The sequence below is a fragment of the Pseudomonas plecoglossicida NBRC 103162 = DSM 15088 genome, assembly GCF_000730665.1.
GTDB classification, from domain to species: Bacteria; Pseudomonadota; Gammaproteobacteria; order Pseudomonadales; family Pseudomonadaceae; genus Aquipseudomonas; species Aquipseudomonas plecoglossicida.
Genome location: NZ_BBIV01000012.1, coordinates 1 through 56570 on the forward strand (window position 1 = coordinate 1; position 56570 = coordinate 56570).

Consider the following 56570-nt stretch of genomic DNA (forward strand, 5'->3'; position numbering starts at 1 on the left):
GCTCGCGATGCGCCGCGCGGGCGGCGCTCGATCTCACCGGCAATGAAAATCGTCTGTCGAGCGCAGGAATGAACAGCGGTTTCATCTTTGAAACAACGCTGTTCACGTCTGCACAAAAACACGCTTCACATGCTCGAGAATTAATTCCAATGCACTGATTTTTAGAGCATTTATAGGATAAGGCACAACCTGGCAACCATCTTGCTATGCCCTTGGCACGTGTGAACAGTGAGTTGGACCGACCATGCCAAGCAGTCAAAACGCGCAGCACGCCAGTGCTCGCATCGATGTCGCAGACGCCCATGAGGTGCTGTCTGCCTATCTACAGGAGCGCCTGCACGGCCAGCCGGTGCGCATCACCCACAGCGAGCGCTTGTCCGGTGGCGCCATCCAGGAGAACTGGCTGCTCAAGGCCGAGGTAGCCGGTGTGCCGCAGCGTTGGGTACTGCGCACCGACGCTGCCTCCGCCGTGGCCGCCAGCATGAGCCGCGAGCAGGAGTTCGCCGTGCTCAGCGCCGTGCACCAGGTGGGCGTGAAGGTGCCCGAGCCGCTTTGGCTGTGCCAGGCGCCCGAGGTGATCGGGCGCGATTTCTTCATCATGCAGGCGCTGGACGGCAATGCCGGTGGCCACCGCTTGACCAGTGCTCAAGATGCCCCCGAGGGCAACCCTTCGCTGTGCCGGACGCTGGGGGCCAACCTTGCGCGCTTGCACCAGCTGCACCCACCGCACCCGGCGCTCGGGTTCCTGCCCGCGCCGGTGGCCGATGCGGTACAGGCCAGCGTCGATCAGTACCGCGCATTCCTGGATGCCTTGCCCGACAGCCACCCGGTCATCGAATGGGGCTTGCGCTGGTGCGAGCTGAACAAGCCGGCGCCGATGGCCGCCTGCCTGATCCACCGCGACTACCGCACCGGCAACTACATGGTCGAGGGCGGTGAACTGAGCGGCGTGCTGGACTGGGAGTTCGCCGGCTGGGGCGACCCGCGCGAGGACCTTGGCTGGTTCACCGCACGTTGCTGGCGCTTCGCCCGGCCGGACCTTGAGGCGGGTGGCATCGGCCGGCTGGATGATTTGCTTGCCGGCTATCGCAGCGTCTCGGAACTGGACCTGGATAGCGAATCGCTGCGCTTCTGGCAGGTCATGGCCCACCTGCGCTGGGCGGTGATCGCCCTGCAGCAGGCCGAGCGCCACGTCTCCGGCCAACAGCGCTCGCTGGAGCTGGCGTTGACCGGGCGCATGGCCAGCGAACTGGAACAGGAACTGTTGCTGCTCACCCAAGGAGGCCGTGCATGAACCAGCCGGATGCCCAAGACCTGCTTGCCACCGCGCGCGACACGCTGCTCAAGCATTTATTGCCCGCATTGCCCGCCCCCTTGCATTACGAAGCGCGGATGGTGGCCAGCGCCATGTTGATCGCCAGCCGTGAGCTGGCCCAGGCGCAGGCCTGCGCCGACATCGAACGCCAGGCCATGGCTGACTTGCTGGCGCTGCAGGACTCCAATGCGCTTACCCCCGAACAGTCTCGCGCCCTGCTGGCCCGGCAGATCCGCCAGGGGGCTTATGACCAGGCAGGTGAAGCCCGTGCACGGTTGCTCTCGGCCCTGCGTGCGATCAACCGGGCGCAGCTCAGCATCAGCAATCCCAAGGTACTGGCCCATGACTGAGCTGCCTGTACGCCGCCGCCGCTGCTACCTGGTCCGGCATGGCCATGTCGACTACTTCGATGCCAGCGGCCGCCCCCTCGACCCACGCAGCGTGCCGTTGTCGGCCAAGGGCGTGGCCCAGGCCCAGGCGCTGGGCCAGGTGCTGGCGCAGACACGGTTCGACCGCGCGCTGTGCTCGGATTATCCGCGCACTCGGCAGACCCTCGACCAATTGCTGGGCGAGCGCACCCTGGCCGTGGAGGAGCGCGCCGAACTGCGCGAGATACGCGCCGGACGCCTGCGGGAAATCCCCCGCGAATGCCTGCACCGCGAAGTGGCCCAGGCCTATCAACTGGCCGACCGCCCCGACGCTGCCTTCTTGCGCGGCGAACCGTGGGTGGCGTTCCAGCAGCGGGTGCTGGGCAGCTTCCAGCAGGTGCTGGAGGAACCGGACTGGTCGTCGCTGCTGCTGGTCAGTCATGACGCGGTCAACCGCATCCTCCTGGCCTGGGCCTGTGGTGCCGGGCTCGGTGCCCTGGCTGCCTTCGAGCAGGAGCCGGCCTGCCTGAACATCGTCGACATCGACATGGCCGGCACCCAGGTGCTGCGCGCCTATATCCGCACTCTCAACTATTCAGCCTACGACCCGGGCAAGGCGGGCATCGACCAGACCGTCATGGAGCAGGTGCATGCCTCCATCGACCCTCGTCGCCTGCACGCCTGCCCCCCATTACCCGATCAAGGAACACCAGCATGAATTTCGCCCTGTCCGCCGAGATGCTCGCCCTGCAAGCCAAAGTCCGGCAGTTCATCGCCGACGTCGTCATCCCTCTGGAGCGCGACCCGCGCCAGACGCCCCACGGCCCTTCGGCCGAATTGCGCCAAGTGCTGCTGGAGCGTGCCCGTGAACACGGCCTGCTGACCCCCCATGCCTCCCGCGAAATGGGCGGGCTGGGCTTGAGCCACATCGAGAAGGCGATCGTCTTCGAAGAGGCCGGTTACTCGACGTTGGGCCCGGTGGCCCTGAACATTCACGCCCCGGACGAAGGCAACATCCACCTGCTGGAACAAGTGGCCACGCCTGCGCAGAAGGACCGCTGGCTCAAGCCGCTGGTGCAGGGCCGCATCCGTTCGTGCTTCGCCATGACCGAGCCGAGCCCGGGCGCCGGCTCCGACCCTTCGATGCTGACCACCCAGGCCGTGCGCGAGGGTGACGACTACATCATCAATGGCCAGAAATGGTTCATCACCGGTGCCGAGGGCGCGCAGATGGCGATCATCATGGCGCGCATGGAGGACGGCAGCGCCACCATGTTCCTCACCGACACCGACCGCCCCGGCTTCATCCTCGAGCGCATGATGGACTCGCTGGACAGCTGCTTCAGCGGCGGTCACGCGGTGCTGCGCTTCGACAACCTGCGCATTCCCGCCAGCGATGTGCTGGGCGAGGTGGGCAAGGGCTTCCGGTATGCCCAGGTACGTCTGGCCCCGGCGCGCCTGACCCACTGCATGCGCTGGCTGGGCCAGGCGCGCCGCGCCCATGACGAGGCCTGTGGCTATGCCAACCGCCGGGTGTCGTTCGGCAAGCCGTTGGGTGAGCATCAGGGCGTGGGCTTCATGCTGGCCGACAACGAGATGGACCTGCACACCACGCGCCTGACGATCTGGCACTGCGCCTGGGTGCTGGACCAGGGCGAGCGCGGCAACTTCGAGTCGAGCATGGCCAAGGTGCTCAGCTCCGAGGGCATCTGGCGGGTGATCGACCGCTGCGTGCAAGTATTGGGCGGGCAGGGCGTCACCGGTGAGTCGATCGTCGAGCGGATCTTCCGCGATGCGCGCAGCTTCCGCATCTACGACGGCCCGAACGAAGTGCACCGCATGAGCCTGGCGAAGAAGATCCTCGCCCGCAAGGGGGTGGCCGGATGATGCCGGGCAGCTATCGCGGCCAGGTGGTGATGATCACCGGCGCCGCCAGCGGTTTTGGTGCATTGCTGGCCGAGCGCCTGGCCGGGCTGGGCGCCCGGCTGGTGCTGGGCGACCGCGACGTGGTCGGCCTCGAGCGGGTGGCCGGGGCCTTGCGCGAGGCTGGCGCCGAGGTGCTGGCGGTACCCTGCGACGTGACCCGCGAGGTGCAGGTCAAGGCCTTGGTGGAGGCGGCCATGGCCACCTTCGGTCGCCTCGATGTGGGGGTCAACAACGCCGGTATCCTCACGCCGATGAAGCGCTTCGTCGACACCACCGAGGAGGAGCTGGACCGCAGCCATGCGGTCAACACCAAGGGCGTGTTCTTCTGCATGCAGCAGCAGATTCGCCAGATGCTGCCGCAAGGCGGCGGGGTGATCCTCAACATCGCCTCCATGGCCGGGCTCGGTGGCGCGCCAAAGCTCGCCGCCTACGCGGCGGCGAAGCATGCGGTGGTCGGGCTGACCCGCACGGCGGCGGTCGAGTACGCCCGCCGTGGCATTCGCGTCAACGCCCTGTGCCCGTTCTACAGCGCAACGCCCATGGTCACCGATAGCGAAGTGGGCGAGCAGCAGCAGTTCCTCGCCCAGGGCTCGCCCATGAAGCGCTTCGGCACGCCCGAGGAGATCGTCGCGGCGATGCTGATGCTGTGCGCCAAGGAGAACAGCTACATGACCGGCCAGGCGATTGCCGTGGATGGCGGTATCTCGGCGTTCTGACCCTCGCCAATGCTGCCCCCGGTCAATGCCAGGCGCTGAAACCGGGGCGCTGTCATGAACTGAAAAATCGTTGTCGTCCGATGATAAGCGGCGCCGGGCGCAACGGCCTAAATTGCCCTTCATAACGATTGTTGCTGTTCAACAAAAACTACAAGAAGGGAGATTTGGCATGGCCAAAGCGGTACGTTTCTACGAAACCGGGGGGCCTGAGGTCCTGCGCTACGAAGACGTCGAAGTCGGCGAACCGGGCCCTGGGCAGGTACGCCTGCGCCATGTGGCGGTTGGCCTGAACTACGCCGACACCTATTTCCGCAACGGCACCTACCCGATTCCCCTGGCCAACGGCATGGGCGTGGAAGCGTCCGGTGTGGTCCAGGCGGTAGGCGAGGGTGTCACCAACGTGGCAGTCGGCGACCGCGTCACCTACACAGGCTTCATGAACACCCTCGGCGCCTACAGCACCGAGCGCCTGATTCCTGCCGCGCCGCTGATCAAACTGCCGGAAACCATCGCCTTCGAAACCGCCGCGGCGATGACCATGCGCGGTCTGACCGCCTCCTACCTGATGCGCCGTCTGTACGACTTCAAGCCCGGTGACAGCATCCTGTTGCACGCCGCCGCCGGCGGTGTCGGCCTGATCGTCTCGCAGTGGGCCAAGCTGCTCGGCCTGACCGTGATCGGCACCGTCTCCACCGAGGCCAAGGCCGAAGTGGCACGTGCCCATGGTTGCGACCACACCATCAACTACAGCCACGAAGACGTCGCCAAGCGCGTGCGTGAGCTGACCGATGGCGTGGGTGTCAATGTGGTCTTCGACAGCGTCGGGCGCAACACCTTCCTGGGCTCGCTGGATTCGCTCAAGCGCCGTGGCCTGATGGTCTGCGTGGGCACCGCCTCCGGCACCATCGAACCGTTCGACCCACAGATCCTGGCGATGAAGGGCTCGTTGTTCCTGACCCGTCCGGCGCTGGCCGACTACATCGCCGACCCGGCCGAGAAGTCTGCCCTGGCAGGCGAGCTGTTCGGTCACGTGGGCAGCGGGCGCATCAAGATCGAGATCAACCAGCACTACGCGTTGCAGGACGCGGTCCAGGCCCACCGTGACCTGGAATCGCGCAAGACCACCGGCTCGTCGATCTTCGTCATCTGAGGAGAGCGCTGTCATGCAAGTCGAACAATTGACCTGCGCCATCGGTGCCGAACTGGTTGGCGTGAAGCTGTCCGATGCCATTCATGATGACGGCCTGTTCGCCGAGATCCGTGCCCAACTGCTCAAGCACCGGGTGCTGTTCCTGCGCGACCAGGACATCAGCCGCGCCGAACACGTGGCTTTCGCCCGCCGCTTTGGCGAGCTGGAGGACCACCCGGTGGCAGGCAGCGACCCGGAGCACCCGGGCCTGGTGCAGATCTACAAGCGTCCTGACCAGCCGGTGGACCGTTACGAGAACGCCTGGCACACCGACGCCACCTGGCGCGAAGCCCCGCCGATGGGCTGCGTGCTGCGCTGCGTCGAAGCCCCGTCGGTAGGCGGCGACACCATGTGGACCAACATGGTGCTGGCCTACGAAAACCTGCCGGCCGACGTCAAGGCCAAGATCGAAGGCCTGCGCGCCCGCCACAGCATCGAGGCGAGCTTCGGCGCGGCCATGCCGATCGAGCAGCGCCTGGCGCTCAAGGCCCGCTTCCCCGACGCCGAGCACCCGGTGGTGCGCACCCACCCGGAAACCGGCGAGAAGGTGCTGTTCGTCAACGCCTTCGCCACCCATTTCAGCAACTACCACACCCCTGAGCGCGTGCGTTTCGGCCAGGATGCCAACCCTGGCGCCGCCGACCTGCTGCGCTACCTGGTGAGCCAGGCGTACATCCCCGAGTACCAGGTGCGCTGGCGCTGGAAGCCCAACAGCATTGCCATCTGGGACAACCGCAGTACCCAGCACTACGCCGTCATGGACTACCCAGCCTGCCACCGCAAGATGGAGCGCGCCGGGATCATCGGCGACGCGACTTTCTGACCGTAAAAAGAACAAGATTGAGGACGACACATGCAATTCTTCGACGACTCGCTGCACCCGGAAAACATGGAAAAAGTGGTCATCACCGTGGCCCCGTACGGCCCTGAGTGGATGCCTGCCGACTTCCCAGAAGACATTCCGGTCACCATGGACGAGCAGGTGCAGAAGGCAGTCGACTGCTACGAAGCCGGCGCCACCGTGCTCCACCTGCACGTGCGTGAACTCGATGGCACCGGCTCCAAGCGCCTGTCCAAGTTCAACGAGCTGATCGCCGGCGTGCGTGAAGCGGTGCCGGACATGATCATCCAGGTCGGTGGTTCGATCTCCTTCGCCCCGGAAGGCGAGGGCGAAGCGGCCAAGTGGCTGAGCGACGACACCCGTCACATGCTGGCCGAGCTGACGCCGAAGCCGGATCAGGTGACGGTGGCGATCAACACCACCCAGATGAACATCATGGAGCTGCTGTACCCGGAATACCTGGAAGGCACCTCGCTGGCCAACCCGGCGATCCAGGCAGCCTATAGTGAAATGACCGTGCCGGCCGGCCCGGCCTGGGTCGAAGAGCACCTGCGCCGCCTGCAGGCCAACAACATCCAGCCGCACTTCCAGCTGACCGGCATCCATGCCTATGAAACCCTCGAGCGCCTGGTGCGCAAGGGCGTCTACAAAGGCCCGCTGAACCTGACCTGGATCGGCATCGGTGGCGGCTTCGACGGCCCGAATCCGTTGAACTTCTTCAACTTCGTCAACCGTGCACCGGACGGCTGCACCCTGACCGCCGAATCGCTGCTCAAGAACGTGCTGCCGTTCAACATGATGGCCCTGGCCATGGGCCTGCACCCGCGCTGCGGCATCGAAGACACCATCATCGACCAGCACGGCAAGCGCTTCACCTCGGTGCAGCAGATCCAGCAGACCGTGCGCGTGGCCCACGAACTGGGTCGCGAGATCGCCAGCGGCAAGGAAGCCCGCGCGATCTACCGCATCGGCGAGCAGTACGGATCCGTCGAGGAAACCCTGCTGGCCAACGGCATGGCGCCGAACCGTCGCCCAGGGCAGAAAGGTGTGCCACAGCGCGGCTGATGGTTCACGGGCCAATCGCCGGCAAGCCGGCTCCCACAGGTACACCACCTGACTCGGTGGTTTCCCTGTGGGAGCCGGCTTGCCGGCGATGAGGCCGGTAAAAGCAGCACAGATTTTGGCAAGTTTCATAACAACAAAAGCAGCTTCAGCCAGATAACCGAGGAGGCAGCATGGCCACCTACTACGCCGGTGCGGCAGATACAGGCACTGATACTTCGCTCGGCATTCCACGGCGCTATGCCTGGATCGTCTTCGCCCTGACCTTCGGTCTGTTGATTTCCGACTACATGTCGCGGCAAGTGCTCAATGCCGTGTTCCCCTTGCTCAAGCAGGAGTGGCAGCTCAGCGACAGCCAGCTCGGCCTGCTCAGCGGCATCGTCGCCCTGATGGTCGGCCTGTTGACCTTCCCCCTTTCATTGCTTGCCGACCGCTTCGGCCGGGTCAAGAGCCTGACCTTCATGGCGGTAATGTGGAGCCTGGCCACGCTGGGCTGTGCCCTGGCAGAGAACTACCAGGAGATGTTCATCGCCCGCTTCATGGTCGGTGTCGGCGAAGCTGCCTACGGCAGTGTCGGCATCGCCGTTGTGGTGGCAGTATTCCCGCGCGAGATGCGCGCGACCCTGGCCGGCTCGTTCATGGCCGGTGGCATGTTCGGTTCGGTGCTGGGCATGGCCCTGGGCGGCGTGATGGCCCAGCACCTGGGCTGGCGCTGGGCGTTCGCCGGCATGGCGTTCTTCGGCCTGGTCCTGGCGCTGCTGTACCCGTTGATCGTGCGCGAAGCGCGCATCGCCCCCAAGCGCCTGGCCGAAACGGTCGACAAGGCCGCACTCAAGGCGTTGCGTCCACTGCGTACCTTGTATTCCAGCCGTTCGGTCATCTGCGCCTACATCGGCAGCGGCCTGCAGCTGTTCGTCGGCGGCACGGTGATCGTCTGGTTCCCCAGCTACCTGAACCGCTACTACGCCATGAGCACCGACCGCGCTGGCGCCGTGGCGGCGATCATCGTGCTGTGCAGCGGCGTGGGCATCATCCTCTGCGGTATGCTCTGCGACCGCCTGGGCCGTAGCCGCCCGGATCGCAAGATCAGCCTGGCCATCGCCTACTGCCTGGGCAGCTGTGTGCTGCTGTCGATTGCCTTCGCCTTGCCGCCGGGGCTGGCGCAACTGGTGCTGATCTGCCTGGGCATGATGATTGCCGCCGGTACCAATGGCCCGTCCAGCGCCATGGTCGCCAACCTGACCCACTACACGGTGCATGGCACCGCGTTCGCCACCCTGACCTTGAGCAACAACCTGCTGGGGCTTGCCACCGGCCCGTTGATCACCGGCAAGGTATCCGACCTGATCGGCCTGCAGTCGGCATTCCAGCTGGTGCCGCTGATCAGCATCGCTGCCGCCGCGGTGTTCTTCTATGCCAAGCGTTATTACCACTCGGACATGGCGCGCCTGAAAGCCGGTGAAACCGTCCAGGCGCCTGTCCAGCCTGTACTGGAGGCTCGCTCGTGAAGCGTTCGTTGTCGATTGATGTGTACTTCGATTTCATCTGCCCATGGTGCCTGATCGGCCGGCGGCAACTGCAGCGCGCCCTGGCGTATTTCCAGGCGGCCGAGCCCGAGGTCGAGATCGACGTGGCCTGGCAGGGTGTGCAACTGCTGTCGGAAATGCCTGTCGAGGGCCAGCCCTTCGCCGAGTTCTACCGTCGTCGCCTGGGCAGCGAACAGATGGTGCTGCAACGCCAGGCCCAGGTGCGCGAGGCGGCCGCCATGGTCGGTGAGCAGATCGACTTCAGTCGGATCTTGCGCATGCCCAACACCGCCGATGCCCATCGCCTGTTCATGCATGCCAGCGAGCTGGGCAACGCGCAGCAGGTCGAGGCACTGCTGGAGCGGTTGCTGGCGGCCTATTTCCACCGCAGCGAAGATCTGGGCGATCGCGACACGCTGCTGCGCATCGCCGAGGAATGCGGTTTCGCGCCGGACACCCTGGCCGGCAGCTTGCGTGGCGATGGCTTGCCGTTCGCCAGCGCCAGCGCCGAGGCCGCCGGCCGTGGCGTGCCGTGCTTCGTCTTCGACGATCGTTTGCAGGTGGTCGGTGCCCAGCCGGTGGAGGCCTTGCTGGAGGCCATGCACATGGCCGTGGCCCGTTCGGCGGGGGCAGTGCAATGACATTACGCATCGAAGTGCCTGCGCAGCGGGTGCCCGGCGTCGGTGAGCGCTGCCTGATCGAAGGCGAGGGCAAAAGCGTGGCGCTGTTCAACGTCGGCGGCCGTCTGCTGGCGATTGAAGACAGCTGCCCGCACCAGGGGTCTTCGCTGTGCACCGGCAAGCTCGAAGGCGCCGTGATCCAGTGCATGGCCCACGGCCTGCGCTTCGACCTGACCAGCGGCTACCTGCTCAATTCCAAGGCGCTGAAGGTTGCCAACTACCCGGTGGAAGTCGAGGGCGACCGGGTGTTCATCGTCCTGGCCGAGGAGGAGGCGCTGTCATGAGCACGCTTGCACTTACCCAGGTCAACAACCGCGTCCGTGAACTGGCGCCCGGGCTGGTCGTCAGCCTGATGGCCGCTGGCGCGGCGAGTTTCCTGGCCGAGCACTACGGCGCGCCGGTGATGCTGTTTGCCCTGTTGCTGGGGCTGGCGCTGAACTTCCTGTCCTCCGAGGGCAAGTGCAAGGCCGGCATCGAGTTCACCGCGCGCACCGTGCTGCGCCTGGGCGTCGCCTTGCTCGGCATGCGCATCACCCTGGAGCAGATGGCCGGGCTTGGCTGGAAGGTGGTGGCGCTGGTGGTGATCCTGGTGGTGGTGACCATCGGCGTGTCGATGATCGCGGCCAAGGCCATGGGCTTCCAGCGCCTGTTCGGCATGCTCACCGGTGGCGCCACGGCAATCTGCGGCGCCTCGGCGGCGCTGGCGCTGGCCGCGGCGCTGCCCAACCACCCGCAGAAGGAAAAGGCCACGCTGTTCACCGTGATCGGGGTGTCGGCCTTGTCGACCCTGGCGATGATCCTCTACCCGATGATCGCCAATGCCTTGGGCCTGTCGCCGCAGGCTGCCGGGATATTCCTTGGCGCCACCATCCATGATGTGGCCCAGGTGGTGGGGGCGGGCTACAGCATGTCCACCGAAACCGGCGATACCGCCACGGTGGTCAAGCTCATGCGCGTGGCCATGTTGGTGCCGGTGATCGTCGTTGCGGCCATGATCGCGCGTCGCCAGGGCACTGACACGGCAGGCAAGCGCCCGCCATTGCTGCCGTGGTTCGCGGTCGGCTTCCTGATCCTGGCGTGTGTCAACAGCACCGGCTGGGTGCCGACGGTCGTGCAGGGCGGGATCAACGAGCTGTCGCGCTGGTGCCTGGTGGTGTCGATTGCCGCCTTGGGCATGAAGACCCAGCTCAAGGAGCTGGCTTCGGTGGGCATCAAGCCGATCCTGCTGATGGTGGGTGAAACGGTGTTCCTGGTGGCGCTGGTGCTGGTCGTGATGCGCGTGGGGCTGTAACCAGCCCCAGGCCTTCAGCGTGCGCCGGTCGGCCCCTGGCCGGTGCTGCGGCTGCGCTTGGTCGGCGTGTCCAGCTCATGCTGCGCACGCCAGCTGGCCGGCGGTTGGCCGAACTGGCTGATGAACCAGCGGGTGAACGAGCTGTGCATGGAATAGCCGAGCATGTCGGCAATGCGCCCCAGCGAATAGCCGGGGCTTTCCAGGTAACGCACCACCAGGTCGCGGCGCACGCCGTTGACCAGCTCGCTGAAGGTGGCACCTTCTTCTTCCAGGCGGCGCTGCAAGGTGCGCACGTTCATGCCCTGGGTCTGGGCGATGTGCTCGATGGTGGCGCGGCCCATGGGCATCAGCAGGAAGATCGCCTTGCGCACTTCCAGCGTCAGTGACGGCAGGTTTTCATCCTGCAGCAACCCCACATAACGCTGCGCCAGCCGCGCCATGCCTTCGTTGGCCTGGGGGTTGGTGGTGTCGAGGTCGGACGCCGAGCAGACGATGCCGTTGAAGTCGCTGTTGAACTCCAGCTTGCAGCCGAAGATGCGCCGATGGATGGCCAGGTCGCTGGGCGCTGCGTGGGTGAAGTTGGCGCTGATCGGGTGCCAGTGCGGGCCGAGCAGCGCCGAGCAGAAGCGGTGCATCACGCCAATGGCCAGTTCGATGGCCTGGCGGCTGTGCATCGGCTGATCGGTGATGACTTCCTCGCGGATGATCACCGTCTTGCCGATCTCCTCGACATGGATGGCCAGGGCGTTGTTGAGCAGGTGGCGGTACTGCACGATCACCTGCAAGGCGTCGCGCAATGAATGCTGGTGGCTGATCAGCAAGCTGACTTCGCCGAAATCCGACAGCTGGCGCAGCTCGGCCATGCGCAGGCCGAAGGCTTCGCAGCCGCTCAGCCGCGCAGACTCTTCCAGCACACTGATGGCAGCGGCGACAGGGATGCGTTGGTCCGGGGTTTCCAGCAAGGAAGCGCTGAGGCCGGCCTGGGCCAGCAGGCCATGGCCGTTAAGGCCTAGATGGCGGGCAACTTCCAGGTAATTGGTCAGGGTCGCGGCACGGGCGAGCACGGTCATCTTGTTATTTTCCACGTGATCTTGATGAGCATCCCGCTGCGCTGGCGGGTATTCACTTATAGCGCTTGTGTCATCAGATGCAAAGCCATTTCCGCGTGCCAGGCACCGGTGGGCGGCGTGGGGAAACGTGTGTCATCAACTGAAAAGTCCGTGACGCGCAATGTAAAGCGCCTGGCAGGGCGACTCATTACTCTGGCCCCAAGCCATCGGCAATCGACCGAGTCAACAAGAACAAGGGCCCTGACGTGGAAAAACTGCAAACCACCGCAACCGTGCTGATCGTGCCCGGCTTGCGCGACCATGTACCCGAGCACTGGCAAACCCTGTTGCAAGCACGCCTGGAAAAGGTCCGCTCGGTACCGCCGCTGGAAACCGACAAGCTCAGCTGCAGCGCACGCGTCGAAGCGATCGAGCGCGAGCTGGCCAGCATCGAAGGGCCGGTGATCCTGGTCGCCCACAGCGCCGGGGTACTGATGGTGGCCCACTGGGCCGCACGTTACCAGCGCCAGATCAAGGGCGCCTTGCTGGCCGCCCCGCCAGACCTGGACACCGACTGGCCGCAAGGCTACCCCACCCCCGACACCCTGCGCGGCAATGGCTGGGCCCCGCTGCCCAACGGCCGCCTGCCGTTCCCGAGCCTGGTAGCCGCCAGCAGCAACGACCACCTGGCCAGCTTCGAAGCGGTCGCCCGCATGGCCGACCAGTGGGGCGGCGAGCTCGTCGAGCTGGGTGCCGTCGGCCACCTCAATCCGGCCTCGGGTTTCGGCCCATGGGCAAAAGCCGAGGAGCTCATCCAGCAGCTCGATCGTTAAGCACCAAGCGCATTACCAGGGTAGGCCAGCGCCCGATCATTGCTGGCACCTTGTACATCCCAAGCAGAGATATCGCATGAACAAAAATAAGAACGTTCTCTTCTGCCTTCACCGCCGCAACCTGATGGTCACGCTGTTGGCCGTCTCCGGGGTGCCGGCTGCTCAGGCATTCCAGCTCGACCTTTCCAATCCCGACTGGAACGTGCGCTTCGACAACACCGCCAAGGTCAGCTATGGCCAGCGCGTCGAAGGCGAGAATTCCAAGATCGCCAACACCGCCAACCTCAACGACGGTGACAAGAACTTCAGCGTCGGCAGCGCGGTGACCCAGCGCCTGGACCTGCTGACCGAACTGGACATCGTCTACAAGGACACCATGGGGGCACGCGTCAGTGCCGCCAGCTGGTACGACCACGCCTACGACGACGTGGGTTCAAACTCCAACCCGTTCCCAGGCCAGGCAGGCAATGCCGGCAACCTGGTCCTGGCGCGCCCGGTCGGCGCTCTGCCAGCGGGCACCGTGCTGCAGGGTGGCCCGTCCAAGCGTCACGGCCTGAGCAACTACAGCGACCGCTACTACAACGGCCCGTCGGGCGAGTTCCTCGATGCCTTCGTGTTCTACAACACCGAGATCGGCGACGAATCGATGTTGAGCGGCAAGCTCGGCTGGCACTCGGTGTACTGGGGCGAGACCCTGTTCAACGCCGCCAACGGCATCAACTATGGCCAGTCGGCACTGGACCTGGCCAAGCTGTACAACGTGCCCGGCACCGAAACCAAGGAACTGTTCCTGCCGCGCAAGCAGCTGTCTTTGAGCTACACGATCAACCCCGAGCTGACCCTGGCGGCCCAGTACTTCCTCGAGTTCGAGAATTCGCGCTTGCCTGAAGGGGGCACCTACATGGGCGCCTACGACATGCTCGGCGACGGCGGCGACATCTTCTGGCTGCCGGTGCCCAACGCGGTCGGCGGTGCCGGTGCCTTCTACGGTGCACCTCGCGGGCATGACATCCGCCCACACAATTCCGGCGACTTCGGCGTGATGGCCAAGTGGAGCCCGGAATGGCTCGACGGCACCCTGGGCTTCTACTACCGCAACACCTCCGACCCGACCCCGGCGGTGCTGATCAACGCCCCGAACCTGCACACCGGCAGCCTGGCCAATACCACCTACATGACGGCCTACGGCGACGACATCGACATCTATGGCATCAGCCTGTCGAAGAGCGTCGGCCCGGTCAGCGTGGGGCTGGACGTCAACTACCGCGAAAACATGCCGCTGATCAGCAACTTCACCACCATCAACGGCCCGCTGTACGAGGCCCTGGCCGGTACCGCCGGCGGTACCAACCTGATCGGCGAAGTGCCGGGCCATGGCGAAACCGGCCTGGCCCGCGGCAAGACCTTCCATGTGGTGCTCAACGGCCTGGTCAACTTCGGTGCCACGCCGCTGTGGAACGCCTCGTCGCTGGCCGTCGAAGGCGCCATGACCCACCTGGTCAGCGTCGACGAGGGCGAGCAGACCTTCAAGGGCGACTCCACCTATGAAGGCGTCGACAAGGTCACCACCAACGCCTACACCCTGGCGGTGAACTTCACCCCGACCTGGTTCCAGGCGTTGCCTGGGGTCGATATCACCATGCCGCTGTCCTACAACGTCGGCCTGAAGGGCAACTCGGCCATCCAGCTGGGCGGCAACGAAGACTCTGGCAGTTACTCGATCGGCATCGCCGCCGACGTGTACCAGAAATACAAGTTCGACCTGAAGTACGTCGATTCCTTTGGCAAGTTCGATACCTGCGAGACCGGTACCGACAACAACACCCCGGGTGCCAACGGGCGCTACCAGTGCATCCCCGGGCAAATCACCTCGCAGGCCGGCCTCGCGCCCCTGCTGAAGGACCGCGGCATGCTCACCGCCTCCTTCAAGACCACCTTCTGAAAGCTCCAGTACAACAACAAGCGGAGAAAAGCGATGAAGTATCTCAATAGCCTGCTGTCGGCCTCCATTGCGCTCGTCATCGCAGGTGCGGCCCACGCGGCCGCCCCGGCCCAGGAAGTTGCCCGACTGGGCAAGGACTTGACCATGGTAGGTGCTGACAAGGCGGCTAACGCCGACGGCTCGATCCCGGCCTACCAGGGCGGCCTGAACACCCCGCCTGCCGACTTCAAGCCGGGCGACACCATGCGTCCTGATCCCTACGCAGCGGAAAAACCGCTGCTGGTGATCGACGGCAAGAACATCGACAAGTACAAGGACCAGCTGACCGCCACGACCGTGGAACTGGCCAAGCGTTTCCCGACCTTCCACATCGACGTCTACCCGAGCCACCGCAGCGCCGCGCTGCCCAAGGACTTGCTCGACAACACCCTGAAGAACGCCGCCAACGCCAAGTCGCTGGAAAACGGCCTGGCCATCGAGAACGTCCTGCCGGGCGTGCCGTTCCCGATCCCGCAGTCGGGCGCCGAGGCCATGTGGAACCACCTGCTGCGCTACCAGGGCGTGGCGCAGAAGGCCAAGTACGACTCCTGGAACGTCGACTCCGCCGGCGTCGCGGCTTTGGCCACCACGGGCCTGGCCTACAACGCCTACCCGATCTACGAAGACCTGAACAAGGTCATCGAGCCCAAGGACATCTACTTCCAGACCAAGCTGTACTTCGAAGGCCCGGCCCGCCGCGCCGGCGAATCGATGATGCTCAAGGACGCCGCCAACCCGCTGGTGCAAGAGCGCCGCGCCTGGCAGTACCTGCCAGGTCAGCGCCGCGTGAAACTGGCACCTAACCTGGCCTACGACACGCCGAACCCTGGTACCGCAGGCTCGGGTACCTTCGATGACGTGTACGTGTTCAACGGTGCGCTGGACCGCTACGACTGGACCCTGGTCGGCAAGAAGGAAATGTACGTGCCGTACAACACCTACAAGCTGACCTACATCCACGACCCGAAGACCCTGACCACGCCGAACCACCTGTCGCCTGACCAGGTGCGCTGGGAGAAGCACCGCGTCTGGGTAGTGGAAGGCACGCTCAAGGGCAATGCTCGCCACATCTATGCCAAGCGCCGCTTCTACCTCGACGAGGACAGCTGGTTCGCTCTGGCCTCCGACCAGTACGACGCCCGTGGCCAGCTGTATCGCGGTTCGTTCAGCTTCTTCACCCAGAGCTACGACAAGCAGATCCCCAACAACAACCCGCATGTGGTCTACGACCTGGTCGGTGGTACCTACAACGTCAACGGCCTGATCGGCCCGCATGGCGGCATCGAGTACATCGCCCCTCTGTCCAAGGCGCAGTGGTCGCCGGAAGCCCTGGCGGGCGCCGGTATTCGCTGAACCCGACGGATCAGCCTGCCGGCAGCCCTTCGATGGCCGCCGGCAGGTCTTGCAGAGGATGTGGCATGGCTTCTTTGAACAAGTATGCGCCCTGGGCGCTGGCAGTCACGCTCGCCCTGGGCGGCACCTTCGGTGCAGCCCAGGCGGCGTATGTGGATGTACTGGACTTGCCGGCCAAGCCCAGCGCGCTGGCGGCGCACAGCGCCTTGCGCGATGTGGCGCGGGCCGGTGAGCGGCTGGTGGCGGTGGGGGCCCGTGGCCACATCGTGTATTCCGACAACCAGGGCCAGGACTGGCGCCAGGCCAGCGTGCCGGTGAGCGCCGACCTCAATGCCCTGGTGTTCCCGACGCCTGAGCAAGGCTGGGCGGTGGGCAACGATGGCGTGGTCCTGCACAGCAGCGACGGCGGAGCCACCTGGGCCGTGCAGCTCGATGGCCGGCGCATCGGTGCGTTGGTGGCGGCCCATTACCAGGCCTTGGCCGCGGCCCAACCCGACGACGAGCGCTGGGCGCAATTCGCAGCCGAAGGCCAGCGCCTGGAGCAGGAGGGCGCCGACAAGCCGTTCCTCGGCGTGTGGTTCACCGACGCCAAGCATGGCTACGCGGTGGGTGTGTTCAACCTGATCCTGCGCACCGATGACGGCGGCAACAGCTGGGTGCCGATGCAGGATGCCACCGACAACCCGCAAGGCCTGCACCTCAATGCCATCCGTGCCGTGGGCGATGAGCTGTACATCGCCGGCGAGCAGGGCCTGCTGCTCAAGTGGAACGCCGACCAGCAGCGCTTCGTGGCGTTGCCCAGCCCTTATCAGGGCACTTGGTTCGGTGTGGTTGGCAAGCCTGGCGAAGTGCTCGCCTATGGCCTGCGTGGCCACGTGGCACGCAGCCTTGACGGCGGACAAAGCTGGACCAAGGTGGACACCGGCCTTGCCATGAGCATCACCGCCGCCAGCCTCGACAGCAGCGGCGACTTCTGGCTGTACAGCCAGGCCGGGCACGTGCTGCGCAGCCGTGACAATGGACAGAGCTTCGCCTTGCAGCCACAGGTGCAGCTGGCACCTGTGGCCGGCGCGTTGCAGGCCGGCAGCACTGGCACCGTGCTGGTAGGCGAGCGCGGCGTACGCGTGCTTCCGGCCCGCTAAGACCCACAAGAATTACAAGAGAACTCGTGATGGCCAACATCAAGCAAGACACCATGCCGGTGATCCGCGATTTGCGGGACTTCGACCGAAATTCCGGCAACCTGCTGGAACGCATGGTCTTCAACTATCGCCCGCTGTTCATGCTGTTCATGGTGCTGGCCACGCTGGTCCTCGGGTATGTGGCCGTGACCCGTCTGGAGCTGCGCCCCAGCTTCGAGAAGATGATTCCGCAGAGCCAGCCCTACATCCAGAACTACCTGGAGAACCGCAAGTCGCTGCGCGGCCTGGGCAACTCGGTGCGGGTGGTGGTGGAGAACACCCAGGGCGATATCTTCGACCCTGAATACCTGGATGTGCTCAAGCAGATCAACGACGAGCTGTTTCTCGCCCAGGGCGTCGACCGTGCCTGGATGAAGTCGTTGTGGAGCCCGGGTGTGCGCTGGACCGAGGTCACCGAGGAGGGCTTCCAGGGCGGCCCGGTGATGCCTGACGACTACCAGGGCAAACCGGCCGACATCGACCAGCTGCGCCAGAACATCAACCGCGCCGGCATCGTCGGCAGCCTGGTGGCGACCGACTTCAAGTCGAGCATGCTGGTGGTGCCGTTGCTCGACCACGACCTGGCCACCGGGCGTGGCATCGACTACCGGCAGTTCTCGCAGATGCTCGAAGAGAAACTGCGCGACAAGTACGAATTCGACGGCGACAGCAAGGCGCGCGCCGCCGGTGAAGAAGGGCACGGCAAGTACAAGGTCCGGGTGATCGGTTTCGCCAAGCTGATGGGCGACCTGATCGATGGCCTGATCCAGGTGATGATGTTCTTTGCCCTGGCCGTGGTCACTTCGCTGGTGATCATCTTCCTTTACACCCGCTGCGTGCGCAGCACCCTGCTGGTGGTGTTCTGCTCGCTGGCGGCGGTGGTGTGGCAGTTGGGCATCGTCGGCTGGCTGGGCTACGCCATCGACCCATACTCGATCCTGGTACCGTTCCTGATCTTCGCCATCGGCGTGTCGCACGCGGCGCAGAAGATGAATGGCATCATGCAGGACATCGGCCGTGGTACCCACAAGCTGGTGGCCGCGCGCTACACCTTCCGCCGCCTGTTCGTGGCCGGGGTCACCGCGCTGCTGGCAGACGCCGTGGGCTTTGCCGTGCTGATGCTGATCGACATCCCGGTGATCAAGGACCTGGCGATCACCGCGAGCATCGGCGTGGCGGTGCTGATCTTCACCTCGTTGCTGTTGATTCCGGTGTCGCTGTCCTACGTGGGCGTCGGCCGCAAGGCCTCCGAACGTGCCCTGCGCATCGACCTGCGTGCCGCTGAGCACCGTGGCTTCGGCAAGCTGTGGGATGCGCTCGACCGCTTCACCACCCGCAAGTGGGCCACCGGCGCGGTGCTGGTCGCCACGCTGATGGGGCTGGGCGGTTTCTGGGTGAGCCTGCAGCTGAAGATCGGCGACCTCGACAGCGGCGCCCCGGAGCTGCGCGCCGACTCGCGCTACAACCGTGACAACGCCTACATCACCAGCCACTACGCGCTGTCCAGCGACATGTTCGCGGTGATGATCAAGACCGCACCTGAAGGCTGCCTGAACTACAAGACGCTGATCCTGGCCGACCGCCTGGCCTGGGAGCTGCAGCAGTATCCAGGGGTGCAGACCACGGTGTCGCTGGTCAACGCGGTGCGCCAGATCACTGCGGGCTCGTTCGAGGGCAACCCGAAGATGAACAGCCTGCAGCGCAACCAGGACATGCTCAACTACGCCGCCCAGCAGGCCTCGGTCAATGCCCCGGAGCTGTTCAACAACGACTGCTCGATGATGCCGGTGATCGCCTACCTCAAGGACCACAAGGCCCAGACCCTGGACGACGTGGTGGCCATCGCCGACCGCTTCGCCCGCGAGAACAGCACCTCCGACCGCCAGTTCCTGCTGGCTGCCGGCAGCGCTGGCATCGAGGCCGCCACCAACATCGTGGTCCGCGAAGCCAACCGCACCATGCTGCTGTTCGTCTACCTGGCGGTCACGCTGTTCTGCCTGATCACCTTCCGCAGCTGGCGCGCGACCCTGGTGGCGCTGCTGCCACTGGTGCTGACCTCGGTGCTGTGCGAGGCGCTGATGGTGGCCATGGGCATTGGTGTGAAAGTCGCCACCTTGCCGGTGATCGCCCTGGGCGTCGGTATCGGCGTGGACTACGCGCTGTACCTGCTCAGTGTGCAGCTGCACTACCAGCGCCAGGGCCGCACCCTGGGCGAGGCTTACCAGAACGCCGTGGCCTTCACCGGCCGCGTGGTCGGGCTGGTGGGTATCACCCTGGCAGCAGGCGTGGTGGGCTGGGCCTGGTCGCCGATCAAGTTCCAGGCCGACATGGGCATCCTGCTGACCTTCATGTTCCTCTGGAACATGCTCGGTGCACTGCTGCTGATCCCGGCACTGTCGCACTTCCTGCTGCCGGACAAGCGCTTCGTCGCTGCCGCCCCTGCAACCTGCGAGGCTGAACCCGAGACCTGTGACAGCGCCCAGACGCCACGCGCGCAAGCGCGGGTGCAAGCGTAAGCAGGCTTTCAAGTCGAATCGAACAAGGAATTGGAAACAACGTTCATGGCCAAGACAAAAATCATGCCGCCGGCACCTGGTGCCTACGCCTTCCCATTGCTGATCAAGCGCCTGCTGATGTCGGGCGTGCGTCACCAGCCGGACCAGGAAATCGTCTACGCCGACAAGCTGCGCTACACCTACCGCGAGCTCGACCAGCGGGTGCGGCGCCTGGCCAACGTGCTGCGCGCCGCTGGCGTGCAGGCCGGTGACACCGTGGCGCTGCTGGACTGGGACAGCCACCGTTCGCTGGAGTGCTTCTTCGCCGTGCCGATGATCGGCGCGGTGCTGCACACGGTGAACATCCGCCTGTCCCCGGAGCAGGTGGCCTACACCATGAACCACGCCGAGGACGACCTGGTGCTGGTACATGACGACTTCGTGCCGCTGCTGGAGCAGATCCAGGGTCAGCTGGGCCGGGTCAAGGGTTATGTGCAACTGACCGACGGCCAGGCCGCGGACACCTCGCTGCCGGTGGTGGGCGAGTACGAGACGCTGCTGGGCGCGGCAAGCACCGAAGCCGAGTTCGAGGACTTCGACGAGCAGTCGGTGGCGACGCTGTTCTACACCACCGGCACCACCGGCAACCCCAAGGGCGTGTACTTCTCGCACCGCCAGCTGGTGCTGCACACCCTGAACCAGCTGGGTACCTTCGCTGCCTACGAGGGCCAGCCGCTGCTGCGCTCTGGCGACGTGTACATGCCGATCACGCCGATGTTCCATGTGCATGCCTGGGGCGTGCCGTACACGGCCACGGTGCTGGGCATCAAGCAGGTGTACCCGGGCCGCTACGAGCCGGACAAGCTGGTGCGGCTGTACCGCGACGAAGGCGTGACCTTCTCGCACTGCGTGCCGACCTTGCTGCAGATGATGCTCGAGAGCGAACAGAGCCGGCACACCGATTTCAGCCGCTGGAAGATCCTGCTCGGCGGCAGCGCCCTGACCCACGGCCTGGCGCGCCAGGCCAGCGAGCGCGGCATGTTGATCTTCAGCGGCTACGGCATGTCGGAAACCTGCCCGCTGCTGACCCTCACTCACCTGCGCGACGAAGACCTGGCCTTGCCCATGGGCGAGCAGGTGGCGCAACGGATCAAGACCGGCGCCCCGGTGGCGATGGTCGATCTGCGCATCGTCGATGCCGGCGGCAACGACGTGGCCCATGACGGCGAGGCGCTGGGCGAGATCGTGGTGCGTTCGCCGTGGCTGACCCAGGGTTACCTGCACGAGCCGGAGAAGGGCGCCGAACTGTGGCAGGACGGCTGGCTGCACACCGGCGACATGGGTTCGATCGACCGTCACGGCGTGCTGGAGATCAAGGACCGGATCAAGGACGTGATCAAGACCGGCGGCGAGTGGATCAGTTCGCTGGCGCTGGAGAACCTGATCAGCCAGCACGCGGCGGTCAATGCCGTGGCGGTGGTGGGCATTCCCGACGAACACTGGGGCGAGCGACCGATCGCGCTGGTGGTCTGCACCCCGGGCGACAGCCTCGATCAGCGAGGGCTGGAGGCGCACCTCAAGCAGTTCGTCGACAGCGGCCTGATCAACAAGTGGGCCATTCCACGGCAAGTGCACTTCGTGGCCGACATTCCCAAGACCAGCGTCGGCAAGATCAACAAGAAGCTGATCCGCGAGATGCACATGGGGGCATGACCAAAGGCGGCGCCACGTTCCAGGTGGCGCCGCTGTCGGGCTCAGTAGTTCAGGCAGATCTTGCCGAAATGCCGGGCCGACTGCTGGTGGGCGAAGGCCTCGGCTATTCGCTCCAGCGGGTAACGGCTGTCGATCACCGGGCGCCAGGCGAAGTTCTCCAGGGCGCGCACCATGTCCTGCTGGTGCTCGCGGCTGCCGACGATCAGGCCGCGCAAGGTCTGCTGCTTGCGCATCATCTCGACGGTCGGCACGGTGCCGGCGATGCCGGTGAGCACGCCGATCAGGGCGATATGCCCGCCCGCCGCGCACGCCCGGATCGAATTGGGCAGGGTACCCGGACCGCCCACTTCCACCACGATGTCCGCCCCGCGTCCGCTGGTTGCGGCCAACACCGCATCGCCCCAGTCGGGTTGCTCGCGGTAATTGATCACCTGGTCCACTCCTAGCGCGAGCAAGCGCGCCTGCTTGGCCTGCGACGAGGTGGTGGCGATCACCCGCGCGCCCATGGCCTTGGCCATCTGCAGGGCAAACACCGAGACCCCACCCGTACCCAGCACCAACACGGTATCGCCGGCCTGAAGGCGGCCATCCACCACCAGCGCACGCCAGGCGGTCAGGCCGGCGGTGGTCAGTGTGGCGGCTTGCTCGTGGGAGTAGCCCTTGGGCGAATGGGTGAAGGCCTGCGCGGGCATGTTGACGTACTCGCGGGCGAAGCCGTCGACGCCGTCGCCGGGGACGGTCTTGAAGGTGCTGGGCACGTTGCGCCCGGCCTGCCAGTGGGGGAAGAAGCACGACACCACGGCATCGCCAACGGCGAACTCCGTCACGCCGGCACCCACGGCGGTGACCACCCCGGCACCATCGGCCATGGGGATGCGCAGGTCGTCGACCTTGAGCTGCCCGATGACCACGCCCAGGTCGTGGTAGTTGAGCGAGCTGGCATGGATGCGTACCTGGATTTCCCCGGGTTGCGGCGTGCCGGGCATCGGCAGCTCGACCAGGCGCAGCTGGTCCAGGCCGCCGGGCTTTTGCAGTTGGATGGCTTTCACGTTACGGCTCCTTGCGACGGTTGAAGAAGAGTTGGCCGGGATGATAGGCACGCGCGGCGCACGCGTTGTTGACCTGAGGTGACAATCGATTTCCCTTTGATGACACGTCCCCCTGCCATGTCCCAAAACGTCAACTTTCGCCTTGGCGCAATCCCTATAACTGCAAGTCCCTTCACTTCAGCATTCGGACATTCGCCATGAGCAAGCAGTTTGAACATCAAGTGGTCCTGATCACCGGCGCAACCGCAGGCATTGGCTACGCCACGGCGATCGCCTTCGCCCGCGAAGGCGCGCGGCTGGTCGTTTCCGGGCGTAACACCACGGCCGGGCAACAGCTGCAGGCCGAGTTGCAGGCCATGGGCGCACAGGTCGAATTCGTGCAAGCCGATGTCAGTGACGAAGCGCAGGTAACGCAGTTGGTCGAGCGTTGCGTGGCGCGTTTCGGGCGCCTGGATGTGGCGGTCAACAGCGCCGGCTACGAAGGTGCGCGCGGCCCGATCAGGGAGCAGACGGTGGAGGCCTACACGGCTGCGTTCAATGCCAACGCGCTGGGTACCTTCCTGTGCCTGAAGCATCAGCTGCGGGTCATGGCCGACCAGGCATCCGGCGCCATCGTCAACCTGTCCTCGACCATGGGCAGCCGCGGCAATGCGATGGCACCGATGTACGTGGCCAGCAAGCATGCCATCGAAGGGTTCACCAAGTCGGCGGCGCTGGAAGCGTGCCAGTTCAATGTGCGGGTCAATGCCGTGGCACCGGGACCGATTGCTACCGAGATGCTCGAGCGCATCGCCGACGGCGCGGACAAGCTGCCGATGGTGGCCGCGACCATTCCGGCGGGGCGCATTGGCAAGCCGGAGGAGGTGGCGGATGCGATTCTGTTCGTGGCGTCGCAGCAGGCGAGCTTCATTACCGGGCAGGTGTTGCATGTGAATGGTGGCAAGACGGCGTTGTAACGCCTCAGGTTGATTTGGGTTGGCTGTGCCGGCGATAGGGGCTGAGCAGCCACTTGACCTGCTCAACCCACATGCGCCTTGCGCCAAGCCCTCGGGCTGCACCCGAACCGCTGGCTGAACCACCGGGAAAACGCACTCAGGCACGAGAAGCCGAGCAACTCGGCAATCTCGCTGTGCGAATGCCGCGAATCGCGCAACTGCCTGACCACCTGTTCCTGACGCACCTGGTCCAGAATCGAGCTGAAGCTCTCCCCATGCCGCAACAGCCGCCGATGCACGGTGCGGCGGTCCACACCCAGTTGCTCGGCCACCTGTTCGACCGACAAACGCCCCGTCAGCAGTAGCTGCCACACCAGCCTGCGCACCGTGTCCACTTCCGTTTCACTCACCACCCCCCGGGCTTCGAGCTCGCGGCGTACCGAGCGCGCTGCGACCGGGTCGCTGCCGGGTAGCGGGGCGTCCAGCTCGGCTGTGCGGCAGACGATACCGTCGATCACGCTGTCGAACTGCACGCGGTTGCCGAACAGGCGCAGGTGGGTCGAGCGATCCTGCGGCGGGCGGTGGCGGAAGCACACCGAGCGTGGCTGCCAGTGCTCGCCGAGCAAAGTCTTGAGCGTGCGGTAGGTGACACCGATCATCAGGTCGACCGACTGGCGGGCCGGCAGATGCTGGTGGGTGATCTGCTCGCTGCGGATCACCGCGATGCCATCGCGCTCCTCGATCAGCACCAGGAAACCTTCGTTGTGCAGGTGCAGGTAGCGCTGCAGGGTCGCCAGTGCCGTGCGCAGGCTGCCTTCCTGGCGCATTACCTGGGCCAGGGGCCCGAGGTTGGACAGCTGGCGGCGCTCGGCCATGCGCAGGCCGAAGTCTTCCACGCAGGCCGCGCTTGCCGAGTTTTCCAGCAGGTGCCAGACGCCGTCGACGCTGATCATCAGATCGCTGCGTTCAAGGCACGCCGGGTCCAGCTGCACCGCGTGCAGATGGGCGAATGGGTCCAGCCCGCATTCGCGGGCGACTTCTGCGTAGTGGGTCAGGCAAGCGCTGACAACTCGGTTGGCCATGCTGGATCGCGTCCTTGAATGCGTCGATCAAGTGTCCCGAAAGGTTAAATCTCGCCCGACCTGTTTTAGCAGACTCAAGGGGTGTCGACAAACGCCAAGGAGATGCCTGATGAACGCCTCGCTCACCGAAGACAAGCTGTCCGCCACACCCACCCTCGACCACCTGCGTGCCAGCGGCGGGATGAACCCCGCCTGGGACAGTTTCGTCAACCTCGATCCGCAATGGGCCGAGCAATTCCTGCACACCGCTGCGCTGCCGGTAAAGCGCGGCCTGATCGACCCCAAGACCTACGAGTTCCTCGCCATCGCGGTGAATGCCTCCTGCACGCACATGTACAGCCCCGGCGTGCGCCGGCACACCCGCAATGCCCTGAAGCTTGGCGCCAGCCCCGAGGAAATCCTCGCGGTGCTGCAGTCCGTCGCCATGCTCGGGATCCACACCTGCAGCCTCGGCGCGCCGATCCTGCTGGAAGAAATGGCCAAGCTCGACGCTGAAGCCGACTAAGCCGTCGGTCCGCACCGACACACCTTCTACAATGACGACAAGGAACACCCCATGAACTTCCTCGATGGCCACCTGTTCACCGAAAACCAGCAGCCGCTGATCATCACCGCGGCGCCCTATGCCCCCTCCTGGGTGCCGTCCGACTTCCCCGAGGACATTCCGGTGACCATGGCCGAGCAGGTCCAGAAAGCCGTGGACTGCTACAACGCCGGTGCCACCGTGCTTCACCTGCATGTGCGCGAGCTTGATGGCAAGGGCTCCAAGCGCCTGTCCAAGTTCAACGAGCTGATCGCCGGCGTGCGTGAAGCGGTGCCGGAGATGATCATCCAGGTCGGTGGCTCGATCAGTTTTGCCCCCGAGACCGAAGGCGCTGCGGCCAAGTGGCTGAGCGACGACACCCGGCACATGCTGGCAGAGCTCGACCCCAAGCCCGACCAGGTCACGGTGACGGTCAACACCTCGCAGATGAACGTGGTGGAGCATTGGGGCTACCAGGACATCCGTGGCACTTCGATGGAAGACCCGGCGGTCTACGAGGCCTACAAGGAAATGACCGTACCGGCGCAGCCGGGCTGGGTCGAGGAGCACGTGCGTCGCCTGAGCGCGGCCGGTATCCAGAGCGCCTTCCAGTGCTACAACCTGAACAGCTTCGAGTCGGTCGAGCGCCTGATGCGCCGCGGCATCTACAAAGGCCCGCTGGTGATGAACTGGGTGGCCATCGGTGGCGGCATGGACGTGCCGAACATCTACAGCCTGGCCAACATCGTGCGGGCCGTGCCGGACGGTGCGGTGCTCACCGTGGAAAGCTCGATGCGCAATGTGCTGCCGATCAACATGATGGGCATCGCCATGGGCCTGCACGTGCGCTGCGGGATCGAGGACAACCTGTGGAACCAGGCGCAGACCGAGAAGATGTCCACGGTCCAGCAGATCGAGCAGCTGGTGCGCATCTCGCGTGAATTCGGCCGGCCGATCGCCACCGCCAGGCAAGCCCGTGAGATCAGCAAGATCGGCGTGTTCTACGACACCGTAGAAGAAAGCCTGCAGGCCAATGGCTTCGCGCCAAACCGCAATGGTGGCCAGCAGGGCTTCCTGCACAAGTCGGCTGCGGCCGTCTAAGCCCGCGCACGCCTGACGTGCACCCCCGCAGGGCGCTCCGCCCTGCGGCCTTCAAGCTCGCTTCACAACAACAATAATATCGATGAGGTAGCAGCATGGCCGCCTATCACCCGTGCCCCGATGACGGTAACGACACCTCTGCAGGCATCCCTCGGCGCTATGCCTGGATGGTCTTTGCCCTGACCTTTGGCCTGTTGATCTCCGAGGGAGGGCCATTGCATGAGTATGTCGATTCGGGCTGGCGCGCTGACCCACTACCTGGAGGTGTGCCAGCAACTGGGGGTCGACCCGGTCCCGTTGCTGGCCGAAGTGGGCCTGAGCAAGGCGCTGCTGCAGCATGCCGAGCACCGCCTGTGCGGCGAGGCGGCGGTGCGCCTGCTGGAAAATTCCGCGGCCGCCAGCGGCTGCCAGACCTTCGGCCTGAACATGGCGGCAGCGCGGCAGCTCTCGGACCTGGGCGCGGTCAGTCTGTTGCTGTGCCACCAGCGCTCGCTGCGCGATGCGCTGCAGGTGTTGCTGCATTACCGTCACCTGATGAACGAGTCGGTGGCCATCCACCTGGAGGAGGAGGGCGGCAAGGCGATCATCCGCCAGGACGTGCTGACGCGTTCGTCCATGCCCAGCCGCCAGGCCAATGAGTTGGCCATGGGCGTGCTGTTCCGGCTGTGCGCCACCTTGCTCGGCAAGCACTGGCGGCCCTTGAGCGTGCATTTCAGCCACCCGGCGCCCGCCAGCTTGCAGCTGCACCGGCGCCTGTTCCCCTGCGATCTGGTGTTCGGCAGCCAGTTCAACGGCATTGTCTGCACCGATATCAACCTCGAACTGAGCAATGGCCAGGGGGACCCTGCGATGGCGCGCAATGCCGAGCGTTACCTGGTGCCGCTGCAGCACGACGGCGGGCCTTTGCTGGTGGCTGGCGTGCGCAAGGCGATCCGCTTGTGGCTGCCCAACGGGCGCGCGTCGATCGATCACATCGCGCAACTGCAGGGTATGAACGTGCGCACCTTGCAGCGTCGGCTGGAAGACCAGGGGCATGTGTTCAGTGCGTTGGTCAACGAAGCGCGCCGCGACCTTGTGCTGCGCTACCTGGGCAATTCCAATTATCCCTTGCAGCGTATTGCCGAGTTGCTGGGGTTCTCGGTACCGACATCCTTTACCCGCTGGTTCATCGCGCAGTTCGGCATGCCGCCGGCGGTTTGGCGGAAGGAGAGGGGGTGGGGGGGGAGGAAGGGCGGTGGTGCGGCTGGGGGGCTGACTTGAGGTTTGTGGTGGTGCGTAAATCGAGCGCCGCCCGCGCGGCGCTCGATCTCATGGTCGCCGAAACCGTCGTGGCAAGCCCAATCAGTACGGCCTGTCCCCAACGATGCCGGCGCGGTTCATCTTGCGATGGCAGGGCGGATAGTCCATGACCGCGTAATGCTGCGTGCTGCGGTTGTCCCAGATGGCGATGCTGTTGGGTTTCCAGCGCCAGCGCACCTGGTACTCGGGGATCGTCGCCTGGCTGATCAGGTAACGCAGCAAGTCGGCGCCACCTGGGTTGAAGTCCTGCCCGTAGCGCACCCGCTCAGGGGTGTGGTAGTTGCTGAAGTGGGTGGTGAAGCTGTTGACGAACAACACCTTTTCGCCCGTTTCCGGGTGGGTGCGCACCACCGGGTGCTCGGCATCGGGGTAGCGTTCCTTGAGCGCCAGGCGTTTCTCGATGGGCAGGGCCGCACCGAAGCTGGCCTCGATGCTGTGCCGGGCACGCAGGCCTTCGATCTTGGCCTTGATGTCCGCCGGCAAGCGCTCGTAAGCCACCACCATGTTCGCCCACACGGTGTCACCACCGACAGGCGGGCATTCCAGGCAGCGCAGTACCGCGCCCAGCGAAGGGTTTTCGCGCCAGGTGGTGTCGGTGTGCCAGGCATTCTCATAACGGTCCACCGGCGTTTCCGGCGACTTGTGGATCTGCACCAGGCCCGGGTAGTCGGGGTGGCTGCCGACCACGGGGTGGTCCTCCAGCTCGCCGAAGCGCCGGGCGAATGCCACGTGCTCGGCGTGGCTGATGTCCTGGTCGCGCAGGAACAGCACGCGGTGCTTGAGCAGCTGTTGGCGAATCTCGGCGAACAGCCCGTCGTCATGGATCGCATCGGCCAGCCTGACGCCGACCAGTTCTGCACCGAGGGTGCAGGTCAGTTGTTCCACTTGCATGGTCTGGCCCGCCCTTAGATGACGAAGATCGATGAGCCGGTGGTCTTGCGTGCCTCCAGGTCGCGGTGGGCCTGTACGGCGTCCTTGAGTTCGTACTGCTGGTTGATCTCGATCTTGATCCGCCCGCTGCCCACGTGGTCGAACAGCTCGCCGGACAGGTCGGCTTTCTCGGCCGGGTCGGCGATGTAGTCGGCCAGCGCCGGGCGGGTCACGAACAACGAACCCTTCATTGCCAGGATCTGCGGGTCGAACGGTTCGATGGTGCCCGAGGCGGTGCCCACGCAGACCATCAGGCCACGGCGCTTGAGCGAGTCGAGCGAGCTCATGAAGGTCGTGCGGCCGACGCTGTCGAACACCACGTTGACGCCCACACCGTCGGTCAGCTCACGCACGCGCTTGGCGACGTCTTCGTGGCTGTAGTTGATGGTGTGGTCGCAACCATGGGCACGTGCCACTTCGGCCTTGGCCTCGGTGGAGACGGTACCGATCACGTTCAGGCCCAGCAGCTTGGCCCATTGCGAGACGATCAGCCCGACACCGCCGGCAGCGGCATGCAGCAGGAGGGTGTCGCCGGCCTTGAAGTCGTAGATGCGGCGTAGCAGGTACGACGAGGTCAGCCCGCGCATGGTCATGGCCGCAGCGGTCTCGCAGCTGATGTTGTCGGGTAGCTTGATCAGCGGTGCGGCGGGGATGACGCGCTCGGTGCTGTAGGCGCCCAGGGTGTTGATAAAGCCGGTATAGGTGACGCGGTCGCCGACCGCGACATTGGTCACGCCCTTGCCCAGCGCCATGACCACGCCCGCCGCCTCGACGCCGATGCCGTTGGGCATGGGGATCGGGTAGGTGCCGTTGCGGAAGTAGGTGTCGGCGTAGTTCAGGCCGACGGCCACATGACGAAGCAGGACCTCGCCTGGGCCAGGTTCACCGACTACGACGTCTTCGTAGCGAAGGACTTCGGGGGCACCGGTTTCGTAGAAGCGTACGGCTTTGGCCATGAGTGTGTTCTCCAGTCTGCATTGTTGTTGTGAGCGTTTGGACACGCTGGAACAGACTGTAGGCCACAGGCGAAGGTGGTGCTTCACATCGGGTGACAGGGGGCTGTCTTTTGATGACAGTCCATTGACCTGTGAAGTTGACGGGCTCTGGTCGTATCGCTCAGGCTCAAGGCTGTCACTGAAACAACGCTCGAGGGAATGAGTCGATCATGAAACTGGCAGAGTGGGCTGAGGTCCAGGAAATCTACAAACGCAGCCGTCGGCAACCGAACAAGCGATTGTTCAACCGGGCCAATGCACGCAGGTTATGGCCGATGTGGGCGGGCTTCGCCTCGACGCTGATACTGATCGCCTTTTTGCTGTGGGCCATGGCCAGGCCGGCCTTGCTGCCCTATGCCTGCATGGCGTTCCTGCCCTGGGGGCTTGCGCTGTACCTGACGCGCGCCGCGGGGCTGCGAACGATGCATGCGCAGGCATTCGCAGACCAAGTGATCGACCGGCAGTCCATTCACCACCGAGAAAGTACCCTGTGCTACACCTTTTTCCTGGAGAGCCTGCGCAATCAGGGATACACAGCGGCGAAGGCGCGCGAGCTGTCGGCGTATTCGGACCTTATCGGCAAGCCCCCGAGGCCGCCGGTGTCGCAGAACCTCGGCTTTGCGTCGCTGGTCGCCTTCATGATTGCCATCAGTACCGAACTCATCAAGAATCTGGATGTGTTCACCCGCCAGGGGGCGGCGGTGGTGATGATGGGGGTTGCCGCCTTGTTCATCTACTGGCTGGTTCTGGATGGCATCTACAGCGGGGCGTACCAGAAGGCCTGGATCAAACGCTATCTGGACATGGCGGCTTGGGACCTGGAGCATTCGACGGCGTTTGACGATGAAGCAGCGCAGGACTGGTCGAAGATACGGGGCCAGACTGCCTCCAGCTAGCCCTCGCGGGTGGGGGCGGCATAGCGTTTCACACGGGGAGCAACTGTCCTGCTCAATTGCCAAGCGTTGACGCGATTGCTGTGGGAGCCGGCTTGCCGGCGATCGAGGGCAAGGCCCTCGCACAGGACTATTCCATCGCCTCCGCCAACCCCTGATCCTCGCCCAGAAAACCCCCGCTCTGGTGCTGCCACAGCCGCGCATAGGTACCGTTCCTGGCGAGCAGTTCACCGTGCGTGCCTTGTTCGATGATGCGCCCTTCGTCCATGACGATCAGCCGGTCCATGGCCGCGATGGTGGACAGGCGATGGGCGATGGCGATCACGGTCTTGCCCTGCATCATCTCGTCGAGGCTTTCCTGGATGGCCACTTCGACTTCCGAGTCCAACGCGCTGGTGGCCTCGTCCAGCAGCAGGATCGGCGCGTTCTTGAGCATCACCCGGGCAATGGCGATGCGCTGGCGCTGGCCGCCGGACAGCTTGATGCCGCGCTCGCCCACCAGGGTGTCGTAGCCGCTGTGGCCCTGGCGGTCGCTCAGTTGCTGGATGAATCCGTCGGCCTGGGCGTTGACCGCGGTGCGACGGATCTGTGCATCGGTCGCCTCGGGGTGGCCGTAGGCGATGTTGTCGCGGATGGAGCGGTGCAGCAGGGAGGTGTCCTGGGTCACCATGCCGATGGCGCTGCGCAGGCTGTCCTGGGTCACCTTGGCGACGTCCTGCCCGTCGATGCGGATGGTGCCGCCGTCGACGTCGTAGAAACGCAGCAGCAGGTTGATCAGCGTCGACTTGCCGGCACCGGAACGGCCTACCAGCCCGACTTTCTCGCCCGGGCGGATGTGCAGGCTCAGGCCGTCGAGCACCTGGCGTTCGCCGTTGTAGTTGAAGCTGACATTGTCGAAGGCCACCGCGCCGCCGGTGGTCACCAGCGCACCTGCGTTCGGCGCATCCTGCACCTTGGGGCCACGGGTGAGGGTGGCCATGCCATCCTGCACGGTGCCGATGTTCTCGAACAGCGAGGTCATCTGCCACATGATCCAGTGCGACATGCCGTTGATGCGCAAGGCCATGGCGGTGATCGCCGCCACCGCGCCGGTGCCGACTTCGCCCAGGTGCCACAGCCACAAGGCATAGCCGCCTGCGGCCAGGATCAGGCCGACCACCAGCGCCTGGTTGACGATCTCGAACTGGCTGACCAGGCGCATCTGGCGAAAGCCGGTCTGCTTGAAGTCTTCCATCGCCGCCCGGGCGAAGTGTGCCTCGCGGTTGGAGTGCGAGAACAGCTTCACCGTGGTGATGTTGGTGTAGGCGTCGGAGATGCGCCCGGTCATGGACGAACGGGCGTGGGCCTGTTCCTGCCCGACCTTGCCCAGGCGCGGCACGAAGTACAGCATCGCCAGCCCGAACAACACCAGCCAGGCAATGAACGGCAGCATCAGTTTCAGGGCGAAGCCGCCGGCCAGGGCGATGATGGCGATGAAATACACGCCAATGCCGGGGACGATCTCGATGACCGTGAACAGCACCTCGCGCACCGCCAACGCGGTCTGCATCACCTTGGTGGTGACCCTCCCGGAAAATTCATCGGAGAAGAACGACAGGCTTTGGCGCAGCATCAGGCGATGGAAGTCCCAACGCAGGCGCAGCGGCAGGTTGATCGCCAACACCTGGTGCTGCACCAGGGTGCGCAGCGCCACCAGCGCGATGCTGGCCAGCAGCACCAGGCCGATGGCCCACAGCATGCGGCGCTCCTCATCATTGACCGCGCCACCTGCCTGCCAGCTGGCCAGCAGGTCGACGATCTGGCCGAGGAAGGAAAACAGCCAGGCCTCGTAGATCGATACCGCCGCGCTGAACAGGGCAAGGGCAAGGATGTAGCCGCGAGCACCGCGGGTGCAGGCCCACATGAAGCGCAAAAGGCCCACCGGGGGCGGGGGCGCCTCGTCGGGCGGAAATGGGTCGAGCCATCGTTCGAACACACGCAGCATGGTAAATCCCCTAATGGTCAAGAGTCGCCGACTTGCGACAGCGGCCTGGCCACCTGCTCCAGGGGCCGCCGCTCGGCCGCCACGCCCCACAGCGCCTGGGCCAGCGCCGCGACGATCATCAACGCCGCGCCGATCAGGTAACCATACAGCCCAATCGCCGGCAAGCCGGCTCCCACAGGCCCGATGTCCGCGGTACACCTGTGGGAGCCGGCTTGCCGGCGATCGGGCCGCAAAGCGGCCCCGGGCGCTTACTTGCCGTGCTTGGCCTGCAAGGCCTTGGCCTGCTCCAGGTGGTGTTGAAGTGTTGGCAATGCATCACTGGCAAAGGCTTTGAGTTCCGCCTTGTCGGAAGACGCCGCTTCCTTCTTGAACAGCTCCACCGCTTTTTCGTGGGCATCGACCTGGTTGTTGACGTAGGACTTGTCGAACGACTCGTCACGCCATTCGAGGATCATCTTCTTGATCTTGTCGGTCAGCGCCGCTTCGTCGGGCACGCTGATATCGAGCTTGCGGGCGATATCCCCGAGCTTCTGGTTGGCCTTGGTGTGATCGGTGACCATCTGCTGGGCGAACTGCTTGATGTCGGCGCTCTGGGATTTTTCCATGGCCAGGTTGCTGGTCACCACTTCGGCGATCCCACCTTCGGTGGCGGCATCGACGAAATCGTCGGAGCTGGCGGCCTGCGCGTGGAAGGACACCATGCTCGCCAACAGCGCAACGCCTGCGAACTTGAGAAATGGATTGCTCATCTGTCACTCCTTCGTTTCAGGGACGCGACCTCAATGTCGCCATCGGTTGAGCCGTGGCAGCTGGCAAAGGTTTAATTTTTCTCATTGTCACCTGCAGCGCACACCGTTGGTCCCCCCGTTGGCAATGCCAATCGAATCCCTGCTGATCGCCGAACTCTGAAAATCAGATACCGCAGCCACCGCAAAATCCCTGTGCTCCCACAAGCACAAGGTGGCGCATTTGATATGAGGTGCCCGGAATGACGGTAATGCGCCCTGTACCCAATCGCCAGTTGGCCGCGCTGGCGGACGATGACCCGCGAACGCACTACCAGGCCATGTTGCACGGACCCTATCCAGCAGGCCGTGGCTGGCTTGCCATTGCGTTGCGCCGTACCGAGGCGATGACTGATGACTTGCCCGATACACCTGAGGGTCTCGATCACTGGTCGGCAACCCACGCGGGCAAGGTTGCCGCAGATTACGCGGCGTACTTGAAAGCGCGGGCCGAGGGGGCACCTCGACGCTACTTTGACAACCGCGCCCAGGCGCTGTGGTTTCTGCAGCAGGTCGCACCCACCAAGCTGGTCGATGGCGCCTGGCTGCATGGCACCCTGCGGCACTGGCATGACCCGCGCTTCCATGGGCTGATCCGCACCTTTCTCGAAGAACTCGGCGACGGCGACCCGCGTTGCAACCATGTGCTGATCTACCAGCGCCTGCTCAGCCGCCTGGGGTGCGCGCAGGGCGTCCCGCTGGACCCCTCCCGCTACCTGCAGGGCGCGTTGCAACTGGCGCTGGGGCAATATTGCGACGACGTCCTGCCAGAGTTGATCGGCTACAACCTGGGCTATGAACAACCCCCGCTGCACCTGTTGATCACTACCCACGAACTTGCCGAGCTCGGCATCGACGCCCATTACTTCCAGCTGCACGTGACCATCGACAACGCCGCCAGCGGCCATGCCCGACGCTCGCTGGACAGCTTGCGCCAGCTTTTGCCCAGGCACGATGCCGATGCTTTCTATCGCCGCGTCAGGCAGGGCTACCGGCTCAATGACCTGGGGATCGATACACCGTCACTGATTGCAAGCTTCGACCTGGAAACCGAATTGTTGGCAGCGCTCGATCGCAAGCGGGTATGGGGCCAGTGCATGCATTCGGACCGTTGCCGCCTGCAGGGCCGCACCATCAACCAATGGCTTGCCGAGCCCGCAGGGATGGCGGGTTTCCTGAGGGCCCTGCAAGCGCAAGGTTGGGTGCGCAGAGGCGATGCCCCGTCGCAGAGCCGTTTCTGGGCGTTGATCGACGGCCCTGTAGCGGCCATGTTCGGCGTCTTCGATGCCTATGAAAAGCAGCTCTGGCATGACTGGATCGCCGACGGTTGGGCCGGCGTGAAGTATCGGCGCGTGCCGCCAGGGCAGTGGGAGAACGAGCTGGCGCTGGAAGCAGAGCCTGATCTTTCGCAGGCCTCGGCCGATGTGGATCGGCTGATCGTTCGCATGTGCGCAAGCCACCACGCCGAGCCGGAAGGGCTGCGCGCCACGCGCGACTTTATCCGCGCTACGGGGCTTGCCCAGGGAGGGCCACGCTGATGTTGCTTGACCAACAGCAAACCCAGGCCGACCAGGCCCTGCTGCTACTGGGGCGCCGACTGTGCGCCGATGGCTACCGTTTCACCTGCGTCACCCCGGCCACCCAGGCGCGGGTCAATGCCAGGTCCGAGGCGAAGCAAGCCCACGACCTGCGCGGCGTATTCGGCTGGAGCCGGCCGTTCTCGCCGGCATTGATCAGTGCTGACGAACTGCAGCAACTGACGGCGGCCGGCGTGCTGCAGTCGCAGGGCGACCTGCTGCGCAGCACCGTTCGCTGGTCCAGCCTCGACGGCCTGTTGCTGATGCACTCGGCCTGGCCCACCGACGGTGCCGATGCCGTGTTCTTCGGTCCGGACAGCTATCGCTTCGCCCAGGTCATTAGCGATCACCTGCAGCACCGCACGCACCCCGTCCAGCACGCGGTGGATATCGGTTGCGGCAGCGGCATCGGCGCATTGCTGATCGCTCGCGCCGCGCCTCATGCGCAGGTCAGCGCGGTGGACATCAACCCCTTGGCCCTGCGCTATACCGCGATCAATGCAGCGCTTGCCGAGGTGGCCAACCTGTCGGTGGAGCCCAGCGACCTGCTCGACGGCATCACCGGCAACTTCGACCTGATCGTGGCCAACCCGCCGTACATGCTCGATGCCGACAAACGCACCTATCGCCACGGTGGTGGGGCTTTGGGCGCGGAACTTTCGTTGCGCATCCTGGAGCAGGCGTGCCGGCGGCTGGAGGTTGGCGGCACGCTGCTGTTGTACACCGGTGTGGCGATTGTCGAAGGCCGCGACGCGTTGCTTGAAACGGTGCGCCAGCGCCTGCAGGGCGCGGCATGGCGCTGGGTCTACCGAGAACTTGACCCCGACGTGTTCGCCGAACAACTGCTCGAACCCGGCTACCAGCAGGTCGAACGCATCGCGGCGGTTGCCCTGACCGTGACGCGCAATGGCTGAGCGCGCCGTGACCACGGCCTGCACGTTCGGCATCGAGGAAGAATACCTGCTGGTGGACCGTGCCAGCGGCCAGGTCCAGGCCAGGCCCTCGCAAGCGGCGGCACGAAGTTGCCGCAAGGTACTGGGCGAGCATTTTGCCGAAGAGATGTTCTGCAGCCAGATCGAGCTGGTTTCACCGGTGTTCGACAACCTTCACCAGGCGCGTGGCTTCTTTGCCGAACACCGGCAGCGGCTCGACCAGGCATTGGCCGAGGAAGGGCTGGCCCTGTATTGCGCCGCCAGCCACCCCAGTGCGCAGTGGCGACGTCAGCAAGCGCGAAGCTCGGCCCATTACCGCCAGTTGTTCGACGACTACCAGGCTGTGGCCCAGCGCAGCCTGCTGTCGGGTTTGCACGTGCACGTTGGCGTGCCCGCCGGTTGCGACCGCATGCAGCTGATCAATCGCCTGCTGTACTGGCTGCCGTTGTTGCTGGTGCTCAGCACCTCCTCGCCACTGTGGTGCGGCCACGCCACGGGCTACCGCAGCTATCGCCGGGTGGTCTGTGGCGAGTGGCCGCACATGGGGCTGCCCGAGCCGCTACCGGACTGGAATGCCTACCAGCGCTATCGTGCACTGCTGCAGCGCACCGGCGCGCTGGCCATGGATGGTGACTTCTGGTGGGCCGTGCGCCCGTCACGGCGCTTGCCGACCGTGGAGCTGCGCATCTGCGATGCCTGCCCGCGGCTGGAGGACGGGCTGGCCATTGCCGGGCTGTTCCGCCACCTGGTCGAGCAGACGCTGTACGCCCGCGACGAACTGCGCCCGATGAGCCGAGAACTGCGCTGGGTCACCCAGGAAAACTACTGGCGCGCGTGCCGCCATGGGCGACAGGGCACCTTCCTTGGCGTGCACGACGAGCAACCGGTGGATGCCTCAGGTTGGCTGGCGCAGCTACAGGCGCTGCTGCCGCCCGACACCGTCGATGCCGAGCGCTCGTTCATGCAGGCCGCGCAAGTCTTGCAGGAAGGCACCAGTGCCGAGCGCCAGCTTGCCTGTTTCAGCCAGGCCCGTGGGCAAGGGGTCGACGTGCGTGGGGCATTGCGCGCCGTGGTCGAACAGGTGTTGCTGGATTCAGGCCACTCATCGATCACGCCGGCCCGCTGAGGTTCAGTGGGCAGAGCCGTTGTCCAGCTCGAAGTCCACTGTGAGCCGGCCAGGCTCCAACGCCATGTCCTGTGAGCGACAGAGCCACAGGTACACCAACGCCGAAACCGCGAGACCTATGGGCATGCTGATGTCCGCACCTCCTAGCAGCTCGGCCACATAGCCGGTGTACAGCCCTGTGTTGGAGAAGGGCAGCATGGCCACGAAGCCCACCAGGTAGGCGCCGATACCCCTCCAGTTCCAGCGTCCGTAGATGCCGTTGGGGTTGAAGATTTCCGGGATCGAGTATTTGCCGTGTCGGACCGCGTAGAAGTCCACGAGGTTGATCGCAGTCCATGGCGTGAACAGATACAGCAGTACCGCCAGGAAATCACCGAACTCTTTCACGAAGTTGTCATTCGCCAGCAAGGCCAGCAGCATGGCCGCACTGCCTACCACCAGCATGGCCATGATGCGTTTGAACAGTGTCGAGGTTTGCGTCTTCAGCGTGTCGATGATGCTGAGCAGGGTGATGGAGGCCCCGTAGAAGTTCTGCGCGGCACTGGTAATCAGAATGAGCACCGAGACCACCACCAGCGTTTTGCCAAAGCCTGCGAACACCATGTCGCCCACCATGATCAGGCCGGCTGCCAGGTTTTGCCCGGGGCTCAGGGCGGCGGCCGCCGCGCCGATCAGCATCATCCATACGCCGCCGATCATGGCGCCCAGATAGGTCCACCAGAACGAAGCACGCACACTGACATCGGCCGGCAGATACCGTGAATAGTCGGACACATAGATCGCCCAACTGAGCTGGTAGGCGGCTGCAACGAAGAACTGCACGAGAAACGCATTCAGGTTGAAATCATTCAATGCGAGCTGGCGTGCGGGCAACTCCATGAAGGCGACCAGGCCAACGGTCAGCACCAGCATCATTGCCACCATCACGAAGGCAAGCCCGCGCTGCACTTTATGGAAAGAGTTGTAGCCCACGATGGCCATGAATATCGCCAGCAGCGAGAACGCCATGGCCGAACCCGTTTGCGAAACGCCAATGAGTTCATGCAAGGTCTGGCCGACCAGCAACTGATTGAATGCGTTGTAGCCAATGTAGGTGACAATCGCCACCAGATACACCAGCAAGGCCCCTATGTAACCGAACTGCGGTCGCGACTGTATCAGCTGCGGCAAGCCCATCTGCGGGCCCTGGGTGGAATGCCCGGCCATGAACAGGGTGCCGAACGCGCACCCCAGTATGATGGCGATAGCGGACCAGATCAGGTTCGCGCCCATGCCGATGCCGATGATCCCTACGGCGAGCGTCGTCAGTTGCGCACCGCCGCAGAACCAGATCGGCCACAGGTGCCACGCCTTGCCGTGACGCTCGGACAGGGGAACATGATCGATGGAGCGTACTTCGAAGTTGAAGCGTCCAGCCGGTGAGGCATTTTCTTTATCAAGCATGATTACAGTACCTGTAGTTATTGTTTAGTACATGTGTCAGGCAGAAAAGCAATTGAATGGATTTCACAAAATCCAGGCGCAGCGATCCGTCAAAGAGACAACCGGGTTGCCTCTTTGCAGCGCTTTTTATGGGTTCAACGTTTCAGGGTGAAACTGCTTTCTATTTCGCTTGCCAGTCTCAGAATGGTTTCCTCATCGCCGAACCTGCCGACCAGTTGCAAGCCGATGGGAAGCCCGTCTTGCATGATGCCGATGGGCACGCTGATCGCGGGTTGCCCGGTGAGGTTGAAGACCTCCGTGAAGGGCGAGAAGGCATAGGCATTGTCGTACCAGACCTGCAGCTCCTGCGCTTTCGCCGCCGTGAAGCCGCCAATGAGTGGCGGGGGGAGGGCAACGGTCGGGGTGATGAGCACGTCGATGTCATTGAACAATGCCGCCATGGTGCGGGAGACGCGGTTCTGCACCTGCCTGGCGTTGTAGACATCCAGTGCCGAACGCGCCTTCGAGGCCTCGTACATGGCGTAGGTGACCCACTCGACATCGGTCTTGTGCAATGGCCGCCCAAGATCCAGCGCCCGTTGGCTCATCAACGCCTCGATCTCCAATTGCCAGAACACGGCTGCAGCGTCGCCGGCGCCGGTGATGTCGGGCCAGGTGAAGTCTTGCAGTCGATGCCCGTCCGAACCGAGCAGATCGACCACGCCAAGTACAGCCCTGGCGATGGCGTCATCGATGTCGGTGCCGTCGGGCCGGGCGCAACTGAAGGCGATTTTCAGTGGCGCGGATCTGCTCTTCAGGCTTTCCAGCCATGAGGCCGGACCAGGCGGCGCTGCGTAAGGGGAGCCGGCCTCGAAGCCTGCCAGTACGTCGAGCATCAGGGCCGTGTCGCGAACCGTTCGGGTGAGCACGTGCTCGCAGTCCAACCCGCCGACGAACTCCCCGACATGCGGGCCTACCGGGTTGCGCCCCCGTGTGGGTTTCAATCCCACCACGCCGCAGACCGCCGCCGGTACCCGGATCGATCCACCGCAATCGGTGCCATGGGCAATGGGCACCATGCCGGCAGCCACCGCGCAGGCAGAGCCACCACTGGACCCACCTGATGCGTACCGAGGGTTTCGCGGATTTCGGCACGGGCCGAAATATTCAGGCTCGGTCACGAAGTCGCCGGCGAACTCGGGCGTCTTGGTTTTTCCCAGCACGACGGCGCCGGCTTCACGCAGGCGTCGGACGAACTCACTGTCGCGCGTCGCTGCAGGTACGTCCTTGTACAGGCGCGAACCATGGCGGGTAGGGAATCCGCGCACGTCGATATTGGTGTCCTTGATCAACACCGGCAGCCCCGCCAACGCACCGCCTTTGGGCTGCACCGCAGCCTGTCGCGCCCCCTCGACATCGACCGAGACCAACGCCCCGAGCTGCGCATCCTGCGCTTCGATTTCGGCAATGGCCAGCTCCACCAGGTCCAGGGATGTGACCTGGCCTGTGTCGATCAACGTTTTCAGGCTGACTGCATCATTGTTCTTGTATTCATCACGCGTCATCACTGCACCTTCAGGTTGTAGCCAAGCAGGTTGTTGAGGAATTCATAAGCCAGTTGTCGTGATTCGCGGATGGTTTCCTCCGTCGGGTCTACCGCTGCCCGCAGCCAGATGCCGTCGATGAACACCGCAATCATGCGGGCCTTCGAGCGAGCAGTGGGCTCGTCCATGGTTTTTGCCAGGGCATGGAACAACAGCGAGTGGCTGCGCCGCGCCACGATGTTCTGAATCCGCTGGAATTGTGCGTGCTGCGGGACCTGCGCCCAGAAGGCCAGCCAGGCCGAGACGTTTTCGCGGGTGAGGTTCAGCGCGCTGACGTTGCCGAGCACGAAGGCCTGGACGCGCTCGTCGGGCGTCTGGGAGGCTCGCAGGTGGTTGAAGATCTCGGCGTTGATGCGCTTGTTCAGTTCGCGCAGCGTGGCCTCGAGCAGCGCGTTCTTGTCGGAAAAGTAGTGGTGCACGATGCCATTGGACATCCCGGAGCGTGCGCTGACCTGAGCCATGCTGGTGCCCGCCAGGCCCTGCTCGCCGATCAGGCTCAGCGTGGCCTCGACCAGCTGCTTCTTGCGGATTTCCTGCATTCCTACCTTTGGCATGGCGCTGTTCCTTTTTTCATTGGTCGCTCAATGAAAAAAAATTAGCATCCACTTTCAGGCCGGAGCAAGGAAAAAAACCAGTGCCTGACCAAGTGACAGGGAGATGGCGGTCACGCCTAAATGCAGGTCGTTTTCATGAAGCCATCACGACCTGGACCACGAATATCGCAACCAAGCGGCCGTGCAGGCAAAACTTTCATGAGTCGCCTTGAGTCTTTCAGTTAGTCAGACTAATACTAATTGACTGCCGGAAGAGGGATGATCATGCAGACGCGTTTCGTGGTGGTACCCGCCGTACCTCTCCAGAAAGAGATTTTTCCTCGTCGTGCCGGTTTCCCCAGCGCCCTGGGGGAGGGCTACGACCTGTACGACACGCAGGACAAGGTGCGGTTGAGCCTGAACTACTCCACGCGCGCCGAGGCTGAGTTCGACTGTGCACACCGCAATGGCTGTCAGGGTACGAATACGTCGAGCGTTGTCGGCGCTGGTTGAACAGTCCCCATTCACCGTTTGAGCCCTGTTTCCGCGTAGCCATCCTTGTCCAGGGCATTGATTGACGCGTTGTCCGGGCTGCGCTGGGCCAGGCGGGGCGCCACCGGGTCGGGCCCCCCTATGAAAGCAAGCTGGCTTTCCAGGTGTGGGGGCAGGGGGGGGAGGTGCTGGTGCACACACCCAGTGCACCGGTCATCGACCCGCCGCCCACCGCGCCCGGGTTTCACGATTTTGCCAACGGCGACAAACAGTGGCGTGGCTTCGTCCTGCCCGTGCCCGACAAGCACTGGGTGATCTGGGTCGGTGAGCGTGATGATGTGCGCTTCGACCTGATCGACCGGATCGTGCGGCATACTTTGTTCCCGTTCCTGATCGGTAGCCTGGCCTTGGCATTGCTGGTCTGGGCCGCTATCGGCTGGGGGCTGCGCCCGTTGCAGAACATGGCCGACGTGATCCGCGGGCGGCACGCCGACTCCCTGGAACCCCTGCAGCTGGTGCCCTTGCCGGCGGAGCTCGAACCCATGCAGGCAGCCATCAACCGCCTGCTGGCGCAGATCGAGGACCTGCTGCACCGCGAGCACCGTTTCATTGCCGATGCCGCCCATGAGATGCGCACCCTGCTGGCCATCCTGCGCCTGCATGCACAGAATGCCCAGGCGGCCATTCACGACGCCGAAAGGCAGAAGGCCCTGGGCTACCTGATCGGGGGCGTCGATCGACTCACTCGCGTGGTCAATCAGCTGCTGACCCTGGCGCGGGTACAGCCGCGATTTGGCCAGGTTGGCGGAGCCGAGGTGGTGACCGAGACGCTGGCCGAGCTGACCCCGTGGATACTCGATCACGGCCTGGAGCCGTCGCTGGAGATCGGCGAGGGCGATCATCACCTGACGGTCGATGCCGGTGCGCTGGCCATTGCGCTGCAGAACCTGATTTCCAATGCAGTGGAGCATTCACCCAGTGGTGGGCGCATAACCGTCTCGCTCAAGCGCCTGGACAAGCGCTTCGAACTGGTGGTTGAGGACGAAGGGCCGGGCATCGAGGACGCTACCCTCAGCCGTGTGTTCGAGCGCTTCTACAGCCGCAACAACCCCAACGGGGCAGGGCTCGGGCTTGCCATCGTGGCAGCGATCATGGGCCGGATGGGCGGGCAGGTGCGCCTGGGTAATCGGTCCGGTGGTGGGTTGTCGGCGACGTTGTCGATGCCGTTGCCGGGGTGAGCATCGGGGCGCCTGGGCTCGAGTGATGGGCCAACCAGGCAACAACACTGTCAGGGTGATCCAGCAATGACCACGGACGCCCTCATGTGTCACCTGATCAAGCACGGCCGGATCGCGCCGTATCTCCCCCCGCGCCATGGCTTCCTTGCTGGGGCAGGGGTTGCGCAGTGTGATTTGCTCGGTATTGGAGGACATGCTAGGGCAACTGGAACAGCCAGCCTTGCTCGACAGCCGGGTTGGGATGGCTGTCGGTTGCCTGCGTCCTTCGGCACTCGACTGACAGAGCGTCCAAGTAGAACCCTTGAAAAGGCGATTTATGACGCCTGGGTTGTTTGTCTGTATTCGTCAAACTCAATGCGTTATGAGTTTTCTTTCTTCTTCCTGAGAGGGATCGTTTTCGTCTAATATTCGAAACGTGAAAACGCCTTGGCATACCGAAAGAAATTCATCTTTTGATATGTATTTCAACACCTTTCCTGTCTCAAGAGTTTGTGATTTGGCTTCAATGCCTAAAATATTCTGGCCTTTGTTCAGGAAAAAAATATCCGGGCGTCTGTCAATAAAATACACAAGATCTCCAGTTCGATCCACTTTCCATACATGGGTGTAATGATGGGTTATCTTGTCTGATAATAGTACTATGTCGCTCGCACTCAGCATATTCCAAATCGACTCTTGGTCAAGTTCTGCACTTGATTGTTCGGACGCTTTGTTTTTGGGTGAGATTAAATAGGTGCTCACATAATTTAATGACTTGTTGAGGTCTTTTAATGCGTCTCCGGCCCCTACCGCACCCTCTACCTCGCCCTCGATCACATCCTCTTCTTCATCGTGTTGTGTTGCTGCTTGCTCGTCCTTCTCAGAATATAATTTATCGTCTGGGTCCTGTAATCCTAAGGCAGTCTGTAAGGAAGTTTCCAGCAACCACCTGGCGTGCCACGAACGACTGGGAACCAATAAATTCCCTTCCTTCACTAGCGGTGAAGCTTGCTCGATAGTTAATAACTTTCCTGCCTTCTCGAAATAATTTGAAAAATTGGGTGATTCTGACATTTCAACCATCAAGGCTGTGTACCTCTCATCTGCTTCCGAGAATCCGATCCTGGCCCAGTAAACTGCCTCGGTGTGATCACTTTCTTCTTGTGACGACTTCCACAAGATGGTCGCCAGTACAAACGCAGATTCTCGATCACCTAATTGCGAGGCGAATCTTAAATATTTAATGGCTTTTTCTGGGTCGTAATGCTGGCGTACATAATTTTTTGCAAGTACCACATTTGCATCTGTACTTCCCTTTGCTGCAGCCTGCTCAATTAAGTTGAGCCCGTCCTTGGCTTCTCCTTTTACCTTGCCATCAAGTATTAGCATTCCCAAATACAAACTGGCGGCGTTGTATTCCAGCTTTTGCAGCTTTCGCAGGATCGCCTCCGCCTCTTGGTACTTCTCGTTTTCAATTAAAGTGCCTGCCTTTAGCATGCTCTGATAAGGCGTCTCTTCTGGCCATCCTGGGGTGGGTAATAGCAATGTCGATATCGTGAGCCAGACGCCTAAGAGGAATTTATTCGTTGTATACATAAAAAGGCCCTAGCTTTTCTTCGTTTTCAGAGCTCCCGCCCGTAGAATATTTTATTGCCACTTCAAAAGAATAGAGTCCTGTATCTACAGGGATGACATACCCTACGAGCAGTAATGTGTCTTCATTACTATTATCCATTAGCTTGAAGTACACGGGCGGGTCCACATCCAATATGTCGCTGGACGGACTCTTCTGTTGAGCAATCGCTCCGTTCTGGAGTACCCAAGATGCTTTGAGTATTTTTCCATCGCTGACAACGACCCTGAATACATCAGGCGTTGCCGGTCCGGCACCTCTGATTTTATCAGTATCAGCCTTATAGCTTAGCTCTTTGTTCTTGCCCGGTGAGAAATGGGTTATAAGAAGTTTTATTTTATCTATCACGATGGTTTGTGAGGATTTTCTATCATGGCGTAGTGGGAGGGTGATTTTCGCTCCCGCGATGTAGATAACGTCTTTATTCACGAGTGCTGGCTCATAGCCATTCAAGGCGGATACGAATCCGTCTTTACGCTCATCAACGAGAAGGCGTGGATATGTAGCTAAAGATGGTATGAGGCGAGACGCACTGTCTGTAATTTTCTCAATGTTACCAGTCAGTGTCGCAATAAAGGCGATTACCGCGGCTGTCGCCAGCACGTAATTTCTGACGCTGTTCGCGGGCTTTGTTCCTGTCAGCTTTTTTAATCTTTCTGGGTCAATATCTGCATCATTTCCATTCTCGTTACCCATGATTCCTTCCTCTTGAAATCACAAGATCAATGAAATACTGACATCAATTTTAGCTCGATTTTTTTGAGTCACCGGGTAATTGAATGGGGTCTCCGACCCGGTGCCGCCGGTGCACTACACGCCACGGGCAGCAATAGGTGTTCAGTCCCAGAGATTCAGGGTGGCTGGTTCTATTGCTGCGGAAACCGGCAAGTCCCGCTCCCGAGGTACAGCCCAGAACTGAAGGCGGGCGACATCCCTGTGGGAGCCGGCTTGCCGGCGATGAGGCTGGCCCTGAAACCCTTGGATGGGTGCTCACTTTCAGTACTTGATATCCCTGGCTTTCTGACGTCCTTCCTGCTTGGTATTACGCTTGTCCTGTCGGCAACGGGCATTGCTCTGGGCATCGGCCGCTCGACAATCCTGTTTGGTCTCACGCGCATCCTGGCGCGTTTCCTGCCTGACATCGCGTGCGGCACGACGCTTCTCGGCTCTGTCGGTGGCCGCCCAGGATGCTCCGTTCGCCACCAGGAGAAAAATCATGGCCAGCCAACCTAATGTCCTGTGCGTTCTCATCATCTGATCTCCAGGCGCTCGATCTCGGACTGTAAGTACAGCTGATTTTCGAGCGTCCCGCAGGCCAGGACACAGTCATTCATCCAAGCGATATCCAGTGCTCGAGTCAGAGGGGTGGGCCAATCAGGAACTGTCCGCCATTCGGAAGCACAGATTGACGGTTGTACCCTTGTTCTTGCTGGTGGACAGGCTGGCGTTTCCGCCAAAGCGCTGCATGATCAGTTTCACCAGCATCAACCCGATGCCAAACCCGCCCTGCCTGATCGCACAACGTGGTCGGAACAGCGCTTTCTGCTGGGCAGCGGTCAAACCCTTGCCGGTGTCATGAAAGATGATGCTCAACCGCTTGGACGAATGCTGATCGATCTTTATGTACAACGTTCCCCCGTCCGGCATGGCATCCATCGCATTGGAGACCAGGCTGTCCAGCATCTGCACGAGCAACTGGTGATGGCCCGTCACCGGCAGCGTGCTGGTGGCTGAGAACTCCACATGCACATTGGCGCTGTTCAAGGGCAGTTCAAAATTGCGCAAGGTCTCAAGTACTGCCTCGACCGGATCGACCTTGCCGATTTCACCTTTGATCGAGGTGGACGCAACATGCAGCTCCTTGATCCAGTCGGACATGCGATCGACCTGGCTGATGATGTCCCCCATGTTCTTGCAGGCAGCTTCACTGCCGACCTCCAGGGCCAACTCGGCACTGGAGCGGACCGCGGCGAGGGGGTTGCGCAAGTTGTGGGCCACGACGCTGGTCACTTCGTTGAGCAAGGTGGCCATTTCGTGGTCGATGTTCTTTTGCGTCCGCGAAGGAAAGACATTGCCAAGCCGACCCGTGAAAGAGAGCAGGCCCAGATAGATCAACGCTGTGCCCATCGAGCAGGCGAGCCACATCGCCAGGTAACCCGATCGTGTGCTGATCAGCCACCCTGGGGGTTCTGTATAGAATTCCACGACCGCCGGTACTTGCCCCGCTTTGTTCACGAGCGGGATGTAGTTCTCGATGAACATGTTGCTTGGCTTTCGAGTGAACTGCTGCTCCTCACGACTTCCATTGACCTGGTGGTAGCTTGCAACGACACCATCCTTACCGGATTCCGTGCTCTCGAGTTCGTCGTTGTCCTCGATTTGATGGCCGATCAGCTTTGGATTGCTGGACCAGACAATGACTTTGTCGGGTGCATAGACATTGATCAACAGCGTATCCGACTGACGGGCAATGTTGCTCAGGCTCTCGAAAAACAGGCGTCGAGACTTTTGACGATTGACCTGGTCTTCCTCGGGCAAGCGGCTGTCTGCGCGCGAGTCGAGCATGTCGCTCGTCTGGTACCCCACCAGCCCCATGCTGGCGGTATCCACTGCGCCCAAGGCCTGGATGAACTTGGCAGTGAGTGCAGTACTTTGCTCGGTGCTGGTACTGACAATCACGCTGGTGGCTACAAGTCCGACCAAAGCGGCAACTGAAATGATGCGGGCCTTGATCGGCAGCGAGTGTCTTCGGCTCGCCTTGAGTTTCGCCCAAAGCGAGGCAGCGCCTTTGAGTGGCAAAGCGTCAAGCTTCGGTGGCGCACCGCGCATGAAGGCGTCATTTGACGCCTGCGCCTCACTGATTGCCATCGGCTGTCCGGTGATCCGCTCGGGATCACATGAGGCGTGTTCATCCCGACCGGGTTTCTCGAATGCCGAGGTTGGCGGGTTACTCTCGTGAGTTTGCTGCATGCGCATCACACCTCGAGATTGTGAAAGAACAATCTGCAATACCGATGATGAAACTTGCATGCACCATGCCAGGCTCGATAGCTGGCTGCGCATCAGTCGAGGCTGCCCTGGTGCGCGAAACGCGCCCCCAGAAAATCCCCTCATTTGGGGGATATTGGGTCATCAGTCACTCGAATGGGTGTGTTGCAGGGGCTCAGACAGAAAGTGGCTGGGGAGGGCGGTGGACCGATCAGGTCGCGAACGATCAACCCAGCTCGATCTTCGCGATGCCGTCCTCCTCTTCGAGCCTGTGCAGCGACTGTTGCTCAGGCGGCGCCCTTGGCCTGCTGTTCCAGGTGCGTCTGCAAGGTCGGGTCGATTTGCAGTGCGCTGGCCAGTTCGTCAAGGTAAGCCCGCTCGGCGTCCTGCTGGTCATCCACCAGCATCACGCTGGCCAGGTACATCTCCGCGGCCATGGCCGGGTCCTGGGCCGACTGGGCCACCTCGGCAGCATCCAGTGGCTTGCCGACTTCCTCATCCAGCCATTGCTGCAGTTGCGGGTCGTCGGTATGACGTTTGATTTCAGCGTAGATCAGCTGTTCTTCCTGCTGGTCGATGCGACCGTCAGCCTTGGCTGCCGCAATCAGCGCGCGCAAGATGGCATGGCTGTGATCCTCGGCCTCGGGGCCGGACAATTGATCGACCGTGCGCACCGCCTGTTGCGGGGCTGCCGCCTGGCTGCGCTGCCAGGCCTGGTAGGCCTGGAACGCCATCATGCCCAAGGACGCCAGGGCCGCGTAATTGGTGCCACCGCCGGAACGACCTTGGGTATAGCCCCCAGCGCTGCCGCCACCGCCGCCACCGCCGCCACCACCCAACAGGCCGCCCAGCAGATCACCCAGGCCACCGCCACCACCGCCGCCACTGGATGCACTGCCGCCGCCGAGCAGACCACCGAGCAAGCCGCCCAGACCGCCCAGGCCGTCTTGCGATGACATGCCGCCGCCTTGTTGCGCTTGCGAGCCCTGGCCGGCCCGCAGTAACTGTTCGAGTAGATCGCTGGTGTTCATGGCTCCGTCCTCGGTCGGTAGTCGTTGCCCAGACAAGCAACGATAGCCCCGTCAAGGCGATCTGCCATGACCGTCTGGCCGACGGGAAATCCGTTCATCCCGGCGAACAGAAAGTGAATGCGATATCGTGTGGCGCATCGTCATCTTCTCGACTCGCCAAGGACGCCGATGCCCAGTTCCCTCATCGTAAAGGGTCAATCCCGAACACTTGATCGTACGGAGCTGACCGTACCCTGGTGGAGCTTCACCAAGACAGTCCTGGCAGCCACCGCGCTGACGTTGGTGCGCGATGGCCTGGTTGCACTGGACGACCCGGTTGCTGGTCAGTCTTTCACGTTGCGCCAGCTATTGCGGCACGAGGCCGGGTTCGCCGATTATGGCGAACTTGCGGCGTATCACGCCGCCGTGGCCAACGGTGAACCTGCCTGGCCAGCCAATGAAATGATGCAACGCCTGGAAGGCGATCGGCTTCGCTACAGCCCTGGCACCGGTTGGCGCTATTCGAATGTGGGTTACCTGCTCGTTGGCAGGCTCATCGAACGCCTGACTGACCTGACGCTCGATGATGCCGTGAGCCAGCGTGTCCTCGCCCCGTTGGGCCTTTCTGACGTTCGCTTCGCCAAAACGCGTGAAGACCTGCACGCCCCTTCGAACTATGACCCCGGCTGGGTCTACCACGGCTTGCTGATCGGCCCGGTATCCCAGGCGGCGCTGTTGCTGGATCGACTCTTCAGCGCAAACCTGCTCCCCACCACCTTGCTCCAGCAGATGCAGGCAGCACGGGCATTGGGCGGCCCGATTGCCGGGCGCCCATGGGTCACAGCGGGTTATGGCCTGGGTGTGATGAAGGGTTCCATCGACGGCGGGAGGGTGCTGTGCGGACACACAGGCTGCGGGCCTGGCAGTGTGATTGCCGTCTACCGTGCCTGCGATGCCGAGGCCTCGGCCTGTTGCGCCGTTTTCGAGGCAGGCGCAAGTGAAGGTGAGGTTGAAGCCCAGGTTGTCGAGCAATTGATGCTGGCTCTGTGCTGACGGCACAATTTCCTGTGGGAGCAGCGGTGAACTGGCCTAAGATTCTGGACACCTTCATCGAGCGCCATGATGGCGCCGATACACGGACATCTCTGCCGAAGGAGTCACACCATGTCAAAGCTCTATCCCAGCATCGATCCTGAGGGCCTGGTCGAGTACTCCGTCCGACTTCCAGACCTTCCGCATCGGGCTGTTCGGACTGGAAAAACTGCGTAATATCGAGCGCACGGTCAGCACTCTCGCACACGCACTGGACGAGGTGATGGACAGTACCCGTTGATGCAATCCGACAGAGCTCGCCGATCTTGGCGAGCCACTGTCTTGCTCAATGCCCAGAAGCTGTCGCCCGCCGCCCCCTCTGTGGGAGCCGGCTTGCCGGCGAGAGGCCTGACCTGCAGTCAGCAACCATCACAGGCCCCCAGAGCCCGACTCCCACGCGTGCTCAAGCCACCTGCACAGTTGTTGTCTTCAGGTCACTGCCCACCTGCTCCCGAACCTTGGACACGATATACGCCCCGATCGGAATGGCCGAGGTCGCCGCCGGGGAGGGCGCATTGCAGACGTTCACGCTGCGGGCCGTGTTGACGAACAGGAAGTCGTCGATCAGCTTGCCTTCGTTCGACACCGCCTGGGCACGTACGCCGGCCGGGTAGGGCATGAGGTCTGCCTTGTTCAGGCTCGGGCAGTACTTCTGCACGGTCTTCAGGTAGGCACCCTTGAACAGCGAGTTCTTCATCTCGATCAGCCCCGGGCGCAGGTTGTCCCGCAGCACTTTGCGGATGCCGCGGTGCCCGAGCATGCTGCCCAGGTCGCTCAAGGAAATATCCGACTTGCGATAACCCTCGCGCTTCATGGCCAGTACCGCATTCGGCCCGACAGTGACGGTGCCATCGATCATGCGGGTCAGGTGCACGCCCAGGAACGGCATGGACGGGTCCGGGATCGGGTAGATCAGGTGGTTGACGATCTGGTTGTGCTCCGGTGGCAGCAGGTAGTACTCGCCACGGAACGGGCAGATGGTGAAGCTGGGCTGCACACCGAGCATGCGCACCACCCGATCAGCCATCAGGCCCGAGCACGACACCAGGTAGCGGGTGGTGTAGGTGCCACGGTCAGTCTCGACGACAATCGAATCGGCCTGCTCGGCCAGGCCGGTGACCTCGGTGCCGAACTGCACGGTGCCGCCTTTCTTCTGAAATTCCTTGCTCATCTGCGCGGCCACGGCGGCATAGTTCACGATGCCGCTGGAGGGCACGAAAATGCCGCCCAGGCCAACGATATTGGGTTCGCGTTCGTGCAGTTCGCCGGCCGACAGCCAGTGGCGCTCCAGGCCATTGGCTGCGGTGCGTTCCCACAGGGCACGCATGCGCTCCATCTCCAGGTCGTTGGTGGCGACCAGCAGCTTGCCGCATTCGTCATAGGGAATGCCGTGCTCATCGCAGAAGCGCTTGGTGGCCTTGTTACCCTCCAGGCAGAACTTCGCCTTCAGGCTGCCGGGCGTGTAGTAGACGCCGGCGTGGATCACGCCACTGTTATGGCCGGTCTGGTGCTGCGCCGGGCCGCTCTCCTTTTCCAGGAGCAGCATGCGTGCCTGCGGGTACTGGTCGGCCAGTTGCATCGCCGTCGACATGCCGACGATACCGCCCCCGATGATCACGAAATCGTACATGGTTCTGTTCCTTGCCGATGGCCGCGGCGCTCAAGCGCCGAGGCCATCGCGCACATTAGTTGGAGGTCTGGCCGCGGTGATGTTGCATTTTCGGGAAGCTGATGTAGCCACGCTGGCGCATCAGTTCGCGACGCAGGCCAGGGTGCGCGACGAAACGGTCACGGCCATGCAGCCAGAACAGGTTGTTGATCAGCAGGAACGAACCGACCGCGACCGGGATCGACACCTTGCTCGCGCTGTTCTCCAGCGACTCGCCCAGCTGGAACAGCCAGGTGCCTTCCTCGAAGTTGTCCGGCTGCACGAACTGGTCGATGTAGCGCATGGTCGGGCGGCCCACCGAGTCGGTGTCGAACACGGCGTGGAACACGTCCTCGCGGGTGTTCTTGCTTGGCGGTGCGGTCCAGCGCATCACGCGGCGGGCCAGCGGGTGCTTGTAGTAGGTGTCCAGGTCAGCCCAGTCGTCCAGGTGCTGCAGCAGCGAGTTGCCGCCTTCCATGTTCTGCTCGTCGATCTTCATCATCAGCACGTAGTCGGTGATCTGATTCACGAAGGTGCCGTCGTTGTGCAGTTCCATCACCCGGTGCGGCTGGCGCAGGTAGCTGTCGGAGTTGTCGATGTTCTCGACCACGAAGCGCGCATAGAACTGGCCGCTCATGGCATCGAAGTTCGAACGGCCCAGCAGGTGGGCCACGGCGGTGGAGAGTTTCACCATGTCTTCAGCCTGGGCCACGGTGTCCAGGCCCTCGGGTACCACCAGCAGGCCCCCGGTGCTGCGGTCGAGCAAGGTGTTGACGATGACCGGGCGCAGGGTGCCCTGGCAGATGTCATCGAGGATCTTGCCCACCTGGAAGCGCAGGAACGACTTGTACTCCAGCGCCTGTACCGGCCATTGCGCGACGGCGGCGACAAAGGCATCCACCGTTTCCTTGCTCAAACGCAGCTCCAGCAGACGGTCGGACTGCGGCGTCGATTGCAGGGTGAAACCTTGCAGCAGGGCAGGTTGTTCAAGTGCGGGCATATCGATATGGGTGATGGCGTTCATGGCGGTTCCTGGGATCAACTGGTCAAGTGATGGCGCCAAAATATCGCTGAAATCTTAAAATGTCTACATTTTAGTGAAACGTAATAATTAAATGAGTTTGTTAACGTTCTGCGTTGCCGGGTGGAGTTGGGTATGATGGGCGCGCCTAGCAAGAGAACCCCCTGGATGGACCTGACAGATCTCGCTGAAACCGCCTCCGATGCCGCCTATTCGCGCTTGAAGACCGACATTCTCCGCGGCGTCTACCGCCCCGGTGAAAAGCTGTTGATGAGCGCCTTGAAAGACCGCTATGCCGTCGGCGTGGGGCCGATGCGCGAGGTGCTGGCGCGGCTGGTGGGCGAGCGGCTGGTCAGCGCCATCAACCAGAAGGGCTACCGGGTGGCGACCATGTCGCTGGACGAGATGGTCGATGTCTATAAAGCCCGGGCGCATCTTGAGGCCTTGATCGTCGGGCTGGCGGTGGAGAAGGGCGATGAAGCCTGGGAGGCGTCCATCGTCGCCTGCTCGCACACGTTGTCGAAGGTGGTCGAGCTGCACACCCCGCAGGAAATGGTCGATATCTGGGATGCGCGGCACAAGGCGTTTCATAACGCCATTGCCAGTGGCTGCGGCTCCAGGAGCCTCTTGCAGGCGCGGGCGTTTCTCCAGGACCAGGCCGAGCGCTACCGGCAGATCTGGCTCAAGCGCACGGTGCTGTCCGAAGAAGCGTTGCGGCTCAAGCGCGAAGAGCACGCCGAACTGGTCAGCACCATTCTCGGGCGCGATGCGGCCAAGGCCAGCAAGATGATGCTGGAGCACTTGATGACGCCGGTCCCGATCATCACCCGCATCATCGAGCGCGAAGCCGGCATCCTCTAGCGTTGCTGTTCCTGCCTGGCGCGAGCCTTCGCGCCTGATATCACCCCCTGATCACCCTGATGGCGAGCGCTGGATTTCATCCAGCGCTCGCTTTCGTGTGTCCGCGCTGCTTGACTCGTGAAAATATTCATGTATTTTTTCATGAAAAATAAGTTCAATAATTTCACGGCGGTGCTGAGCGATGACGTTGCACGAAGAGGTCGAAGCCCTGGCGATCCTCATTCACGACCTGCGCAAGTTCAAGAACCTGACGCTGGGCGAACTGGCCGAGCGGGTGGACCGTTCGGTGGGTTTTCTTTCCCAGGTCGAGCGGGGTGTCTCGCGCCCCACCGTGGCTGACCTTACCGCCATCAGCGAAACACTCGGCGTTTCGACCGCGTACTTCTACAACCTGAGCAAGCCCCGCGAGATCAGCTGGGTGACGCGCCCCCACGAGCGGCGCACCTTGTACTTGGCCTCGGGCATCACCGATGTGCTGGCCTCACCCACCATCGCCGGCGCCTTCTCGATGCTCGACAGCCGCCTTGAGCCAGGTGCGACCAGTGGCGAGCAGTACCTGAGTGACCGTTCGGAGCAGGGCTGTTTCGTCCTCGAAGGCGAACTGACGGTCTGGCTGGACGACGGCGACGCCGTGACCCTGCAGGCCAACGACAGCTTCCAGCTGCAACCCCACGCGCATTTCCGTTACGCCAACCTGACGGACAAGCTCACCCGCGTGCTCTGGGTCTTCAATTGAATTCGTTCACATAACAAGGACAAGAAGATGAGTGTCATCTTTCCGGATCTGTTGACTGAAGTACGCGCTTTCCGAGCAGCCCACCCTGAGGTGCGCTATGTCGACCTGATTGCCCTGGATATTCCCGGGCACTTCTATGGCAAGCGCTACCCCATGGACATGCTGGAGAAAGTGGCCGCGGGCACCCCGCTGAAATTGCCACAGAACTGCGTATTGCTGGGCACCCAGGGTGGCCTCTACCCGATTGGTGACTACTGCTTTGCCGACGGTGACCCGGATGCGCCACGGCGCCTGGTGCCGGGTACCTTGAAACCGGTGCGTTGGGAAAAGGAAGTGATCGCGCAGATGCTGATCACCTCGGACGGTACCGCCAAGCCTATCGAGTTCGAGCCCCGTGAAGTGCTGGCGCGGGTCATCGAGCGCCTTGCCAAGCGTGGCATCCGCCCGGTGGTGGCCTTTGAACTGGAGTTCTACCTGTTCGACCGCAAGCTCAAGGACGGCCTGCCGCAGTTCCCACGCGATGGCGCGACCGACGATGAAGACGACCAGCCGAACATGCACATCGAACGGCTGTCGCGCTTTTCTTCCGTGCTGCACGAGATGGTCGACGTTGCCAATGAGCAGGGCGTGCCGGCGAACGTCATCACGGCCGAACTCGGTCCTGGCCAGTTCGAGATCAACTTCTCCCATAGCGATGACCCGCTGAGTGCGGCGGACTGGTCGGCGCTGTTCTGCCGCAGTACCCGCGGCGTGGCGATGAAACATGGCCACCGCGCAAGCTTCATGAGCAAGCCTTACCTGGACGCCCCGGGCAGCGGGATGCATGTGCATGTCAGCCTCTACGACAACGAGGGCAACAACATCCTCGCCGGCCGTGAGCAGCGCAACTTGCGCCATGCCGTGGCAGGTTGCCTGGAGCTGCTGCCGCACTGCATGCCGATCTTCGCCCCCAACCACAACGCCTATCGCCGCTACGGTGCCATGGTCAACGCGGCAAGCCGTGCGAGCTGGGGCTTCGAAGACCGCGATGCGTGCATCCGCATTCCCGAGTCCGACCCGCGCAACCTGCGCATCGAACACCGCCTGGCCGGCGCCGATGCCAACCCGTACCTGGTGCTGGCAGCGATCCTGACCGGGATGGAACATGGCCTGGATCGGGGCGTCGAGCCGATTGCACCGTTGAACGACAACCGCCAGAGCGGCATCGACTTCCCCAAGGACGCCCTCGGCGCCGTGGCCGCCATGCGCCACCACCCGGTGGTCAACGAAGGGCTGGGCAGTGAGTTCGTGATGGTCTATTGCGAGAACAAACGCCAGGAACAACTGGATTTCCTGAATGAAATCAATGCGCGTGAATATCGCTGGTTCTTGTAAGTAGCGATGTTCAAGCCATAAGCGCTGCACCCTCTATCCACACGTTTGACCCTAACTTGCAACAGTGATTTGCCGGAGGATGATAGATATGCCACGTGTGCCAGTTATCGGCATCACCGCATGCACCAGCATGATCGAGCAGCATGCGATTCAGAAAATCAGTGAGAAGTACGCGCGCGCTGCCGCCACTGCGGCGTGTGGTTTGCCTATCGTGATTCCCAGTCTCGCTGAGTTGATGGATACCGCCGACATACTCGACACGGTGGATGGGCTGATCTTTACCGGCTCGCCGTCCAATATCGAACCGTTCCATTACAACGGCCCGGCCAGTGCACCGGGCACCCATCACGACCCCCTGCGCGATGCCACGACCCTGCCGCTGATGCGTGCGGCCATTGCCGCGGGCGTGCCGGTGCTCGGCATTTGCCGTGGTTTCCAGGAAATGAACGTGGCACTGGGCGGCACCCTGCACCAGCACGTGCATGAGACCGGCACCTTCATGGACCACCGTGAAGGCAAGGATGAGCCCGTGGACAAGCAATATGGCCCGCGCCACAAGATGCATATCCAGCCCGGCGGCCTGATGGACCGCATGGGCATACCGCCGGTCATCGACGTCAATTCCATTCACGGCCAGGGCATCGATGTGTTGGCCCCCGGGCTCAGGGTGGAAGCCATTGCGCCGGATGGCCTGGTGGAAGCGATCTCGGTTGCAGGCAGCAAGGCATTTGCGCTGGCCGTGCAATGGCACCCGGAATTCCAGGTCATGGACAACCCGCATTACCTGACCATGTTCCAGTCGTTTGGAAGAGCCTGCCGGCAACGTTCGGTATTGCGCCAATTGATGTTGAAGTCGGCCTGAATACTGGCCGCCTTTTGGATAAAAAAGTTTCCCCGCAGTTCGACTGCGACCATTTGATGGAGATAGACCGATGAGTGAAAAGAATTCGCAGACTCTGGCCTGGCAAGCGATGAGCCGTGACCATCACCTGGCACCGTTCAGCGATGTCAAGCAGCTGGCCGAGAAAGGCCCACGCATCATCACCTCGGCCAAGGGCGTGTACCTGTGGGACAGCGAGGGCAACAAGATCCTCGACGGCATGGCTGGCCTGTGGTGCGTGGCCGTCGGCTATGGCCGTGACGAGCTGGCCGAGGTGGCCAGCAAGCAGATGAAGGAACTGCCGTACTACAACCTGTTCTTCCAGACCGCGCACCCGCCCGCGCTGGAACTGGCCAAGGCGATTGCCGACGTCGCCCCGCAAGGCATGAACCACGTGTTCTTCACCGGCTCCGGCTCCGAGGGCAACGACACCGTGCTGCGCATGGTTCGCCACTACTGGGCGATCAAGGGCAAGAAGGAAAAGAAAGTCATCATCGGCCGCATCAACGGCTACCACGGTTCCACCGTGGCAGGCGCGGGCCTGGGCGGCATGAGCGGCATGCACGAACAGGGCGGTCAGCTCCCGGACATCGTGCACATCCCGCAGCCGTACTGGTTCGGTGAAGGCGGCGACATGACCGAGGCCGAGTTCGGCGTGTGGGCGGCGCAGCAGCTGGAGGAGAAGATCCTGCAGGTCGGCGTGGACAAGGTCGCCGCCTTCATCGCCGAGCCGATCCAGGGCGCGGGCGGCGTGATCATCCCGCCGTCGACCTACTGGCCGAAGGTCAAGGAGATCCTCGCCAAGTACGACATCCTGTTCGTCGCCGACGAAGTGATCTGCGGTTTTGGCCGTACCGGCGAGTGGTTCGGTACCGACTACTACGACCTCAAGCCCGACCTGATGACCATCGCCAAGGGCCTCACCTCCGGCTACATCCCCATGGGCGGCGTGATCGTGCGTGATGAAGTGGCCAAGGTGATCAGCGAAGGCGGCGACTTCAACCACGGCTTCACCTATTCCGGCCACCCGGTGGCGGCGGCGGTGGGCCTGGAAAACCTGCGCATTCTGCGTGAGGAGAAGATCATCGAGCAGGTTCGCGAACGCACCGCACCCTACCTGCAACAGCGCCTGCGCGAGCTGGCCGACCACCCGCTGGTAGGCGAAGTGCGTGGCCTGGGCATGCTCGGCGCGATCGAGCTGGTGAAGGACAAGGACACCCGGGCCCGTTACCAAGGCAAGGGCGTCGGCATGATCTGCCGCCAGCACTGCTTCGACAACGGCCTGATCATGCGCGCCGTGGGTGACACCATGATCATCGCACCACCCTT

The 56570-nt window shown here is 63.1% G+C and carries 50 protein-coding genes and 2 pseudogenes (1 of these 52 running past the window's edge); 34 read left to right on the top strand and 18 right to left on the bottom strand.

The window, feature by feature from the left end:
- Positions 1-244: 244 nt before the first annotated feature.
- The 12 genes from PPL01S_RS08900 to PPL01S_RS08955 all read left to right on the top strand — a co-directional run bounded on the left by PPL01S_RS08900 (position 245) and on the right by PPL01S_RS08955 (position 10914).
- Entirely contained in the window at positions 245-1294 is a 1050-nt protein-coding gene (locus tag PPL01S_RS08900; RefSeq protein WP_033743011.1) for a phosphotransferase family protein, read from the top strand.
- Positions 1291-1665, top strand: a complete 375-nt coding sequence (locus tag PPL01S_RS08905; protein ID WP_016395065.1) for a DUF6285 domain-containing protein — start codon at positions 1291-1293, stop codon at positions 1663-1665. The genes PPL01S_RS08900 and PPL01S_RS08905 overlap by 4 nt, the downstream gene beginning before the upstream one ends.
- Complete coding sequence (locus tag PPL01S_RS08910; protein ID WP_042155735.1) at positions 1658-2401, top strand: histidine phosphatase family protein; 744 nt, start codon at positions 1658-1660, stop codon at positions 2399-2401. The genes PPL01S_RS08905 and PPL01S_RS08910 overlap by 8 nt, the downstream gene beginning before the upstream one ends.
- The gene (locus PPL01S_RS08915) at positions 2398-3570 is read left to right on the top strand and encodes an acyl-CoA dehydrogenase family protein (RefSeq protein ID WP_028624904.1); all 1173 of its coding nucleotides are present in this window, start codon (positions 2398-2400) and stop codon (positions 3568-3570) included. The genes PPL01S_RS08910 and PPL01S_RS08915 overlap by 4 nt, the downstream gene beginning before the upstream one ends.
- Positions 3570-4325 carry an SDR family NAD(P)-dependent oxidoreductase gene (locus PPL01S_RS08920; RefSeq protein ID WP_028624903.1) on the top strand — a complete coding sequence of 252 codons (756 nt, stop codon included), beginning with the start codon at positions 3570-3572 and terminating at the stop codon, positions 4323-4325. The genes PPL01S_RS08915 and PPL01S_RS08920 overlap by 1 nt, the downstream gene beginning before the upstream one ends.
- 169 nt (positions 4326-4494) lie before the next feature.
- The gene (locus PPL01S_RS08925; protein ID WP_016395061.1) at positions 4495-5475 is read left to right on the top strand and encodes a quinone oxidoreductase family protein; all 981 of its coding nucleotides are present in this window, start codon (positions 4495-4497) and stop codon (positions 5473-5475) included.
- Between the two features lie 13 nt (positions 5476-5488).
- Positions 5489-6337 carry a TauD/TfdA dioxygenase family protein gene (locus PPL01S_RS08930; protein ID WP_016395060.1) on the top strand — a complete coding sequence of 283 codons (849 nt, stop codon included), beginning with the start codon at positions 5489-5491 and terminating at the stop codon, positions 6335-6337.
- A gap of 30 nt (positions 6338-6367) precedes the next feature.
- Positions 6368-7420, top strand: coding sequence for a beta-keto acid cleavage family enzyme (locus PPL01S_RS08935; RefSeq protein ID WP_016395059.1), 1053 nt, complete (start codon positions 6368-6370; stop codon positions 7418-7420).
- Between the two features lie 170 nt (positions 7421-7590).
- On the top strand, positions 7591-8925 hold the full coding sequence (locus tag PPL01S_RS08940) for an MFS transporter (protein ID WP_016395058.1): 1335 nt from the start codon (positions 7591-7593) through the stop codon (positions 8923-8925).
- Positions 8922-9584, top strand: a complete 663-nt coding sequence (locus PPL01S_RS08945; protein WP_016395057.1) for a DsbA family oxidoreductase — start codon at positions 8922-8924, stop codon at positions 9582-9584. Before PPL01S_RS08940 ends, PPL01S_RS08945 begins: the two co-directional genes overlap by 4 nt.
- Positions 9581-9907 (top strand): Rieske (2Fe-2S) protein, encoded by a 327-nt coding sequence (locus tag PPL01S_RS08950; protein ID WP_016395056.1) that lies wholly within the window; start codon positions 9581-9583, stop codon positions 9905-9907. The genes PPL01S_RS08945 and PPL01S_RS08950 overlap by 4 nt, the downstream gene beginning before the upstream one ends.
- On the top strand, positions 9904-10914 hold the full coding sequence (locus PPL01S_RS08955; RefSeq protein ID WP_016395055.1) for a YeiH family protein: 1011 nt from the start codon (positions 9904-9906) through the stop codon (positions 10912-10914). The genes PPL01S_RS08950 and PPL01S_RS08955 overlap by 4 nt, the downstream gene beginning before the upstream one ends.
- Before the next feature lie 14 nt (positions 10915-10928).
- Here PPL01S_RS08955 and PPL01S_RS08960 read toward each other — a convergent pair whose 3' ends face one another.
- A complete protein-coding gene (locus PPL01S_RS08960; protein WP_016395054.1) occupies positions 10929-11984 on the bottom strand; it encodes an AraC family transcriptional regulator in 1056 nt (351 codons plus the stop codon).
- A gap of 245 nt (positions 11985-12229) precedes the next feature.
- Between PPL01S_RS08960 and PPL01S_RS08965 the strand changes: the two genes are divergently transcribed.
- From PPL01S_RS08965 to PPL01S_RS08990, 6 genes are all read left to right on the top strand, one after another.
- Complete coding sequence (locus PPL01S_RS08965; protein ID WP_016395053.1) at positions 12230-12796, top strand: RBBP9/YdeN family alpha/beta hydrolase; 567 nt, start codon at positions 12230-12232, stop codon at positions 12794-12796.
- Positions 12797-12872: 76 nt separating this feature from the next.
- Positions 12873-14738, top strand: a complete 1866-nt coding sequence (locus tag PPL01S_RS08970) for a DUF1302 domain-containing protein (RefSeq protein ID WP_016395052.1) — start codon at positions 12873-12875, stop codon at positions 14736-14738.
- A gap of 33 nt (positions 14739-14771) precedes the next feature.
- Entirely contained in the window at positions 14772-16130 is a 1359-nt protein-coding gene (locus PPL01S_RS08975) for a DUF1329 domain-containing protein (protein ID WP_016395051.1), read from the top strand.
- A 65-nt stretch (positions 16131-16195) separates the two neighbouring features.
- Entirely contained in the window at positions 16196-17272 is a 1077-nt protein-coding gene (locus PPL01S_RS08980; RefSeq protein WP_016395050.1) for a WD40/YVTN/BNR-like repeat-containing protein, read from the top strand.
- A gap of 29 nt (positions 17273-17301) precedes the next feature.
- Positions 17302-19827 (top strand): efflux RND transporter permease subunit, encoded by a 2526-nt coding sequence (locus PPL01S_RS08985; protein WP_028624902.1) that lies wholly within the window; start codon positions 17302-17304, stop codon positions 19825-19827.
- 45 nt (positions 19828-19872) lie between these two features.
- Positions 19873-21519: a fatty acid--CoA ligase gene (locus tag PPL01S_RS08990; RefSeq protein ID WP_016395048.1), complete on the top strand. Its 1647-nt coding sequence runs from the start codon at positions 19873-19875 to the stop codon at positions 21517-21519.
- A gap of 41 nt (positions 21520-21560) precedes the next feature.
- On the opposite strand, the gene PPL01S_RS08995 is transcribed toward PPL01S_RS08990, so the two are convergent.
- Positions 21561-22568 (bottom strand): zinc-dependent alcohol dehydrogenase family protein, encoded by a 1008-nt coding sequence (locus PPL01S_RS08995; protein ID WP_016395047.1) that lies wholly within the window; start codon positions 22566-22568, stop codon positions 21561-21563.
- Positions 22569-22765: 197 nt separating this feature from the next.
- Here PPL01S_RS08995 and PPL01S_RS09000 point away from each other — a divergent pair, with 197 nt between their 5' ends.
- Positions 22766-23524 carry an SDR family NAD(P)-dependent oxidoreductase gene (locus tag PPL01S_RS09000; RefSeq protein WP_028624901.1) on the top strand — a complete coding sequence of 253 codons (759 nt, stop codon included), beginning with the start codon at positions 22766-22768 and terminating at the stop codon, positions 23522-23524.
- 62 nt (positions 23525-23586) lie between these two features.
- Here PPL01S_RS09000 and PPL01S_RS09005 read toward each other — a convergent pair whose 3' ends face one another.
- A complete protein-coding gene (locus tag PPL01S_RS09005; RefSeq protein WP_028624900.1) occupies positions 23587-24585 on the bottom strand; it encodes an AraC family transcriptional regulator in 999 nt (332 codons plus the stop codon).
- Between the two features lie 109 nt (positions 24586-24694).
- On the opposite strand from PPL01S_RS09005, the gene PPL01S_RS09010 reads away from it, so the two are divergent.
- The 3 genes from PPL01S_RS09010 (at position 24695) to PPL01S_RS09020 (ending at position 27469) form a co-directional block, all read left to right on the top strand.
- Positions 24695-25090: a carboxymuconolactone decarboxylase family protein gene (locus PPL01S_RS09010; protein WP_016395044.1), complete on the top strand. Its 396-nt coding sequence runs from the start codon at positions 24695-24697 to the stop codon at positions 25088-25090.
- Positions 25091-25141: 51 nt separating this feature from the next.
- Positions 25142-26209, top strand: a complete 1068-nt coding sequence (locus tag PPL01S_RS09015) for a beta-keto acid cleavage family enzyme (protein ID WP_016395043.1) — start codon at positions 25142-25144, stop codon at positions 26207-26209.
- A 219-nt stretch (positions 26210-26428) separates the two neighbouring features.
- Positions 26429-27469 (top strand): AraC family transcriptional regulator, encoded by a 1041-nt coding sequence (locus PPL01S_RS09020; protein ID WP_042155744.1) that lies wholly within the window; start codon positions 26429-26431, stop codon positions 27467-27469.
- 81 nt (positions 27470-27550) lie between these two features.
- Here PPL01S_RS09020 and PPL01S_RS09025 read toward each other — a convergent pair whose 3' ends face one another.
- The gene (locus PPL01S_RS09025) at positions 27551-28399 is read right to left on the bottom strand and encodes a TauD/TfdA dioxygenase family protein (RefSeq protein ID WP_016395041.1); all 849 of its coding nucleotides are present in this window, start codon (positions 28397-28399) and stop codon (positions 27551-27553) included.
- Positions 28400-28413: 14 nt separating this feature from the next.
- Complete coding sequence (locus tag PPL01S_RS09030; RefSeq protein ID WP_016395040.1) at positions 28414-29394, bottom strand: quinone oxidoreductase family protein; 981 nt, start codon at positions 29392-29394, stop codon at positions 28414-28416.
- A gap of 209 nt (positions 29395-29603) precedes the next feature.
- Between PPL01S_RS09030 and PPL01S_RS09035 the strand changes: the two genes are divergently transcribed.
- On the top strand, positions 29604-30329 hold the full coding sequence (locus tag PPL01S_RS09035) for a hypothetical protein (RefSeq protein WP_028624899.1): 726 nt from the start codon (positions 29604-29606) through the stop codon (positions 30327-30329).
- A 127-nt stretch (positions 30330-30456) separates the two neighbouring features.
- Here PPL01S_RS09035 and PPL01S_RS09040 read toward each other — a convergent pair whose 3' ends face one another.
- The 3 genes and pseudogenes from PPL01S_RS09040 to PPL01S_RS09045 form a co-directional block, all read right to left on the bottom strand.
- The gene (locus PPL01S_RS09040) at positions 30457-32310 is read right to left on the bottom strand and encodes an ABC transporter ATP-binding protein (RefSeq protein WP_028624898.1); all 1854 of its coding nucleotides are present in this window, start codon (positions 32308-32310) and stop codon (positions 30457-30459) included.
- A 17-nt stretch (positions 32311-32327) separates the two neighbouring features.
- A pseudogene (locus PPL01S_RS25065) lies at positions 32328-32453 on the bottom strand (MFS transporter); the annotation flags it as partial.
- 105 nt (positions 32454-32558) lie between these two features.
- Positions 32559-33059: a DUF4142 domain-containing protein gene (locus PPL01S_RS09045; protein ID WP_028624897.1), complete on the bottom strand. Its 501-nt coding sequence runs from the start codon at positions 33057-33059 to the stop codon at positions 32559-32561.
- Positions 33060-33298: 239 nt separating this feature from the next.
- Between PPL01S_RS09045 and PPL01S_RS09050 the strand changes: the two genes are divergently transcribed.
- Genes PPL01S_RS09050 through PPL01S_RS09060 form a run of 3 tightly spaced genes read left to right on the top strand, consistent with a single transcriptional unit; the run spans position 33299 to position 36730 of the window.
- Complete coding sequence (locus PPL01S_RS09050) at positions 33299-34633, top strand: iron-containing redox enzyme family protein (RefSeq protein ID WP_028624896.1); 1335 nt, start codon at positions 33299-33301, stop codon at positions 34631-34633.
- A complete protein-coding gene (locus tag PPL01S_RS09055; RefSeq protein WP_028624895.1) occupies positions 34633-35586 on the top strand; it encodes a methyltransferase in 954 nt (317 codons plus the stop codon). The genes PPL01S_RS09050 and PPL01S_RS09055 overlap by 1 nt, the downstream gene beginning before the upstream one ends.
- A gap of 7 nt (positions 35587-35593) precedes the next feature.
- The gene (locus PPL01S_RS09060; RefSeq protein ID WP_156042651.1) at positions 35594-36730 is read left to right on the top strand and encodes a carboxylate-amine ligase; all 1137 of its coding nucleotides are present in this window, start codon (positions 35594-35596) and stop codon (positions 36728-36730) included.
- A gap of 3 nt (positions 36731-36733) precedes the next feature.
- On the opposite strand, the gene PPL01S_RS09065 is transcribed toward PPL01S_RS09060, so the two are convergent.
- From PPL01S_RS09065 to betI, 3 genes are all read right to left on the bottom strand, one after another.
- Positions 36734-38173: a purine-cytosine permease family protein gene (locus PPL01S_RS09065; protein WP_028624893.1), complete on the bottom strand. Its 1440-nt coding sequence runs from the start codon at positions 38171-38173 to the stop codon at positions 36734-36736.
- Positions 38174-38307: 134 nt separating this feature from the next.
- Positions 38308-39717, bottom strand: a complete 1410-nt coding sequence (locus PPL01S_RS09070; RefSeq protein ID WP_028624892.1) for an amidase — start codon at positions 39715-39717, stop codon at positions 38308-38310.
- Complete coding sequence (gene betI, locus PPL01S_RS09075; RefSeq protein ID WP_028624891.1) at positions 39717-40310, bottom strand: transcriptional regulator BetI; 594 nt, start codon at positions 40308-40310, stop codon at positions 39717-39719. The genes PPL01S_RS09070 and betI overlap by 1 nt, the downstream gene beginning before the upstream one ends.
- A 258-nt stretch (positions 40311-40568) precedes the next feature.
- Between betI and PPL01S_RS09080 the strand changes: the two genes are divergently transcribed.
- Both PPL01S_RS09080 and PPL01S_RS09085 read left to right on the top strand, forming a co-directional pair.
- Complete coding sequence (locus PPL01S_RS09080) at positions 40569-40802, top strand: hypothetical protein (RefSeq protein WP_028624890.1); 234 nt, start codon at positions 40569-40571, stop codon at positions 40800-40802.
- Between the two features lie 80 nt (positions 40803-40882).
- Positions 40883-42019 (top strand): annotated as a pseudogene (locus tag PPL01S_RS09085) (ATP-binding protein); the annotation flags it as partial.
- Positions 42020-42370: 351 nt separating this feature from the next.
- Here the strand turns inward: PPL01S_RS09085 and PPL01S_RS09090 are convergent.
- The 5 genes from PPL01S_RS09090 to PPL01S_RS09110 form a co-directional block, all read right to left on the bottom strand.
- On the bottom strand, positions 42371-43594 hold the full coding sequence (locus PPL01S_RS09090; RefSeq protein ID WP_144062906.1) for a tetratricopeptide repeat protein: 1224 nt from the start codon (positions 43592-43594) through the stop codon (positions 42371-42373).
- On the bottom strand, positions 43578-44327 hold the full coding sequence (locus tag PPL01S_RS09095; protein WP_042155753.1) for a hypothetical protein: 750 nt from the start codon (positions 44325-44327) through the stop codon (positions 43578-43580). The genes PPL01S_RS09090 and PPL01S_RS09095 overlap by 17 nt, the downstream gene beginning before the upstream one ends.
- 300 nt (positions 44328-44627) lie before the next feature.
- Complete coding sequence (locus PPL01S_RS09100) at positions 44628-44849, bottom strand: hypothetical protein (protein ID WP_244212781.1); 222 nt, start codon at positions 44847-44849, stop codon at positions 44628-44630.
- A gap of 156 nt (positions 44850-45005) precedes the next feature.
- On the bottom strand, positions 45006-46661 hold the full coding sequence (locus PPL01S_RS09105) for a sensor histidine kinase (RefSeq protein WP_248694053.1): 1656 nt from the start codon (positions 46659-46661) through the stop codon (positions 45006-45008).
- A gap of 245 nt (positions 46662-46906) precedes the next feature.
- Entirely contained in the window at positions 46907-47650 is a 744-nt protein-coding gene (locus tag PPL01S_RS09110) for a tellurite resistance TerB family protein (RefSeq protein ID WP_016395031.1), read from the bottom strand.
- 168 nt (positions 47651-47818) lie between these two features.
- Here PPL01S_RS09110 and PPL01S_RS09115 point away from each other — a divergent pair, with 168 nt between their 5' ends.
- Positions 47819-48682: a serine hydrolase domain-containing protein gene (locus tag PPL01S_RS09115; RefSeq protein WP_016395030.1), complete on the top strand. Its 864-nt coding sequence runs from the start codon at positions 47819-47821 to the stop codon at positions 48680-48682.
- A gap of 442 nt (positions 48683-49124) precedes the next feature.
- Here PPL01S_RS09115 and lhgD read toward each other — a convergent pair whose 3' ends face one another.
- Positions 49125-50351 carry an L-2-hydroxyglutarate dehydrogenase gene (gene lhgD / locus PPL01S_RS09120; RefSeq protein ID WP_028624888.1) on the bottom strand — a complete coding sequence of 409 codons (1227 nt, stop codon included), beginning with the start codon at positions 50349-50351 and terminating at the stop codon, positions 49125-49127.
- Positions 50352-50406: 55 nt separating this feature from the next.
- Entirely contained in the window at positions 50407-51393 is a 987-nt protein-coding gene (gene glaH / locus PPL01S_RS09125; RefSeq protein WP_016395028.1) for a glutarate dioxygenase GlaH, read from the bottom strand.
- Positions 51394-51558: 165 nt separating this feature from the next.
- On the opposite strand from glaH, the gene csiR reads away from it, so the two are divergent.
- From csiR to PPL01S_RS09150, 5 genes are all read left to right on the top strand, one after another.
- On the top strand, positions 51559-52251 hold the full coding sequence (csiR, locus tag PPL01S_RS09130) for a DNA-binding transcriptional regulator CsiR (protein ID WP_016395027.1): 693 nt from the start codon (positions 51559-51561) through the stop codon (positions 52249-52251).
- Positions 52252-52432: 181 nt separating this feature from the next.
- Positions 52433-52987: a helix-turn-helix domain-containing protein gene (locus tag PPL01S_RS09135; protein ID WP_028624886.1), complete on the top strand. Its 555-nt coding sequence runs from the start codon at positions 52433-52435 to the stop codon at positions 52985-52987.
- 27 nt (positions 52988-53014) lie between these two features.
- Positions 53015-54361 (top strand): glutamine synthetase family protein, encoded by a 1347-nt coding sequence (locus tag PPL01S_RS09140; RefSeq protein ID WP_016395025.1) that lies wholly within the window; start codon positions 53015-53017, stop codon positions 54359-54361.
- An 88-nt stretch (positions 54362-54449) separates the two neighbouring features.
- Entirely contained in the window at positions 54450-55223 is a 774-nt protein-coding gene (locus PPL01S_RS09145; RefSeq protein WP_016395024.1) for a gamma-glutamyl-gamma-aminobutyrate hydrolase family protein, read from the top strand.
- A 70-nt stretch (positions 55224-55293) separates the two neighbouring features.
- Positions 55294-56570 carry the 5' portion of an aspartate aminotransferase family protein gene (locus tag PPL01S_RS09150; protein ID WP_016395023.1) on the top strand. It continues 82 nt past the right edge of the window, so the window shows 1277 of its 1359 coding nt (coding positions 1-1277); it begins with the start codon at positions 55294-55296; its stop codon lies off the right edge, out of view.

Coding starts and splice junctions, on each gene's coding strand:
- PPL01S_RS08980 (WP_016395050.1), top strand. CDS start 16,196: ATGGCTTCTTTGAACAAGTATGCGCCCTGGGCGCTGGCAGTCACGCTC.
- PPL01S_RS09140 (WP_016395025.1), top strand. CDS start 53,015: ATGAGTGTCATCTTTCCGGATCTGTTGACTGAAGTACGCGCTTTCCGA.
- PPL01S_RS09070 (WP_028624892.1), bottom strand. CDS start 39,717: ATGACGCGTGATGAATACAAGAACAATGATGCAGTCAGCCTGAAAACG.
- PPL01S_RS09050 (WP_028624896.1), top strand. CDS start 33,299: ATGACGGTAATGCGCCCTGTACCCAATCGCCAGTTGGCCGCGCTGGCG.
- PPL01S_RS09110 (WP_016395031.1), bottom strand. CDS start 47,650: ATGAACACCAGCGATCTACTCGAACAGTTACTGCGGGCCGGCCAGGGC.
- PPL01S_RS09135 (WP_028624886.1), top strand. CDS start 52,433: ATGACGTTGCACGAAGAGGTCGAAGCCCTGGCGATCCTCATTCACGAC.
- PPL01S_RS09025 (WP_016395041.1), bottom strand. CDS start 28,399: ATGCAAGTGGAACAACTGACCTGCACCCTCGGTGCAGAACTGGTCGGC.
- PPL01S_RS09045 (WP_028624897.1), bottom strand. CDS start 33,059: ATGAGCAATCCATTTCTCAAGTTCGCAGGCGTTGCGCTGTTGGCGAGC.
- PPL01S_RS09005 (WP_028624900.1), bottom strand. CDS start 24,585: ATGGCCAACCGAGTTGTCAGCGCTTGCCTGACCCACTACGCAGAAGTC.
- PPL01S_RS09000 (WP_028624901.1), top strand. CDS start 22,766: ATGAGCAAGCAGTTTGAACATCAAGTGGTCCTGATCACCGGCGCAACC.
- betI (WP_028624891.1), bottom strand. CDS start 40,310: ATGCCAAAGGTAGGAATGCAGGAAATCCGCAAGAAGCAGCTGGTCGAG.
- PPL01S_RS09015 (WP_016395043.1), top strand. CDS start 25,142: ATGAACTTCCTCGATGGCCACCTGTTCACCGAAAACCAGCAGCCGCTG.
- PPL01S_RS09040 (WP_028624898.1), bottom strand. CDS start 32,310: ATGCTGCGTGTGTTCGAACGATGGCTCGACCCATTTCCGCCCGACGAG.
- PPL01S_RS09105 (WP_248694053.1), bottom strand. CDS start 46,661: ATGCAAGTTTCATCATCGGTATTGCAGATTGTTCTTTCACAATCTCGA.
- PPL01S_RS08970 (WP_016395052.1), top strand. CDS start 12,873: ATGAACAAAAATAAGAACGTTCTCTTCTGCCTTCACCGCCGCAACCTG.
- PPL01S_RS08960 (WP_016395054.1), bottom strand. CDS start 11,984: ATGACCGTGCTCGCCCGTGCCGCGACCCTGACCAATTACCTGGAAGTT.
- PPL01S_RS08950 (WP_016395056.1), top strand. CDS start 9,581: ATGACATTACGCATCGAAGTGCCTGCGCAGCGGGTGCCCGGCGTCGGT.
- PPL01S_RS09065 (WP_028624893.1), bottom strand. CDS start 38,173: ATGCTTGATAAAGAAAATGCCTCACCGGCTGGACGCTTCAACTTCGAA.
- PPL01S_RS08905 (WP_016395065.1), top strand. CDS start 1,291: ATGAACCAGCCGGATGCCCAAGACCTGCTTGCCACCGCGCGCGACACG.
- PPL01S_RS08910 (WP_042155735.1), top strand. CDS start 1,658: ATGACTGAGCTGCCTGTACGCCGCCGCCGCTGCTACCTGGTCCGGCAT.
- PPL01S_RS08940 (WP_016395058.1), top strand. CDS start 7,591: ATGGCCACCTACTACGCCGGTGCGGCAGATACAGGCACTGATACTTCG.
- PPL01S_RS09145 (WP_016395024.1), top strand. CDS start 54,450: ATGCCACGTGTGCCAGTTATCGGCATCACCGCATGCACCAGCATGATC.
- PPL01S_RS09055 (WP_028624895.1), top strand. CDS start 34,633: ATGTTGCTTGACCAACAGCAAACCCAGGCCGACCAGGCCCTGCTGCTA.
- PPL01S_RS09080 (WP_028624890.1), top strand. CDS start 40,569: ATGATCATGCAGACGCGTTTCGTGGTGGTACCCGCCGTACCTCTCCAG.
- PPL01S_RS08975 (WP_016395051.1), top strand. CDS start 14,772: ATGAAGTATCTCAATAGCCTGCTGTCGGCCTCCATTGCGCTCGTCATC.
- PPL01S_RS08920 (WP_028624903.1), top strand. CDS start 3,570: ATGCCGGGCAGCTATCGCGGCCAGGTGGTGATGATCACCGGCGCCGCC.
- PPL01S_RS09100 (WP_244212781.1), bottom strand. CDS start 44,849: ATGATTTTTCTCCTGGTGGCGAACGGAGCATCCTGGGCGGCCACCGAC.
- PPL01S_RS09030 (WP_016395040.1), bottom strand. CDS start 29,394: ATGGCCAAAGCCGTACGCTTCTACGAAACCGGTGCCCCCGAAGTCCTT.
- PPL01S_RS08900 (WP_033743011.1), top strand. CDS start 245: ATGCCAAGCAGTCAAAACGCGCAGCACGCCAGTGCTCGCATCGATGTC.
- PPL01S_RS09095 (WP_042155753.1), bottom strand. CDS start 44,327: ATGGGTAACGAGAATGGAAATGATGCAGATATTGACCCAGAAAGATTA.
- PPL01S_RS09035 (WP_028624899.1), top strand. CDS start 29,604: ATGAAACTGGCAGAGTGGGCTGAGGTCCAGGAAATCTACAAACGCAGC.
- PPL01S_RS09090 (WP_144062906.1), bottom strand. CDS start 43,594: ATGTATACAACGAATAAATTCCTCTTAGGCGTCTGGCTCACGATATCG.
- PPL01S_RS08925 (WP_016395061.1), top strand. CDS start 4,495: ATGGCCAAAGCGGTACGTTTCTACGAAACCGGGGGGCCTGAGGTCCTG.
- csiR (WP_016395027.1), top strand. CDS start 51,559: ATGGACCTGACAGATCTCGCTGAAACCGCCTCCGATGCCGCCTATTCG.
- PPL01S_RS09010 (WP_016395044.1), top strand. CDS start 24,695: ATGAACGCCTCGCTCACCGAAGACAAGCTGTCCGCCACACCCACCCTC.
- glaH (WP_016395028.1), bottom strand. CDS start 51,393: ATGAACGCCATCACCCATATCGATATGCCCGCACTTGAACAACCTGCC.
- PPL01S_RS08935 (WP_016395059.1), top strand. CDS start 6,368: ATGCAATTCTTCGACGACTCGCTGCACCCGGAAAACATGGAAAAAGTG.
- PPL01S_RS08990 (WP_016395048.1), top strand. CDS start 19,873: ATGGCCAAGACAAAAATCATGCCGCCGGCACCTGGTGCCTACGCCTTC.
- PPL01S_RS09020 (WP_042155744.1), top strand. CDS start 26,429: ATGAGTATGTCGATTCGGGCTGGCGCGCTGACCCACTACCTGGAGGTG.
- lhgD (WP_028624888.1), bottom strand. CDS start 50,351: ATGTACGATTTCGTGATCATCGGGGGCGGTATCGTCGGCATGTCGACG.
- PPL01S_RS08930 (WP_016395060.1), top strand. CDS start 5,489: ATGCAAGTCGAACAATTGACCTGCGCCATCGGTGCCGAACTGGTTGGC.
- PPL01S_RS08915 (WP_028624904.1), top strand. CDS start 2,398: ATGAATTTCGCCCTGTCCGCCGAGATGCTCGCCCTGCAAGCCAAAGTC.
- PPL01S_RS09115 (WP_016395030.1), top strand. CDS start 47,819: ATGCCCAGTTCCCTCATCGTAAAGGGTCAATCCCGAACACTTGATCGT.
- PPL01S_RS08955 (WP_016395055.1), top strand. CDS start 9,904: ATGAGCACGCTTGCACTTACCCAGGTCAACAACCGCGTCCGTGAACTG.
- PPL01S_RS08985 (WP_028624902.1), top strand. CDS start 17,302: ATGGCCAACATCAAGCAAGACACCATGCCGGTGATCCGCGATTTGCGG.